Here is a 57,671-nt window from a genome sequence, read left to right as displayed (position 1 = left end):
ATCTCCTCGGGCGGGCGGCGCAGGGCGGCTTCGCCGAGTTCGGGGAGGGTGCCGTGGTCGAAGGAGAAGATGAAGTACGACTTGGGCTTGACCTCGCCGTTCTCGTTGTCGCTGAGCGCGGAGTCGTCGAATGCGACGCCGCCGCGCAGCAGGTCCTCCTTCAGGACGGCCTCGCGGGGCACCCCGGGGAACCGCTCCATCAGGCCCTCGACCAGTGCGGTGCGGCGCTCCGGCTCTGTCGGTGACGTCTGCGGCCCCGTGTCCGTGACACTCATCGCTTCTCCTCGCTGCTGCGGTGTGCGCGGTCCTTGCTCACGCCCGCGCACGCCTCTCACGGTATGCCCCCGCTTCCGGTGCCCCGGGACCCACCACCGGCCGGTGGTCCGGCTGTGACAGAGACAGCCCCCTTCGGGACGGTGACGACCCGCAGGGTCGCGTCGTGGCTGGGCGCGCGGTTCCCCGCGCCCCCGAGGTGGGCCGGGGCTCGGGCGCAGCCCGCGTACCCGTTGGGGGCCCCAGTGGCGGAGAATGGCGCCGAACCACGCGCACCGACGTGCGCACCGTCTCACCGAGGGGCTTCGATGACCGACGGCATACGGGCCGTGACGAACTGGGCGGGCAACATCACGTTCTCCGCACACGAGGTGACCGCACCCGGCTCGTTCGGCGCACTGCGCGAACTGGTGGCGGCGAGCAGACGGGTCCGCGTCCTGGGCAGCGGGCACTCGTTCAACGAGATCGCGGACACGGACGGCGTCCTGCTGTCGCTCGCCGCGCTGCCGCCCGAGATCGACGTGGACACCACGGCGCGCACGGTCCGGGTGTCGGGCGGCGTGCGCTACGCGGAGCTGGCCCGCCGGGTGCACGCGCAGGGCCTCGCCCTGCACAACATGGCCTCGCTGCCGCACATCTCCGTCGCGGGCTCCGTGGCCACCGGCACGCACGGCTCCGGCATCGCCAACGGCTCCCTGGCCTCGGCCGTCCGCGAGGTGGAGATGGTCGCGGCGGACGGCTCGATGCTCACGCTGCGCCGCGGCGAGGACCGCTTCGACGGCGCCGTGGTCTCCCTCGGCGCGCTCGGCGTGGTGACGGCCCTCACGCTCGACCTGGAACCGGCTTACGAGATGCGCCAGCACGTCTTCACCGGGCTGCCGCTGGCGGACCTGGACTTCGAGGCGGTGTCGTCGGCCGCGTACAGCGTGAGCCTGTTCACGGACTGGCGCGCGCCCCGCTTCAACCAGGTGTGGCTGAAGCAGCGCCTTGATGGTGCCGGCGGCGCGGGGGCCGGAGGGACACCGCCGCCCGACTTCCCCTGGGCGCCGCCCGCGACCGAGCCGCAGCACCCGGTGCCGGGCATGCCCGCGGAGAACTGCACCCCGCAGCTCGGCGCCGTCGGCCCCTGGCACGAGCGGCTGCCGCACTTCCGCGCCGAGTTCATGCCGAGCAGCGGCGCCGAGTTGCAGTCCGAGTACCTGCTGCCCCGCCCGCACGCCCTGGCCGCGCTCCACGCCCTGGACGGCATCCGCGAGACGCTGGCACCGGTGCTGCAGATCTGCGAGGTGCGCACCGTCGCCGCCGACCGCCAGTGGCTCAGCCCGGCGTACGGACGCGACACCGTCGCCCTGCACTTCACCTGGGTGAAGGACACCGCCGCCGTGCTGCCCGTCGTCGCGGAGGTGGAGGAGATCCTGGCGCCCTTCGACGCCCGGCCGCACTGGGGCAAGGTCTTCACCCTCGCCCCGGAGGTGCTCGCCGTCCGTTACCAGCGGCTCGGTGACTTCGCCGCGCTCGCCACCGCGCTCGACCCGTCCGGGACGTTCCGGAACCCGTTCGTGGCGGGAATCCTGTCGGCGCCGGGGGCTTGATCCGCCCGTCCCGCTCGGGTGGGGTGGTGGCGTCACTGAGCAGAACGAGGAGACCGATGGCCATCCCGCACGACACCGTCTCTGCCGCCCCCGGGGCCTCTCCCGGCCCCGGGGGCACCCGTTCCGACGACACCCCCCGCACCCCCGCGCTCCCCTACCACGAGGACGTCACGCCCGGCCGCGGCTGTCTGCCGCCGCGCGCCTGGTACACCGGTTCCGACGCCGCCGTCCTCTCCCTCGCCGGCACCTGGCGCTTCCGGCTCGCGGCCGCCGCCGACGCCCACGGCACCGCGTTCGCCGAGCCGGGACACGAGGCCTTTGGCTGGTCCACCGTCACCGTGCCCGGCCACTGGGTGCTCCAGGGCGACGGCGCGTTCGGCGCCCCCGCCTACACCAACACGGACTACCCGTTCCCGGTGGACCCGCCCCGCGTGCCCACCGCCAATCCGACCGGTGACCACCTGCGCACCTTCGACCTGCCCGAGGACTGGCCGGAGGGGCCCGCGGTGCTCAGGTTCGAGGGCGTCGAGTCCTGTGCGCGGGTCTGGCTCAACGGCACGGAGCTGGGTGAGTTCAAGGGCTCCCGGCTGCCGCACGAGTTCGCGGTCGGCGCGCTGCTGAAGCCGGCGGGCAACGTGCTCGCGGTCCGGGTCCACCAGTGGTCGTCCGGGTCGTACCTGGAGGACCAGGACCAGTGGTGGCTGCCCGGCATCTTCCGGGACGTGACACTGCTGCACCGGCCGGACGGCACGGAGGCCGACTTCTTCGCGCACGCCTCCTACGACCACCGCTCGGGCACCGGCACGCTGCGCGTGGACGCCACCGTCCCGGGCCGGGTCACCGTCCCCGAGCTGGGCGTGGACTGCGCGGCCGGGGAGAGCGTGACGGTGCCGGTGCGGCCCTGGACGGCCGAGACGCCGGTGCTGTACGACGGCGAGCTGGCCACCGCGGGCGAGCGGATCCCGCTGCGGCTCGGTTTCCGTACGGTGGCCGTCGAGGACGGCGTGGTCAAGGTCAACGGCCGGCGGATCCTGCTGCGCGGCGTCAACCGCCACGAGTTCCACCCGGACACCGGGCGGGCCGTGGACGCGGACACCATGCGCCGTGACGTGCTGCTGATGAAGCAGCACAACATCAACGCCGTCCGCACCTCGCACTACCCGCCGCACCCGGCGTTCCTGGCGCTCTGCGACGAGCTGGGCCTGTGGGTGATCGACGAGTGCGACCTGGAGACGCACGGCTTCGGCCGGGACGGCTGGCGGCGCAACCCGGTCGACGACGAGCGCTGGACCCCGGCCCTGCTGGACCGCGCGGCACGGATGGTGGAGCGCGACAAGAACCACCCGAGCGTGATCTTCTGGTCGCTCGGCAACGAGTGCGGCAGCGGCGCGGGCCTGACCGCGATGGCCGACTGGATCCGGGGGCGCGACCCGGACCGGCTGCTGCACTACGAGGGCGACCGGTCCAGCAAGGACACCGACGTCTACTCGCGGATGTACGCGGACCACGCCGAGGTCGACGAGATCGGCCGGCGCGCCGACGAGGGGCCCGAGCGGCGCCGCCGCCTGCCGTTCATCCTCTGCGAGTACGCGCACGCCATGGGCAACGGCCCGGGCGGCCTCCTGGAGTACCAGCGGCTCTTCGAGCGGTATCCGCGCTGCCAGGGCGGCTTCGTCTGGGAGTGGATCGACCACGGCCTGACCCATCCGCGGTTCGGGTACGCCTACGGCGGCGACTTCGGCGAGGAGGTGCACGACGGCAACTTCGTCTGCGACGGCCTCCTCTTCCCCGACCGCACCCCGTCCCCCGGCCTCGTCGAGTACAAGAAGGTGATCGAGCCGGTCCGCATCGACGGCGGCGGGGCACCCGGCACCGTCCGGATCGTCAACGGCCACGACTTCGCCGACCTGTCCCACCTCGCGTTCACCTGGTCGTACGAGGTCGACGGGGAGAGCGTGGCGAGCGGCGACCTGAAGGTGCCCCCGCTCCTGCCGGACGAGGGCGCCGAGTGCCCGCTGCCCCCGGTGCCCGCCGCGGCGCCCGCGGACGGCGGCGGCGAACGGCACTGGACGGTGACGGCCCGGCTCGCCCAGGACACCCCCTGGGCCGCCCGGGGCCACACGGTCGCCTGGGGCCAGCTCACCGCGGCCCCGCGGGCGGCCCTGGCCCCGGCGCGCGGCGCCCGCCCCGTCCGGACCACCGCCGCGGACGACGGCCGCGACCTGCTCACCCTCGGCCCCGCCGCCTTCGACGCCCGCACGGGCAGCCTGCTGCGGATCGGTGACACGCCCGTCGACGCCCTGTGCCTGGACGTCTGGCGGGCACCCACCGACAACGACGACGGCTCCCCCGGCGGCCCGCCCGCCACCCGCCTCGGGACGCTCTGGCGCCGCCTCGGCCTGCACCGCGTGCAGCACCGGCTGGACGGCGTGAGCACCGACGAAGGACCGGACGCCGCCCTCGTCGTACGGACCCGGGTGGCACCCGCGGCGACCCAGCTGGGCCTGGCCACCGAGTACCGCTGGACCGCGGACGACGACGCCCTCACCCTCACCGTCTCCGTCACCCCCGAGGGCGACTGGCGGGTGCCGCTGCCGCGGCTGGGGATCCGGTTCGGGATCCCCGCGGCGTACGAACGGGTGAGCTGGTTCGGCGGCGGCCCCGGCGAGGCGTACCCGGACACCCGCACGGCCGCACGGCTCGGCCGCCACACGGCCACCGTCGACGCGCTCCAGACGCCGTACGTGCACCCGCAGGAGAACGGCGCGCGCCTGGACGTCCGCTGGGTGGAGTTCACCGGCGCCCCCGGCACCCTCCGGGTGGCGGCCGAGCCCACCTGCTCCTTCACCGCCCGCCGCTGGACCACCCAGTCCCTGGACGCGGCCCGCCACCGCACGGACCTCACCCCCGGCCCCACTCTCTGGATCAACCTGGACCACGCCCAGCAGGGCATCGGCAGCCAGTCCTGCGGCCCCGGCGTGCTGCCCCCGTACGAACTCAGGGCGGAGCGGAGGGAGTTCTCGTTCACCTGGTCACTGAGGGGCTGACCCGGTCATGAAGCCCTCCCGCGCCTGACGGACGAAGCCGCACCACTCCAAGCCGGTCTCGGGGTGCATCCCAGGTCTTCACGGCACTGGGCGAGTCGAGGACGAGCCGAAGGCGACGCAACAAGCCGGTCCGGCGCTTGAGGACGGGCCCGAAGGGCGACGAACAAGCCCGTCCGGGGGTACCTCCCAGGCCCTCAAGACACTGGGGGAGCTTGAGGACGAGCCCGAAGGGCCATCGAAGGGGGGCCTGGGGGGACACCCCCAGACCTCCCCACCCCCTAGGAGTCGGGCCGCCCCTTGGGCCGACTCCGCCGCGCATGCGTCCGCAACCGCGAGGTGACATCCTCCGGCGGCAGGAACCTGGACCAGCGCTCGGGGAACTCCGAGGGCATCGACACCATCCCCTCGGCCCCGTCCTCCGCGGACTCCCCCTCCTCGGTGGACTCCCCGTCACCGCTCAGCGCCCGGTGCGCGGCCCACCAGGCGCGGTACTCGGCACTGAGCGCCGCCCGCGCCCGGTCCTGCGCGGCGCGGGCCGCCGCCGTGGCGACCGACGGCCAGACCCGGTCGAGCGCGGCGTTCACGGCGGCGCCCACGAGCACGGCGAACGCCGAGACGCCGATCCACAGCAGCACGGCGACGGGCGCGGCGAGCGACCCGTAGATGGTGGGGCCCTCGACCGTGTTGGTGAGGTAGATCCGCAGCAGGAAGCTGCCGAGCACCCACATGGCGAGGGCGACCAGCGCGCCGGGCATGTCCTCCACCCAGGCCGAGCGCACCGGCACGGAGACGTGGTACAGCGTCGTCAGGAAGACGATCGACAGGAGGATCACGACCGGCCAGTACAGGACCCGCACCACCGTGGTGGACCACGGCACCACCTGCACGACCGCGTCGGGGCCCGCCACCATCAGCGGCAGGGCGACCGAGCCGATCAGCAGCGCGACGACGAAGAGGCCGAAGGAGAGCAGCCGGGTCTTCACGATGCCGCGGGTGCCGTCCAGGCCGTACATGACGGTGATGGTGTCGACGAAGACGTTCACCGCGCGGGAGCCCGACCAGAGTGCGAAGACGAAGCCGATGGAGATGATGTCCGGCCTGCCGCCCTTGGTCACGTCGTCCAGCAGGGGCCTGGCGATCTGCCGGACGCCCTGCTCGGTCAGCACGGTCCGGGACGCCTCCAGGATGTTCTTCTCCAGGCCGGCGATGGTGTGGGCGCCGGTCCAGGCGTCCACGTAGCCGAGCAGGCCGATGAGGCTCAGCAGCAGCGGTGGGACCGAAAGCAGCGTGAAGAAGGCGGCCTCCGCGGCGAGGCCGAGGATGCGGTACTCCATACAGGAGTTGACGGTGTCCTTGAGCAGCAGCCAGGCGGTCCTGCGCATCGACATGTTCCGGTACAGCGCGCGAGCGCGGCCAAGTCGGCCGGACGGCTCTGCAGGTGTTTCATTTGCCTGGTGCACCTCCTTACCGTATCGGCATGGCAGCACCTACCCACACAGTGACCAACCAGGCTCCGCCCCTGGTCGGATATGACGTCTTCGCCGCGGACCGGCCCCTCGCCGAGGCCGTGGCCCGGCACCTCGATCCGGAGCTGGCCGAGCAGGCCGCGACGGAACTCTCCGAGCTGGGCCGCGCCGCCGGCTCGGCGCAGGCGCAGGAGTGGGGGGCGCTCGCCAACGAATACCCGCCGAGGCTGCGCACCCACGACCGCTACGGCAACCGGATCGACGAGGTCGAGTTCCACCCGGCCTGGCACCGGCTGCTCGCCAAGGGCACCGCGGCCGGCCTGACCGCGGCCTGGACACGGCCCGGCGGGCATGTGCGGCGGTCGGCCGCCTTCGTGGTGTGGTCGCAGGTCGAGGCGGGACACGGCTGCCCGCTGTCGATGACGCACGCCGCGGTGCCCGCGCTGCGCGCCGAGCCGGAGCTGGCCGCCGAGTGGGAGCCCCGGCTGACCTCGATGATCTACGACGAGGGGCTGCGGCCCGCGGCGGAGAAGGCCGGCGCGCTGTTCGGGATGGGCATGACGGAGAAGCAGGGCGGCAGCGACGTGCGGGCCAACACGACCCGCGCGGAGCCGCTGGCCGCTGCGGGCGAGTACCTGCTGACGGGGCACAAGTGGTTCTGCTCGGCGCCGATGTCGGACGGTTTCCTGGTGCTGGCGCAGGCGGAGCCCGGCGCGGGTCAGGGCGGCCTGACGTGCTTCCTGGTGCCGCGGGTGCTGCCGGACGGCGAGCGGAACGTCTTCCGGATCCAGCGGCTCAAGGACAAGCTGGGCAACCGCTCGAACGCGTCCGCGGAGGTCGAGTTCGACGGCACGTGGGCGCGCCGGGTGGGCGAGGAGGGCCGGGGCGTGCGCACCATCATCGACATGGTCGCGGCCACCCGCCTGGACTGTGTGCTGGGCTCCGCGGCGCTGATGCGGCAGGCGGTCGCGCAGGCCGTGCACCACTGCGCGCACCGCCAGGCGTTCGGCGGCAAGCTGATCGACAAGCCGCTGATGCGGAACGTGCTGGCCGACCTGGCCCTGGAGTCCGAGGCGGCGACGACGCTCGGCATGCGCCTGGCGGCCGCCTACGACAGCTCCGAGCCGCACGACAGGCACCTGCTGCGGATCGCCGTGCCGGCCGCCAAGTACTGGGTGACCAAGCGCTGCACGCCGCTGGTCGCGGAGGCGCTGGAGTGCCTGGGCGGGAACGGCTACGTGGAGGAGTCCGGCATGCCGCGCCTGCTCCGCGAGTCGCCGCTGAACTCGATCTGGGAGGGCTCCGGCAACGTCCAGGCGCTGGATGTGCTGCGGGCCATGCAGCGTGAGCCGGAGGCGCTGAACGCGTTCCTGGAGGAGGTCGGCAGGGCGCGGGGCGCGGACCACCGGCTGGACGGCGCGACCAAGGACCTGCTGACCGAGCTGGGCGACCTGGAGAACGTGGAGGCGCGGGCCCGCCGGCTGGTGGAGCGCATGGCCCTGATCCTCCAGGGCTCCCTGCTGGTCCGCTTCGCGCCCCCGGAGGTCGCCGACGCCTTCTGCGCCTCCCGCCTGGGCCGCGACCACGGCACGGCCTTCGGCACCCTCCCTCCCACCCTCCCCCTCCCGGCGTTGGTGACCCGCGCCGACCCCGCCGCATAGGCCCAACCGACCGGACACGTCCCCCACTGGAAGACCACACGCAGGTCGACTCCGCCCACCGTGCAGGACACGCCGATCAGGCCCGCCCGTCACGTGCAGGCCCACCCGTCACGGGAAGGACAGGCCGCACCGATCGAGCCCGTCCGGCGATCGAGGACGAGCGCGAAGCGCGACGAATCAAGCCCGTCCGGCGCCTGAGGACAGAGACCCGCAGGGGAAACGCACGGGCGCAGGGCGCGCAGGGAACCGCCCACAAGAAGCCACATGGGGTGGTGCCGCATAGGGGTGGTGCCGCGCCGACACGGCACCACCCCCACGCCCCCGCTCCGGCACGGGGCATCCGCACGGAGACCCGAACGGAGACCCGAACGGAGCGAAGCAGAACGGCCGCCCAAGGCGGCATACCGTCAGCTTCATCGACCCCCGCCCCACCCGCCAGGGTTGCAAAAGGTTGCAACTCGTCCATCCCCACTGCCGAAAACCAGCAGATCCCGCCCCCACGAGAGCGGGACGATGGACGCCGGACAGACCGCCGTACACCGGCCGCGCCCCGCACGGGGGCCATGGGCGTCAAGGGGAGGGCCACGTGGCACAGGCACAGCACATCGATCCGACCGGGCTCACCGGCCCGGACGCCGGCCGGGCCGCACGCCTGCTGAAGGAGGCCCGCGCCGCCGCGCTCTCCGGCCGCCGCACCCGGCCGGCGCCCCGCCCGGTGATCGGCGAGTCCTGGGCCCGCACGATCCGCGGCGGGGTGGACCCGGAGCACGGCCCGCACGCGGCGCTGCTGCCCCTGGACGAGCTGGAGCGGCGCCGCAGACGCTCCCCGCTGGGCGAGGTGCTCCCGGTGCTCCGCGAGTGCCTGCTGTCGGTGGCGGACTCGGCGCAGCACATCATGGCCGTCTGCGACACGGAGGGCAGGGTGCTGTGGCGGGAGGGCAGCACCGCGGTGCTGCGGATGGCCGACGGCATCGGCCTCGAGGTCGGCGCCGACTGGCGTGAGACGGTCGTCGGCACCAACGGCATCGGCACCCCACTCGTGGTGCGCCGCCCGGTGCAGGTGTTCTCGGCCGAGCACTTCGTCCGCAGTCTGCACCCGCTGAACTGCGCCGGGGCCCCGATCACCGACCCGCGGGACGGCAGGCTGCTGGGGGTGGTGGACATCAGCGGCCCGGTCGACAGCCCGCACCCGGCGATGCTGGCGCTGGTCGGCGCGGTGGCGAAGCTGGCGGAGGCCCGGCTGCGGGAGCGGCACGCGGTGGCGCTGGACCGGCTGCGGACGGTCGCGGCCCCGCTGCTGGCGCGGCTGCGCGGCCGGGCCCTGGCGGTGGACAGGGACGGCTGGACGGCCGCGGTGACGGGCATGGCCCCGGTGGACCGCGTGACGCTGCCCAGGTCCTTCGGGGCGGGACGCAGCCGGCTGCCGGCACTCGGCACGTGCCTGGTGGAGCCGCTGCCCGGCGGCTGGCTGGTGCGGGTGGAGACCGGGCGGGAGCGGCTGGACGCCGCACGGGTGGTGCTGGACCTGCGCGGCCCGCGGTGCTGGTGGGTGACCGTCTCGGGCAGTGCGGGCGAGTGGACGCACGAGCTGAGCCCGCGCCACGCCGAGCTGCTGTACCTGCTGGCGGCGCACCCCACCGGGCGCACCGCCGCCGAACTGGCCGCGGACCTGTTCGGGGACAGGGCGCGGACGGTCACGGTGCGGGCGGAGCTGTCCCGGATCCGGCGCTACCTGACCTGCCTGCTGGAGCACCGCCCGTACCGGTTCCGCGAGGACAGCGAGGTGGGGCTGCTGCTGCCGGACCGCCCGGCGGACCTGCTGCCGCACTCGACGGCGCTCACGGTGCGCAGGGCCCGGGCGGCCGGCCCTCCGGGCGGACGACGGGAGTGTGCCGACAGGACCTAGGCTCCCACCGGCCCCATGAGCCCCCGGCCCCCTGTGGCGCACACCACACCGGCGCCGTCACGCCCCCGCCGATGCCGCCCGATTGTCCGCGATCCGAGACAAGGTCGTCCGGATCGCGGACAAAGGTGGACTGTCCCGAGATCTCCATGCCAACCTTCCCTCATGTCTGGAGCTGGAATTGTCTTGGTGTGCCGGCGGCACGTCGACCTCGGCCGCACGTCCAGCGCCATCTGTCCGGCGGGCTGACAGTCGCAGCACCGCCGATTTCCCCGTGTCCGTGTGACACCCCGCTTTCCCAGACCACTGCGCAGCGCCGCGCCCGTATGCCCGCACTGAGGGCACCACCCCCGCCCCTCAGGCGGCGGGGCGCCGCAGTGCCCGTATGCGCAGGTCAGAGCCGCCTGCCTGTCCCAAAGGACGTACCACCATGGCTGCCACCCCACGCAAGCCCGCCGCTGCCACGCCGCGCCGCAAGGCGACCCGCCACCGTGGTGAGGGCCAGTGGGCCAAGGGCCACTTCACGCCGCTCAACGCCAACGAGCAGTCGAAGAAGGACGACGACGGTCTCAATGTGCGGACACGCATTGAGACGATCTACTCCAAGACGGGCTTCGACTCCATCGACGGCGCGGACCTGCGCGGCCGGATGCGCTGGTGGGGCCTCTACACCCAGCGCAAGCCCGGGATCGAGGGCGGCAAGACGGCGATCCTGGAGCCGGAGGAGCTGGACGACCGGTACTTCATGATGCGGGTCCGCATCGACGGCGGGCGGCTGACCACCGAGCAGCTGAGGGTCGTCGGCGAGATCTCCGCGGAGTTCGCCCGCGGCACCGCCGACATCACCGACCGGCAGAACATCCAGTTGCACTGGATCCGCATCGAGGACGTGCCGGAGATCTGGCGGCGCCTGGAGGACGTGGGCCTGTCCACCACCGAGGCCTGCGGTGACGTGCCGCGGGTGATCCTCGGCTCCCCGGTCGCGGGCATCGCCGAGGACGAGATCGTCGACGGCACCCCGGCGATCGAGGAGATCCACCGCCGCGTCATCGGCAACCCCGCGTACTCGAACCTCCCCCGCAAGTTCAAGACCGCGGTCTCCGGCTCCCCGCTGCTGGACGTGGCCCACGAGATCAACGACGTGGCGTTCGTCGGCGTCGACCACCCCGAGCACGGGCCCGGCTTCGACGTCTGGGTCGGCGGCGGCCTGTCCACCAACCCCCGGCTGGGGCAGCGGCTCGGCGCCTGGGTGCCGCTGGAGGAGGTCGCCGACGTCCACGAGGCGGTCGTCTCCGTCTTCCGTGACTACGGCTACCGCCGCCTGCGTACCCGCGCCCGCCTGAAGTTCCTGGTCGCCGACTGGGGCGTGGCGGAGTTCCGGCGGGTGCTGGAGGAGGAGTACCTGAAGCGGCCGCTGCTCGACGGCCCGGCGCCCGAGCAGCCGGTGGCGCGCTGGCGGGACCACGTGGGCGTGCACCGCCAGAAGGACGGCCGCTACTACGTCGGCTTCGCGCCGCGCGTCGGCCGCGTCGACGGCACCATGCTGACCAAGATCGCCGAGCTGGCCGAGGCGCACGGCTCGGGCCGGGTGCGCACCACCGCCGAGCAGAAGATGCTGGTGCTCGACGTCGCCGAGGAGCGCGTGGAGTCGCTGGTGGAGGGCCTTCAGGCGCTGGACCTGACCGTCCACCCCTCGCCGTTCAGGCGCGGCACCATGGCCTGCACCGGCATCGAGTTCTGCAAGCTGGCGATCGTCGAGACCAAGGCGCGCGGCGCCCAGCTCATCGACGAGCTGGAGCGGCGGCTGCCCGACTTCGACGAGCCCATCACCATCAACCTCAACGGCTGCCCGAACGCCTGCGCCCGTATCCAGGTCGCCGACATCGGCCTCAAGGGCCAGCTCGTGCTCGACGAGAGCGGCGAGCAGGTGGAGGGCTTCCAGGTGCACCTGGGCGGCGCCCTCGGCCTGGAGCCCGGCTTCGGCCGCAAGGTGCGGGGCCTGAAGGTCACCGCGAAGGAGCTGCCCGACTACGTCGAGCGCGTCCTGCGCCGGTACCAGGCGGAGCGCGCGGCCGGTGAGCGGTTCGCCACCTGGGCCGCACGCGCCGACGAGGAGGCCCTGTCATGAGCGAGCGAGCCGCGCCCTTCTACTGCCCGTACTGCGGTGACGAGGACCTGCGGCCCAGTGAGCAGGGCCACGGCGGCGCCTGGGAATGCGCGGCCTGCAATCGAGCCTTCCAACTGACGTTCCTCGGCCTGCTGGCCCGGGGACTTCAGCGCGACACGAGTGGAAGGAACGGATCATGACCACGGTCTCCGCTCAGGGGCGGGCCACCGAGGAGCTGAGGGAACTCGCCGAGCAGGCCGGACGCGACCTGGAGGAGGCGTCCGCCGCCGAGATCCTGGCCTGGGCCGCCGGCACGTTCGGCAGGCGCCTGTGCGTGACGTCCTCGATGGAGGACGCGGTGGTCTCCCACCTCGCCTCCCGTGCGCTGCCCGGCGTCGACGTCATCTTCCTGGACACCGGCTACCACTTCCCCGAGACCATCGGAACCCGCGACGCCGTCGCGACCGTCCTCGACGTCAACGTCATCACGCTCACGCCCCGCCAGACGGTGGCCGAGCAGGACGCCGAGTACGGTCCGCGGCTGCACGACCGCGACCCGGACCTGTGCTGCCGGCTGCGGAAGATCCAGCCGCTGGAGGAGGGCCTGAAGGGGTACGACGCGTGGGTCACCGGACTGCGCAGGGACGAGGCCCCCACCAGGGCGGGCACCCCCGTCGTGGGCTGGGACGAGAAGCGGCAGAAGGTGAAGGTCTCCCCCATCGCCCGCTGGACGCAGGAGGACGTCGATGCCTACATCGAGGAGCACGGTATGCTCACCAACCCGCTGCTGATGGACGGGTACGGTTCCATCGGCTGCGCGCCCTGCACCCGGCGGCTGCTCGCGGGTGAGGACGCCAGGGCCGGCCGCTGGGGAGGGCGCGCCAAGACCGAGTGCGGGTTGCACGGATGAGCCGGGACTCTCACGAACTCAGGGGGAAGCACGTGACCGGAGCCACCATTTGGCTCACGGGTCTGCCCAGTGCGGGCAAGACCACCATCGCCCGGGAACTCGCCGGGCGGCTGACGGACGAGGGGCACCGCGTGGAGGTGCTGGACGGCGACGAGATCCGCGAGTTCCTCTCCGCCGGCCTCGGCTTCAGCAGGGAGGACCGGCACACCAACGTGCAGCGCATCGGCTTCGTCGCCGAGCTGCTCGCCCGCCACGGGGTGAAGGTGCTGGTGCCGGTGATCGCGCCGTACGCGGACAGCCGCGAGGCGGTGCGCAAGCGCCACCAGAGCGAGGGCACGCCCTATGTGGAGGTGCACGTGGCCACCCCGGTGGAGGTGTGCTCGGCACGCGATGTGAAGGGGCTCTACGCCAAGCAGGCCGCGGGCGAGATCGCCGGCCTGACCGGCGTCGACGACCCCTACGAGGAACCCGAGTCGCCCGACCTGCGCATCGAGTCGCAGCACCAGACGGTGCGGGAGTCGGCGGCCGCGGTGCACGGGCTGCTCATGGAGAGGGGCCTGCTGTGAGGGTGCGCGCAGAGACGAGCGAGAGGGGTACGTCATGACCGCGGTCGCTCAGGAGACCGACAGCCCGTACGCGCTCAGCCACCTGGACGCGCTGGAGTCCGAGGCCGTGCACATCTTCCGGGAGGTGGCCGGCGAGTTCGAGCGCCCGGTGCTGCTGTTCTCGGGCGGCAAGGACTCCATCCTGATGCTGCACCTCGCGCTGAAGGCGTTCGCCCCGGCAGCCGTGCCGTTCGGGCTGCTGCACGTCGACACCGGCCACAACTTCCCGGAGGTGCTCGACTTCCGGGACCGCACCGTCGAACGGTACGGGCTCAGGCTGCACGTCGCCTCGGTGCAGGAGTACATCGACGCCGGCAAGCTGCGCGAGCGCCCGGACGGCACCCGCAACCCGCTGCAGACGCTGCCGCTGACCGAGGCCATCCGGCAGCACCGCTTCGACGCGGTGTTCGGCGGCGGGCGGCGCGACGAGGAGAAGGCCCGCGCCAAGGAGCGGGTGTTCTCGCTGCGGGACGAGTTCTCCCAGTGGGACCCGCGGCGTCAGCGCCCCGAGCTGTGGCAGCTCTACAACGGCCGGCACGCCCCCGGCGAGCACGTCCGCGTCTTCCCGCTCTCCAACTGGACCGAGCTGGACGTCTGGCAGTACATCGCCCGTGAGCAGGTGGAGCTGCCGTCCATCTACTTCGCCCACGAGCGCGAGGTCTTCAAGCGCGACGGCATGTGGCTGACCGCCGGCGAGTGGGGCGGCCCCAGGGACGGCGAGCCGGTGGAGAAGCGCAAGGTCCGCTACCGCACGGTCGGCGACATGTCCTGCACCGGCGCGGTGGACTCCGACGCCGACACGCTGGAGGCCGTCATCACGGAGATCGCCGCGTCCCGGCTCACCGAGCGCGGTGCGACCCGCGCGGACGACAAGCTCTCCGAGGCCGCCATGGAGGACCGCAAGCGCGAGGGGTACTTCTAGCCATGACCACCACGGACCACCTCGCCGACGTCTCGGCCACCACGCTGCTGCGGTTCGCCACCGCGGGCTCCGTCGACGACGGCAAGTCGACGCTGGTCGGGCGGCTGCTGCACGACAGCAAGTCCGTCCTCAGCGACCAGTTGGAGGCCGTCACACGCGTCTCGCAGGGCCGCGGTCAGGACGCCCCCGACCTGGCGCTGCTGACGGACGGGCTGCGGGCGGAGCGCGAGCAGGGCATCACCATCGATGTCGCCTACCGCTACTTCGCCACCCCGCGGCGCCGCTTCATCCTCGCCGACACGCCCGGCCATGTGCAGTACACCCGCAACATGGTCACCGGTGCCTCCACCGCGGAGCTGACCGTGATCCTCGTCGACGCCCGCAACGGCGTCGTCGAGCAGACCCGCCGGCATGCCGCCATCGCGGCGCTGCTGCGCGTCCCGCACGTGGTGCTCGCCGTCAACAAGATGGACCTGGTCGGCCACGAGGAGCGGGTCTTCGCGAGGATCGCCGAGGAGTTCACGGCCTACGCGCTCCAGCTGGGCGTGCCGGAGGTCACCGCGATCCCGATTTCGGCGCTGGCCGGCGACAACGTCGTGGAGCCGTCCGCGACGATGGACTGGTACGGCGGCCCGACGGTGCTGGAGCACCTGGAGACCGTGCCGGTCAGCCACGACCTGGCGCACTGCCACGCCCGCCTGCCGGTGCAGTACGTGATACGCCCGGGCACCGCAGAGCACCCCGACTACCGCGGCTACGCCGGCCAGATCGCCGCCGGCACGTTCCGCGTCGGCGAGCGGGTGACGGTGCTGCCGTCCGGGCGCACCTCCACCATCTCCGGCATCGACCTGCTCGGCACCCCGGTCGAGATCGCCTGGACGCCGCAGTCGGTGACGCTGCTCCTCGCGGACGACATCGACATCTCGCGCGGCGACCTCATCGTGCCCAGCGAGGACGCGCCGGCCACCACGCAGGACGTCGAGGCCACCGTCTGCCATGTCGCCGACCAGCCGCTGACCGAGGGCCAGCGGGTGCTGCTGAAGCACACCACCCGGACCGTCAAGGCGATCGTCAAGGAGATACCGTCCCGGCTGACGCTCGACGACCTCTCCCAGCACCCGCGGCCGGGCCGGCTGGTGGCCAACGACATCGGCCGGGTGAAGGTCCGCACCGCCGAGCCGCTGGCGCTCGACACGTACGAGGAGTCCCGCCGCACCGGTTCCTTCCTGCTGATCGACCCGGCCGACGGCACCACGCTCGCGGCCGGCATGGCGGGAGGCGCCTTCGCGGCGGAGCACACGGTCCCGGCCGAGGCCGACGACGGGTGGGACTTCTAGCCATGACGGCGATCGACGTCTTCTCGACGTTCGCGAAGGAGGGCGGACGCATCGGCAGCGGCGCCCTCGGCAGCGGACAGGGCGGAGTGGCGCGATGTGCGGGCTGACCGCCGCGCCCCTCTCCCACCGTCCCGGTGGTACGAGGGGCGCACCCAGCGTCCGCACCACCCCCCACCAGCTGCCGCCGCGTCGCCTGCGACGAAGACCTGACGATCACCCGGTCGCGTCCCGCCACCATCCCGTGCCACGAGGGACGTGAGCTCCGGGCCAACGAGAGGACACCCTCCCGTGCCTGCTTCCCTGCTCCGCGCGCGAACCCGCATCACCGGGGGATCGCCGCTCACCGCCCGCCGGGGCCGTGCCGCCACCGCGCTCGCCCTGCTGGCCCTCACGGCCACCGCCTGCGGCTACGGCTCCAAGGCCGACGAGGTCCCGCACGAGGCTCAGGCGCACGGCAAGAAGCTCTCCGCCGACACCGTCCGGATCGGCTACTTCCCCAATCTCACCCACGCCACGGCACTGGTGGGCGACGAGAAGGGCATCTTCCAGAAGGAACTGGGCGGCACCAAGGCCTCCTACGCGCAGTTCAACGCCGGCCCCTCGGAGATCGAGGCGCTGAACTCCGGCTCCATCGACATCGGATGGATCGGCCCCTCCCCCGCCATCAACGGCTACACCGCCTCACACGGCAAGAGCCTGAAGATCATCGCCGGGTCCGCGTCCGGCGGCGTGGAGCTGGTGGTCAACCCGAAGAAGATCAAGTCCCTGAAGGACGTCAAGGGCAAGAAGATCGCGACGCCGCAGCTCGGCAACACCCAGGACGTGGCGTTCCTCAACTGGATCGCGGAGCAGGGCTGGAAGGTCGACCCGGAGAGCGGCAAGGGCGATGTGTCCGTGGTGCGCACGGACAACAAGATCACGCCGGATGCCTACCGGTCCGGCTCGATCGACGGCGCCTGGGTGCCCGAGCCCACCGCGTCCAAGCTGGTCTCTCAGGGCGCGAAGGTACTGCTCGACGAGTCGACGCTGTGGCCGGACAAGAAGTTCGTGATCACGAACGTGGTCGTGTCGCAGAAGTTCCTGAAGGCCCACCCCGACGTCGTGGAGGCGGTGCTGCGCGGCTCTGTGCAGAGCAACGCGTACATATCCGCCCATCCCGAGGAGGCCAAGAAGGCCGCCAACGCCAAGTTGAAGCAGCTGTCCGGCAAGGCGCTCGAACCGAGCGTGCTGGACCCGGCATGGCGGTCCATCCGCTTCACCGACGACCCGCTGGCCTCGACGCTGAACGCCGAGGCGCAGCACGCGGTCAAGGCGGGACTGCTGCAGAAGCCCGACCTCAAGGGCATCTACGACCTCGCCCCGCTGAACAAGGTCCTGAAGGCCGAGGGCAGGTCGCCGGTCGGCGACGCGGGCCTCGGCGCCCGGTAAGTGAACCATCGCGCCTCCGTCGGCCGTCCCGGCCGGGGAGGACCCCGTCGTTTCCGAGGAGGTGCCCGACCGTGGCAACCGTGATCGCCAAGGCCGCCGATGGAGTCGACGCGATGGACCCCGCGGCGCGAATATCGCACGTCTCGAAGTCCTTCGAAGCGCCGGGCAGGCAGCACCTCGTCCTGGACGACATCACGCTCGACGTCGCGCCCGGCGAGTTCGTGACCCTGCTGGGCGCTTCGGGGTGCGGCAAGTCGACGCTGCTCAACCTGGTCGCAGGCCTGGACCGCCCGACGGCCGGCACGATCAGCACCCAGGGCCGGCCGGCGCTGATGTTCCAGGAGCACGCCCTCTTCCCGTGGCTGACCGCGGGAAAGAACATCGAGCTGGCGCTGAAGCTGCGCGGGGTGCCCAAGGCCCAGCGCCGGGCGAAGGCCGAGGAGCTTCTCGAACTGGTGCGGCTGACCGGCGCGCACCGCAAGCGGGTGCACGAGCTGTCCGGCGGGATGCGCCAGCGGGTGGCGCTGGCCCGGGCACTGGCCCAGGACAGCAGGCTGCTGCTGATGGACGAGCCGTTCGCGGCGCTGGACGCCATCACCCGGGACGTGCTGCACGACGAGCTGACCCGGATCTGGCGCGAGACCCGGCTCTCGGTGCTGTTCGTGACGCACAACGTCCGCGAGGCGGTCCGGCTCGCCCAGCGCGTGGTGCTGCTGTCGTCGCGGCCCGGCCGGGTGGCCCGGGAGTGGACCGTGGACATCGAGCAGCCGCGCCGTATCGAGGACGCCGCCGTGGCGGAGCTCTCCGTCGAGATCACCGAACAACTGCGTGGGGAGATCCGCCGCCATGGTCAGCACTGAGACGCACAAGGACCCCCAGGCCGCGCCGGAGCGGACCGCCACCACCGCGCGGGACGCGGGCGACCTCGCCGGCCTGGAGGCCGGCCTCGACGCGCTGGAGACCCGGCACACCGGGCGCGCCCCGCTGCGGCAGACCCTGGTGCGGAAGGTGCTGCCGCCGCTCACCGCGGTCGTGCTGGTGCTGGTGGTCTGGCAGATCCTGGTGTGGGCCAAGGTCACCGACAGCTACAAGCTGCCAGCGCCCTCCGCGGTGTGGGGCGAGGTGTCCGACGCCTGGCTCCAGGGGACGCTGCTCGGCTACATCTGGACCAGCGTCTCGCGCGGCCTGCTGGGCTTCCTGCTTGCGCTGGTGATCGGCACGCCGCTGGGGCTGCTGGTGGCCCGGGTGAGGTTCGTCCGGGCCGGCATCGGGCCGATCCTCTCCGGACTCCAGTCGCTACCGTCGGTGGCGTGGGTGCCGCCCGCGGTGATCTGGCTGGGTCTGGACGACTCGATGATGTACGCGGTGATCCTGCTGGGCGCGGTGCCGTCGATCGCGAACGGTCTCGTGTCCGGCGTCGACCAGGTGCCTCCGCTGTTCCTGCGGGCCGGCCGTACGCTGGGGGCGACGGGACTGCGCGGCACCCGGCACATCGTGATGCCCGCGGCGCTGCCCGGCTACCTGGCCGGCCTGAAGCAGGGCTGGGCGTTCTCGTGGCGCTCGCTGATGGCCGCCGAGATCATCGCCCAGTCGCCCGACCTGGGCATGGGCCTCGGCCAGCTCCTGGAGGCCGGCCGCACCAACAGCAGCATGCCGCAGGTGTTCCTCGCGATCCTGCTCATCCTGATCGTCGGTATCGCCATCGACCTGCTGATCTTCAGCCCGCTGGAGCGGTGGGTGCTGCGGAGCCGGGGGCTGCTGGTGAAGAACTGAGCGGGTTCCGGTCACGCGGCGCTCCGGCGCCCACAGAAACAGCGCCAGACCCAGCCCCAGCCCCAGCCCCAGCCCCAGACACCGATACCGATACCGACACCAACACCGACCGCACTCGACCACCCGACCGCATCCCACCGTCCGACCGTGAGGGAACGTTCCGCTTCCATGCCCGCCCCCGCCCTGCTCGTCATCGCCCACGGCAGCCGTGATCCGCGGCACGCCGCCACCGTGCACGCCCTGGTGGCACGGGTACGTCAGGCGCGGCCGGAGGTCAGGGTCGGCACTGCGTTCCTGGACTTCAACCTGCCGTCGGTGCCGACGGCTCTGGAGTCGCTGGCGGCCGAGGGGGTGCGCGAGGTCGTGGCGCAGCCGCTGCTGCTGAACCGCGCCTTCCATGCCAAGGCGGACATCCCGGCCGTGCTGCGCCGGGCCCCGGCCCGGCTGCGCATCCGGCAGGCCGAGGTGCTCGGACCCTCACCGCTGCTGACCGCGGCCCTGGAGCGGCGGCTGTACGAGGCGGGGGTCCGGGACCGCGACCGGGCGTCGACCGGGGTGGTGCTGGCGTCCGCCGGGTCCACCGACCCGGAGGCGGTCGCGGCGGCGCGGGCGATGGCGCGGCAGTGGCGGCGGGCCGGCTGGGGCGGCGCCCTGCCCGCGTTCGCCTCGGCGGCGGCACCCCGCACGGCCGTGCCCGACACGCGGGAGGCGGTGCGCCTGCTGCGTGCCTCGGGCGTCGGGCAGGTCGTGGTCGCCCCCTATGTACTGGCCCCCGGCTTCCTGCCGGACCGCATCGCCCGGGGCGCGGTGGACGCGGATGTCCTCGCGGACGTACTGGGCGCGGCACCGGAGGTGGCGGCCGCGCTTCTGCGGCGCTACGACGCCGCGTCCGCCCCGGCCCTAGGCGCCCTCGGCGCCTGAGCGTCACCGGCCCCCTCACAGGCTCACCGCCGCGCCCGGCGGGACGCCGGTGGTCCGCGGGGACGGCCCGGGCACGACACTGCTGCGCGGCATCACGCCGAAGGGCGAGATCCACCCGATCGCGAACGCGGTCGATGGGAAGAACGACGGGAGCGGCCCGACGTTCAGCCCGGACGGCACCGTCCCGTTCCTGAACATCATGGGCGAGGACCCGCCCAACCAGCCGGCGATGTCGTTCGCGGTCCGGGGACCGTGGCACAGGTACGCCTGAGCCGTTCCCGGCGGGCGGCCGGCGAGGCAGCGCCCCTGCCGGGGCGCCCTCAGCCGCCGGTCATCTCGACGAGTTTGGTGACCGTGTTCCAGTTGCGGCTGGTCGCGGCCAGCCGGCCCAGGACGGCGGGCTTGTTCAGGGCCTCGGCGAGTGGGGAGCGGCCGACGCCGTTCGGCGCGTAGAGGTAGAGGACGCGGTCGCCGAGGCGGAACTCCTCGGGGAGGTACGCCTGCTGGTCGAGCGCCGCGAAGCGGGACGCGTCGACGGGCTCCGGGAAGAAGGTGGCGTGCAGTTGCCTGCCCTCCAGGGCGGCCGCGGGGAAGGGGCAGGCGGACGACACCGCACGCAGGTACTCGCCGTCGCGCACGAGGCAGGCGACCCGGAACCCGAAGCGCTTCTCCAGGGCCCGCTCCAGGTCCGCGGCCAGCTTCTCCTGGTCGGTCTCGTCGCTGGTGAAGACGGCGTTCCCGCTCTGCAGGTAGGTGCGGACGGCGCCGTGGCCCAGGCCCTCCATCAGGGTGCACAGCTCGGTCATGGGCACCCGCTTGCCGCCCACGTTGATACCGCGCAGCAGCGCCGCGTACGTCGTCGTCATGCCGACACCCTATGGCGGCGCCCCCGCGGTGCAACCGGAATCCCCCGGGGGCGCAGGCGGGCGCGGCTCACTCCGGCCGCAGCTGGGCCTCGATCAGGTCGGCCGCGCGGGCGGTGCCGCCCTCGTCCGCCATTCCCGCCCGGATCTCCGCCAGCCGCAGGGCCACCTGGGGGTCGTCGACCAGTTCCAGGACGGCGGTGCGCAGCCGCTCGGCGGTGGCCTCCTCCTTCGGCACATGGCGGGCGACACCGAGGCCCTGGAGGATGTCGGCGTTGCCGAACTGGTCGACGGCCTGCGGCACGGCGACCATCGGGGTGCCGGCGGCCAGGCCCTCCTGGCAGCCGCCCGCGCCCGCGTGGGTGATGAAGGCGTCGGCCTGCCGCAGCACCGCCCGCTGCGGCACCCACGGGTGCACCTCCACCTGGGGCGGGATCTCGCCGAGCTCGGCGAGATCCACGTGCCGGCCGATCGACATCACGGTGTGCCAGCCGGGCAGGGTCCCGAAGGCCCTGATGCACTCGCGGTAGAGGCCGGGCTGCTTGGTGAAGGTGGAGCCGAGCGAGACCAGGAGCACCTTCTCGGCGCCGGGCGGCCGCCGCCACTCCTCCTGGCGGGCGCGCCGGTCCTCACATCTGCCGACGAAGGTGTAGACGGAGCGGTCGACGCGGTCGGCGTGCGGCTGGAGGACCTTCGGGATGAGCACCAGGCAGCGGTCCGGGCGGCCCATGAAGCGCTCGACCTCGATGTCCATGCCGTTCTCCGCGAGCCAGCGGGCGAACGTGTCGTAGAAGGCCCTGCCGCGCGGGGTCCGTTTGAGCGGCTCGAACAGCGGCTTGCCGACCTCCTCCTCGTATCCCTCCCAGGCCACCATGTTCGGCGAGAGCTGGATGATCGGGACGCCCCAGCGGTGCGCGAGGACGCGGGCCGGGTAGGCGGTGATGTCGTAGAGCACCAGGTCCGGGCGGTCGTCCTGGTAGGCCTCGGCGAGCTGCGGGAGCGCCTGCACGGCATCGGTGAGAAACGGCTCCATGTGGTCGATCGGCTCGGTGCCCCAGGCGTCGGGGTCGTCGTCGGTGGGCAGCACCGAGTGCCAGACGCGGGGCTGGGCGCCCGCCTCGGCGACCTTGTGCGCGAAGGCCGGGGGGATCGCGTACGACACGCGGTTGCCCCGCGCGACCAGTTCCCTGATGACGGGGAGGCTGGGGTTCACGTGCCCATGCGCCGCGATGGAGAACATGGCGATATGGGGGCGTTGGGAACCATTCCTGGGGATCATGCGACCAGCGTAACGAGACGTTGCGTCTCGCGCAAAGGAATTGCCAAACGGGGTACGGGCGCCTGAGGTGCCGCCGGCTCTCCCGCCCCGTCGGAGTCCCTTCAGGGACACGGGGGCGCGGGCGCCGTTCGCGACGGGGGCGCCGCGTGGCGTCAGCGCTGGTAGCGGGCGAGCACCAGGTTCCCGTCACGTTCCAGGCGGCGGCGCAGCTCGGCGAGGCCGATGGCGCCGCTGTAGTACTCCTGGAGGGCGGGGGTGGCGACCTTGTCCTTCCATTCCGCGTAGCCCCGTACGGACTGTGCGGGCGCGGGGCGCAGGTGGGCGGCGAGCGCGGTGCCGGTGGCCCAGCCGTGCCCGGCGGCGTGCAGGGCGGGGTCGGCGAGGGCCCGGGTGCCGGTGGGCAGCATCCAGTCCCCGCGGGCGAGCCGCACCATGTTCGCGGGCCGCAGCAGGAACGCGACGAACGCCGCGGCGGCCTTCTTGTGCGGGCAGTCCGCCGAGATCGACAGGGTCTGCGGGCTGACTCCCTGCGCGAGCCCGTCCGCGCCGGCCGGGGCGGGCAGCACCTGCCAGTGGAAGCCCTCGGGCGCCTGCTGGGCGACCTGTTGCCGGTAGGAGAAGCCGAGCGGGACCATCGCGTACTTGCCGGCGAAGAACCCGGGCAGGGTGTCGGAGCCGCCCATGCCGAGCGTGGCGGCCGAGGCGCTGCCGTCCTCGGCGACCTGGTCGTGGACGGTGCGCGGCACGACCGCGTCGGCCGCTCCGAAGCGGATGGCCACCTTGCCGTCCCGCGCGCGGTGGAAGAGCCGGCCGCCGGTGGACAGGGCGAGGTTGAGGGTCGCCGAGACGGGCTCCTTCAACGGCCACGCGACGCCGTACCTGCCGGGCCCGGTGAGCCGCTTCGCGGCGGCGCGGAACTCCCGCCAGCTCCACGGGTGCCGCGGCGTCGGGATCCGCACGCCGGAGGCGCGCAGCAGGTCGGAGTTGGCGATCAGCACCCGCGGCTCCTGGAGGAACGGCACGCCGTACACGCCGTCGCCGAAGGTGGCCATGGACCAGCTCCGGGCCGGGATGTCGTCCTTGAGGGCGGTGGGCAGCAGCGGGCGCAGGTCCGCGAGGTAGCCGCCGTAGGCGAAGTCCGCGAGGTCGTCGGAGGCGTCGTGGACGACGTCCGGGGCCTCGCCGCCCTCGAACGACGTGAGGAGCTGGTCGTGGACGCCGTCCCAGCTGCCCTGGACGTAACGCACCTGGATGTCGGGGTGCGCGGCGTTCCACTCCCCGACGAGTTCCTTGTTGGCCGCGACGGACTCCCGCTGCCAGGCCAACGACTGGAACTCCAACGTGATCCGGCCGCCGTCCGGCGCTGAGGAGGAGGAACACCCGGCGGCCAGCAGGACAAGAACGAGACCCCCGGCACCCAGACGTCCCCCCGCCCTCCGAAGGGGCGCGAGGAACTGCGCGAGCCCACGCCGGGGCACGTGCCCCACGGGAGCCGCCTCCCCGTCCCGCAAGGCACGGGGAGAGGCTCCGCGCCTGCGAGCCCTCACCGCTTCACCGCCCCGGCGAGCACGCCCCCCGTGACGCGCCGCTGGACGACCGCGAAGACGATCAGCGAGGGCAGCGTCGCCAGGAGGGACGCGGCGGCGAGCGGGCCCAGGTCGGCGACGCCCTCGGCACCCAGGAAGTGGGTGAGGACGACGGGCAGCGTCTGCTTGCCGGGGGATTTCAGCAGGACGAGCGCGAAGAAGAACTCGTTCCATGCGCTGACGAAGGCGAACAGCCCCGTCGCGACCATGCCCGGTCCGAGCAGCGGCGCGATGACCGAGAACAGGATCCGGCCCCGCCCGGCGCCGTCCACCGCGGCGGCCTCCTCCAGCTCCGCCGGCACCGCGCGGACGTACCCCATCAGCATCCACAGGGCGAACGGCAGCGCCCACACCACGTACACCAGGACCAGACCCGGCAGTGAGTCGATCTGGCGGAGCTCCTTCAGGACGAGGAACAGCGGGATGATGACGAGCACGAACGGGAAGGCCTGGCCGACCACCACCCAGGCGCCGGCGGCCCGGGTCAGCCAGGTGCGGCGGCGGGCCAGCGCATAGGCCATCGGGGTGCCCAGGGCGACCGCGAGCAGCGCGGCGCAGGCCGCCACGAGCAGGGAGTTCAGGCCGGCCCGGAGCAGGGGCTGCTCGGTGAACGCCTGCCGGAAGTTGGCCGGCGTCGGGTCCCGTGGGATCCAGTCGGGGTGCAGACCGCCCAGCTCGCGCGGCGACTTGAAGGCCGTCGAGACCATCCACAGGAACGGGAAGGCGAGGAAGGCCAGATAGCCGAGGAGAGCGAAGTACTGGCCGGCGCGCGCCGGCCGGGCGGGGGCGAACACCCCGCGCGCCGGGCGGGCGGGGGTGCGGACCCCGCGCGCCGCGTGGTCCTGGGCGCGGGCCCCGCGTGCCGGGCGGGCCGGGGCAGGAGGCCTGCGTGCCGGGCGCCTCACCGCTCGTCCCCGCCCTTCAGCCGTCCCGCCAGGTAGCAGGCGAGGATCACCGAGACCACCGCGACCATCACACAGCCCATGGCGGCGGCGTACCCGAACTGCCCGTACCGGAAGGCCTCCTCGTAGGCGAAGAGCGTCGGCAGCCGGGTGCGGCCGCCGGGGCCGCCGCTGGTGAGCACGTACACCAGGGCGAAGGCGTTGACGTTCCAGATGAAGGTGAGCGAGCTGATGGCGAGGGCGACGGGGCGCAGCGCGGGCCAGGTGACGGTGGCGAACCTGCGCCAGGCGCCGGCTCCGTCCACCGCCGCGGCCTCGTGCAGTTCGCGCGGGGTGTTCTGCAGGCCGGCGAGGAGGGCGACGGTGGTCTGCGGCAGGCCCGCCCAGATGCCGACCAGGATCACGGCGGGCAGGGCGGTGCCCAGGCCGGCCAGCCAGTCGTGGCCGTCGCCGAGGCCGAGGCGGCGCAGGGTCTCGTTGAGGACGCCCGCGTCGGGGTTGTAGACGAGGCGCCACATGATGCCGACGACGACCTCCGGCATCGCCCAGGGGATGAGGGCGAGCGCGCGGGCCAGCCAGCGCAGCCGGAGGTCCGCGTCGAGCAGCAGTGCGAGGCCGAGGGCGAGCAGGAACTGCGGCACGGTGACCCCGGCGGCCCAGGCGAGGCCGATCCGGAACGACTCCCAGAACAGGGTGTCGTGCAGCAGGTCCCGGAAGTTGAGCAGCCCCGTCCACGCGGTCGCCGTGGTCCGGCCGGACTGTGCGTCGGTGAAGGCGAGGCCGATGCCGTAGAGCAGCGGGCCCACGCTCAGCGCCAGGATGGGCAGGAGCGCGGGCAGCACCAGGAACCAGCTGCCGTGGTCGGCGGCGCGCCGCGCGTCCTGCCGCTGCGGTGCGCCCTGCGCCGACCGCGCCGTCGCGGTCGCCAAGGTCACGGGATCGGCTCCTTCGGGCCTGGCCGTGGGCGCGTCCGGCTCGCCGGTCGAGCGCCGGGCGGCCGCCCCGGTGGACTCCGACATGGTGCTGACAGAGGAGTGCGGCGTCAAGGCGTCCCGCCCGTGGACGGCGACCGGTCGGCCCCCTCCGGCCGGCCACCGCCGCTCCCCCTCCCCCGGTTCGGCCGCTTCGACCCCGGTGGTGTCCGGCGCGTCCTCCCCCGAGCGACACGCCGCACACAGGGGCTTCCCCTCCCGCACGGCCCGCGCACAAGCCGCGTCCCGCGGCTCGTGCCGTGTATCCATCCTGTGGGGAGCCACGGAGCCCCGCCACTCCTTTTGACGGTGTGGGCCCTTTTCCGGACACCGTTGGTACCGGGCTCCGCCCCCGGTTTCCCAAGGGTGTGGGCAGCCGCGCGGCCGTCGGGTCAGAGTTCCACCAGTACTTTCCCGCGGTTGGCCCCGTCCTCGGTGAACAGGCTCTGGTAGGCCGCAGGGATGGCGTCGAAGCCGTGGTACACGGTCTGGTGGTGGACGATCTCACCGCGGCGGACCATCCCGCCGAGTTCGGCGTGCAGGGCGGTCCAGTTCGGCTCGGTGAACCACTCCAGGGAGAAGATGCCGCGGATGGTGGTGCGGGGGAACATGATGTACGGCAGGAGGCGGGGTCCTGTGTGGTCGCCCGCGACCTGGCTCGCCCACTGCCAGCAGACCGCGACTCGGCTGTCGACGTTGAGCCGGGTGAACACGGCGTCGGTGATGGCGCCGCCGAGACTGTCGAAGTAGCGGTCGACGCCGTCCGGCACGGCCTTGCCGAGGGCCTCCTCCAACTGCTCCGCGTCATCGCCGTGCCGGTAGGTGATGACCGTGTCGAAGCCGAGCTCCTCAAGGTGGCGGACCTTCCGCGGTGAGCTGGTGGTGCCGACCAGGTGGGCGCCGGCCCGCTTGGCCAGCTGTCCGACCAGGGAGCCGACCGAGCCCGACGCGCCGCTGACGACGACCGTGTGGCCGGGCCCGACCGCCAGGAACTTCGTCATCGCGCCCCAGGCCGTCATGCCGGGTCCGCCCATGATCCCCAGGGCGGTGGAGAGCGGCAGCGCCTCGTCGTACCGGCGCGGGTCGAGCCTGCGGTAGGCCGGGAAGACCATCGGGAACGTCCCCGTCTGCCAGAGCTTCGGGCTGCCGTCGGCGATGACGTGGCTGCGCCAGCCGCCGAAGCCCTGGACCAGGTCGCCCACGGCGAAGGCGGCGCGCGGCCCAACCCGCGTCACCTCCATGATCGAGTCGGCCCCCATGTGGTCGCCGAGCGGGGTGTCCAGGGCGATGCCCTGCAGATACGGGTCCACGGAGACGTACAGCGTCCTGAGCAGCATCTCGCCGTCCCCGAGGCGGACATCGACGTCCTCCACCACCTTCCGGTAGATCCGGCCGGCGTCGGGCACGCCCTCGACGTGCTCGCCCACCACCCATTTCGCGATCTCCACAGGCCGCTCCCTGTCGCGTCGGCTTCCTCACCGGGGGATCGTCGGCGTCCTGACCCGGCAGTCGGTCTCCTGCCACCTGCCCCCGGCCGCACCCCCGCTCCGATGATGCCCAACCCGGGCCTGCCGCCGGGAGCGTGGCCATCGGCGCCCCGGTTCATCCGGTGGCGCACGGTGACGGCACGGCGCACTCCGCTGATGCGCCGTGCGCCGGATCGCGGCCGCGTCGGGAGGCCCGATGTCACGGCAGCAGCACATGCCGGCAGCAGCACCTGGAACGGAGCCTGTGACGATTTGTCGTATGTATACCTGAGAACAGGCCTGTAAAGAGATCCTGTTGGGGCCCGACCGAGTACCTCTGAACCGGGCATGTGTGACCGAGTACGGACCACGGCCGGCCACTCCCGGTCAGCGGCGGATCGCTCGCACCGCCGCGGCCGCCATTGCGAGCGGAACTGTCCATGCGCCGTGATGGCGCGCCAGGAGGTGCCATGTCCCCCGCCAGCGATTCCGAGGACGTCCGCGACGATCCCCTGCCCCCCTTGCACCGTGTGACGTTCTCGGCGGCCGGCGCGCCCCGCCCCGTCACGCTGCCGGACGGCGCGCCGGCGTGGCTGGTGACGCGGTACCGGGACGTCCGGAAGGTGCTGACGGACCCCCGGTTCGGCCGCGCTCAGCTGTACGCCGAGGACGCCCCGCGGGTGGGCGGCACCCCGAACGTGGCCGACACCCCGGCGTCCATGTTCAACCAGGACGGCCCCGACCACCACCGGCTGCGCAGGACCGTGCAGCACGCGTTCACGCCGCAGGCCGTCGAGCTCTGGCGGCCCTGGGTGGCGTCGGCCGTCGAGCGGTTGCTGGACGACCTCGTGGACGCGGGGCCGCCGGTCGACGTGATGGCCGCGTTCGCCCGTCCGCTCCCGTTCCGCGTGATGGGCCGTCTGATGGGCCTGGGGGGACTGCGGCCGGGGCAGCTGCGCCACTGGGCCGCGTACGCGTTCGCGAACGGCGGCCCGGACGTCGGCGAGGCGGCCGAGGCGCAGGCCGAGTTCCGGGAGTTCGCGGCCGGGCTCCTGGCCGACCGGCGGCGCGCGCCCGGTGACGACGTGGTGAGCGGCCTGGTGCGGGCCGCCGCCGACGACGACGGCGTCACCGAGGAGCACCTGGTGCACCTGGTGTGCGGTCTGATCGCGGGCGGCAACGACAGCGCGACGGCCGCGCTCGGCAACGCCCTGGTGTACCTGCTGGACGAGCGGCGGGAGAGCTGGCCCCTCCTGGCCCGGGCCGAGCTGGCCGAGGCGGCGGCCGAGCGGCTGCTGCACCGCATTCCGCTGGGCGACGAGGAGAGCGGCACGCGCCGTGCCGCGGAGGACGTGGAGGTCGGGGGCGTGATGATCCCGGCGGGTTCGGTGATCGCGGTGAGCTTCGGCAGCGCCAACCGCGACCTCGCCGTCTTCCCGCGCGAGCACCCCGGTGACCTGTTCGCCCCGCTGGAGGCGCCCACGATGGCCTTCGGAGCGGGGCAGCACTACTGCCTGGGTGCCTGGCTGATGCGCGTCCAGATGCACCTGTCCCTGCAGGGGCTCGCCGCCCGCCTGCCCGGCCTGCGGCTCACCGAGCCGGTCGAGTCCATCGAGTGGCACCGGAGCACCACCCGAAGCCCGGCCCGCCTGCGGGTCGCCTGGTGACCGGGGCCGCCGGCACTCCTAGTAACCGCCCCCCGAGTAGCCGCTGCCACCGGAGCCGCTGCCGGCTGAGCCGCCGCCAGAGCTGCCGGCCGGTTGCTTGGTGATCTGGCTGCCGCTCGGGGACAGCACGTACCACTTGGCACCGAACCCGTCGATGCCCTGCCCGTTGGTGTCGCCGGCCTTGCTGTCGCCTGCGAAGTAGTACAGCGGGTGCCCGTGGTAGGTGACCTGGGAGGTTCCGTCGCTGCGCTTGACCGTGGACAGGTCCGAGGCCGTCACTCCCGTGTCGGCCTTGGGCTTGCCCTTGGTCGTCAGCGGCGGCCATTGCGCGGCGCACGAGCCGTCGCAGGTGGACTTGCCGGGCGAGTCGGCCGCGAAGAGGTACAGGGTCCTGCCGGAGCCGTCGCTGAGGAACGTGCCCAGGGCGCCGCTCGTCGCCTTGATGTCGGCTGCCGACGTGGCTGCCACGGAACCGCTCGACGAGGCGCTCGAACCGGCCGGTGTCCTGGCGCTGGATCCAGCCGACGCGTTGTCGCCCGAACCACCGGAACTGCTGCCACACGCAGTGGCCAGTGCGGCCACGGCCACGCCTGCTATGCCGAGCCCTGCCTTGGTGGCGAACCTTCGCCTGCCTCGGATGATCATGCCTGCCTCCGATTCGTAGCATCTTGCCGCTTTTGCCGGTGTACGCACGTTTGCCGGTGTACGCACGTTTGCCGGTGTGCACACTTTTGCCGGTATGCACGCGCTTTGACCGTACGTACGGCGTGGAACCGGGACGTGCTCAGCCACTGGCTATGAGAGACGTCACACGACGGACAGAAAGGACAGAGCCGACTTTGCGCAGCGAACGGCTTGAGGGCGCGCGGCGGTACCGGAGCGTCGGACGGTCGCCCCGCCGGGATGCGAGACTGGCCGGCGCGGGCGCATGTTCCGCGGTGGTTCCGCCGGGGCGTGCGGCCATGCAGTTCGCAGGACCGGGCCGGGTGGGTCCGGTCCCGGAGCACATCGGGAGGCGGCAAGTGGACGAGGCGCGGGCGCGCGAGGTGCTGGCGGGGGCCGGGATGCTGCCGGCCGGGGCGGCGGCCGGGGCCCGGCTGCTGGCGCTGGGCGAGAACGCGGTGTTCGTGGCCGGGGACGTGGTGGTCAAGGTCGGCCGGAGCGCCGAGCTCCTTCAGCGGGCGCGGCAGGAGCTGCGGGTGGCCGGCTGGCTCGCCGCGGCCGAGGTGCCGGCGGTGCGCGCCGCGGAGCCCGAGCCGCTGCTGGTCGACGGGCACCCCGTCACCGTCTGGCACCGGCTGCCCGAATCGGTGCGCCCCGCGGGGCCCGCCGACCTGGCGGTGCTGCTGCGCCGGGTGCACACCCTGCCGGCGCCCCCGTTCGCGCTGCCCCGGCGTGAACTCCTCAGCGGGGTGGAGCGCTGGCTCCGGCTCGCGGGCCCGGCGATCGACCCGGCCGACGCCGCGTACCTGCGCGAGCGCCGGGACGGCTTCGCCGCGGCCGCCGCCGCGCTCACCCCGCACCTGCCGCCCGGCCCCGTCCACGGCGACGCCCTGCCCCGCAACGTCCATGTCGGCCCCGAGGGACCGGTGCTGGTCGACCTGGAGACGTTCTCCTCGGACCTGCGGGAGCACGACCTCGTGGTGATGGCCCTCTCCTGCGACCGCTACGGGCTCGGGACCACCGCCTACAAGGAGTTCACGGCGACCTACGGGTGGGATGTTCGCGAGTGGGAGGGGTGCGGGGTGCTGCGCGGCGCCCGGGAGACGGCGAGCTGCGCATGGGTCGCCCAGCACGCCCCCGCCGATCCCGGGGCGCTCGCCGAGTTCCGCCGTCGCGTGGCGTCGCTGCGGGAGGGGGACGAGACGGTGCGGTGGTACCCGTTCTGAGCGGGGCTGCGGTGGCTCGGCCGTGGCGGGGCGCCCGCCACGGCCGCCGGGCGACACCAGCCCGTGCCGGCAGTCGCCGGAGCACCGACCGGTGGCGGCCGGGCGCGTCCGAGCGCCGGAGCCCTTCCCCGCGCCGCCCGGTGCGGTGGCCACGAATGTTCGCCGGGTTCGATCGTCAGGCCGCTTCGGGGCGGGGGCCGCTGCCGATCCGGCCACGGCACGGTACCGGCGGGGCGCCAGCCGACGCCGTGATCATCATCGCCCGGCGGATCCCGGGGGCACGTGCCTGTGCACGGTCGATCACGGTCTGACCTGCGCTAATGACGGAACTCGACAGAAGGCCCTGTTCCCTGACGAGCCGCCAGCGAACAGGGGTTCCCGATTCGCGCCCTGACCTGTGCGGACGTTTCCCACCCGACCGGCGCTCCACCCGACCGGCGCTCCACCCGACCAGCGCTCCGCCCGGGCACGTTCTCCCAGCGCACACGCGGCAAGCACGGCATGCACACGCGGGGCGCCGGGGGGCGCCGGGGGGCGCCGCGGGAGCAGGCGCGCACCGCTTGGATCCGCCGGTCGGACGAGGCCGGTTCGCCGTCAGTCCAGCTGTATCACGCCGGCCTGGATCGGAGCCTGTTCGCCGTAGGGGGCGCCGGTCACGACGAAGACGAGGCCTGGTCGGCGCCATGATCCCGGGCCGGCCAGCGGGATGGTGAATCGGCTGTAGCCCGCCGGCATCGCCGAGGACACCCGCGTCCACCGGTCGGGATCACCGAGGGCCCGGTTGACGAAGAAGTCCTGGTCGCTGTTGGCGCTGACGACGATGGTGCCCAGGGGGCCACCGGAATCCGACCACGCCACGGTCGGGGCGGCCGACGGGGCGTACCCGTCCTGGTCGAGGAGCTCCTGCGCCGGGGCCGAGCCGAACGACTCCGGATCCCGAGCGAGCTTGTAGCGCAAGGGGTAGTAGGTGTCCGAGACACCGAACTCGTAGGTCATGATCCACAGACTGCTGTGCACTTGCGCGACCGTGGTCATGCCCGGTCGCTGGCTGTAGTCCGTGCCCACGGCGTCGTTCACCACCGCGCCCCAGTGCCGCAGGTCCCTGCTGGTCTGGTGCGCCAGCTTCTGCCCGTAGTTCGGGTCTCGCTGGTCGGAGTAGTAGCAGACGAGCCGGTCACGGTGCAGCAGCAGGAACGGCTCCCACACGGGTGTGTAGCCGTTTTGCGCTACGGGTGCGCCGCCCTCCGCTACCGTGCTCAGGAACTGCCAGGTCAGGCCCTGGTCGACGCTCGCGTACAGCACGATCCGGGTGCTCGAGGAGTCCAGTGAGTTGGCGGCGCACAACACCGCGCCCTTCGGGAGGCCGGCGAAGGCGCGCGGCAACTCGTACAGGAACGGCTGCGACCATCTCCTTCCGGACTCGCCGTTGTTGGGCACATTGCTCTGCTGACGCCAGGTACGGCCGCCGTCTTCGCTACGGAAGATCGGGAACCCGCCCGGCTGCCCGGAGTTGCGCTGCTGGAATGTCGCCAGCAAAGTCCGCGATCCGCCCGGTCGCTGCTCACTGAGCCGCACGGCTCGCGCGTACGACGCGCCTGATTCCGGGTCGGCCACCGTGACCGGACCGAACGGAGCCTCGCCCCGCGACGTGCCGGAACCCATCGGCGCCGCAGCCGCCGTTCCCGCCCTGCCCAGGGACAGCGCCACGACCGCGGCTCCCCCTGTCCCGAGCAACGCCCGGCGTCTCAGGCGTCCAGCCCGGTCAGCCGCACCATCCGCTTGCCGTCCATCGGTGGATGCGATCCACCGCGAGTCACGACCACTTCTCATGGTTCTCCTTCGCTCTCCTGATCGGCGGCTGGGAAAGTTACGCACAACGTTTTTGCCGAGTCAACGGTAACTGCGCCCAGATAGTGGGTTCTTTAGGCAAAAGTTGAAGCAAGGTCGCACACGGGGCCACGTCAAGTTGCATGGTTGTGCGGGTCTTTGCCGTAAGGGGCGGATAGCGGACGGGCACGGTCTCGTGATCATTCCGATGTCTGCGCCGTCAGACCACGAGAAGGTCCCGTGCCAGCTGCCGCGCCCTCCCCGATCCCTGCCGTGCTGTGAAGCCGGGTCCGCTGGAACGCGGGACTCGCGCCGGCCGTGCCCGACCTCGGGGTCAGCGATCAGAGGCGCAGGTCAGCATCAAGCCCTGCCGCCGGGGCTTCAAACATCCTCGGGCCGTGGCGATCTCAATGGCATCGGCGTTGAACTAACCTTCTTCCCGTGAACCAGCCAGTAGGAGTGCCGCCTCCACCGTCGTCGCTCGGCGTGCGCGACCTCAACCGGCTGCGAGTGATCGAGTCGATCTACCTCCATCCAGGCTGCAGCCGGACCGACATCGCCAGACGCACCGGACTGTCGCGCGGCACCGTGTCGAGCGTGGCCGAGGAACTCGATCGCGCCGAGCTGATCCGCGAACTCGAGGCTCCCGACGAGGAGCAACGCCGCCGCGGCACCGGACGACGGCCCACGCTGCTCTCACTCGTGCCGAGCGCGGCATTCGCGATCGGCATCGATATCGGCCACCAACACGTCCGCGTGATCATCTGCGATCTCGCCGGCGAACCGGTTGCCGAGCGGTGGTCTCAGGCGCAGGTCGACGAGGCGCCGTCGGCAACGCTGGACCTCGCACACGACCTGGTCCGGCGGGCGTTGCGGGACGCGGCCGTCGCCCCGCAGCGGGTGCTCGGCGCCGGCGTCGGGCTGGCCGCGCCGATCGATCCGGGTACCGGGGAGATCAGGGCGGACGGCGTTCTCCCGGGTTGGCAGGGCATCGTCCCGGCGACCGAGATGCGCAAGCGGCTCGGCGTGTCCATACAACTGGCCAACGATGCCGACGTCGGCGCCCTCGGCGAGAACGTCTTCGGCGCTGGTCAGGGCGTCAACGACATGATCTACGTCCGGCTCTCGGCCGGTGTGGGCGCGGGGCTCATCCTCGCCGGTCAGCCCTACCGCGGCGCCCGCGGCATTGCCGGTGAGATCGGCCACGTCTGCGTCAAGCCCGACGGCATGATCTGCCGGTGCGGCAACCGAGGGTGTCTGGAGACGGTTGCGAGCCCCGTCGCGGTGGCGCGGCAGCTCGAGCATGTCATCGATCGGCCGGCCGGCGACCAGTTGCTCAGCCTGATCGCGGCCGGCGACCGGCGGGCGCTTCGGGCCGTGGCCGACGCCGGTGAGGCTGTCGGGTTGGCCCTGTCAGCGGTCGTGAACGTCCTCAACCCCGAACTGGTCGTCGTCGGCGGTGAGCTGGCCGCGGCGGGCGAGGTGTTGCTGGACCCGATCCGCGCCACCATCCACCGGCACAGTCTGGTCGGCGCGGCCACCACGGCAGAGGTCATCACCGGAGTACTCGGCGATCGCGCCGAGGTCCTCGGCGCCGCGGCGCTGATCCTGGCCCGGTCGCCCGCCGCACTCGCCGAACGCATGCGCGTGCCCTCCTAGGGCTCCCTGGGTCCTGTCGTCGAACTCGTTCGGACACCTAGCGACGACGGGGTTCCGGGAGGCATAGGCGATTCAGCCGATCACTGGCGCGACACGACCCCCGCCCGCCTGTTGTGCGGCGCGGGCCCGCCAGGCCACCACCCCGCGCCCCTACGGGGCGTGCGGGGTCCCGTTCAGCACCGCGTCCCGCAACGGACGCGGGGAACGGCGCGGCCGACCACGACCCGCCCGCGGCGAGCCTCCGTGGCGCGAGTCCCCCGGCGCGGCGTCGAGTTCCCCGGCGCGGCGTCGAGTCCCGTCGCACCATCCGGGGCCCCGGCGTGCACCGGTCCCGGCGTGTCGCACGGCCGGCCGGGCGCAGGCCACGGCGCAGGGGCGGGCGGGCTGGGGCAGGCCGTGCCCCCGGGCTGGGCTTCGGGCGATCCGGCGGGGCGTCAGTCCGCGGCCTGCGCCGAGGTGTCCGGACGGGACCGTTCGTCCGGGGCGGGCCGGGAGGCCGGGGCGGGATCGGAGTGCGGGGCGGGACCCGGGTGTGAGGCGGGGTGCGGGGTCCGCAGGGGCGCCGTGCTGGCGCGCGGGATGAGGCGGGTGGGCAGGACGCAGTGCCGGACCGGGTCCGCAGCGGGGTCGTCGATGAGTGAGCGGGCCAACTCCCCGGCGGTGCGGCCGATGTCCTCCGCGGGCTGGGCGATGGTGGAGAGCTGCATCCACTCGGCCATCTCGTGGTCGTCGAAGCCGAGCACCGAGATCCGCCCCGGCACGTCGAGGCCCGCGCTGCGCAGCACCCCCATCACCTCGATGGCGACCTGGTCTATCTCCGCGAAGATCGCGGTGGGCGGCTCGCGCAGGCCGAGCAGCCCGCCCACCGCCTCCTCGGCACCGCGCCTGCCGCTCGCGAGAACGTCCACCACCAGGTGCCCGTCCACCTCGACGCCCGCCTCGGCGAGCGCCTCCCGGTAGCCGAGGAACCGCCGCTCGGAGCTGAACGAGAACCCGGACGGGCCGCGCGCGGCGTGCACGTACGCGATCCGCCGGTGGCCCAGGTTGACCAGGTGCCGTACGCCGGCCCGGGCGCCCGCGACATCGTCGACGTAGACGCTGGCGCGGCCCGGCGCCTGCTGGCTGACGTACACGATGGGCATGCCGAGGTCGTCGAGCCGGGCGCTCTCCTGCGCGGTGAGGTCGAAGGAGACCACGAGGAGCGCGTCGGCGTTGCGCCGGGCCGGGAGTCGGTCGAAGAACGCGGCACGGTCCGCCATGTCGGAGACGCTGTACACCAGCAGGTCGAGACCGGTGCCGCGGAGCGCGGCGCCGAGGCCGGAGAGCGCCGCGCCGACGAACCAGGACTTCAGCGTGGGCACCAGCACCGCCACCGCGCCGGTCTTCCCGGTGACCAGGCCGGAGGCCTGACGGGAGATCACGAACGACAGCTCCCGGGCCGCCTCCTCCACCCGGCGCCGGGCGTCCGGCGAGACGGTGGGCAGGCCGCGCAGGGTGCGCGAGACGGTGGAGACGGAGACTCCGGCGCGCTGGGCCACATCGGCCATGGTCGGATGGCGCTGAGCGGGCGGCATGGCGGGAAAGTAACACACCGTGGCGCTCTGCGGGGCGCCGTCGTGACAGCGCTGTCTCAGGAGTACCGGTGCCCCCGCCCGTGCCGTGCCCGCCCTCGCCCGCGCCCCCCTCCCGGCGCGTTGACCGGGGCACGGCAGGTGGCGGCATACGCGGTTGTCGTATACCAGCTCTCCCCCCGGCCGCCTCATGGGCGTGGGAGATGTCTCCGGACGCCTTCTTGGTCCGACTCATCCATTGACACCCCGCTTGGCACGTCCTTAGCGTGCAAGCGTTGTCATATCGCGAGCCGTCATCTTCTGCCCTGGAGCGCCCTGCCATGCCGCCATGCCGCAGATCCCGGACGGCCGCCGGCCCCGGTGCGACCGCGGTCGCCACCGGGCTCACCGCGAAGGAGTCCCTGTGACCGAGCACGCCTCGCCGGACATGTCCTCCCAGGATCCCGACTGGTGGCGGCAGGCCGTCGTCTACCAGGTGTACCCGCGCAGCTTCGCCGACTCCGACGGGGACGGGCTCGGCGACCTCCCCGGCATCACCGCGCGCCTCGGTCACCTGGCGACGCTCGGCGTGGACGCGCTGTGGCTGAGCCCGTTCTACCCGTCCGAGCTGAAGGACGGCGGGTATGACGTCGCGGACTACCGGAACGTCGATCCCCGGCTCGGCTCGCTGGACGACTTCGACACGATGGTCGCCGAGGCGCACCGGCTGGGCGTCAAGGTCGTCATCGACATCGTGCCCAACCACTCCTCGGACCGGCACGTCTGGTTCCAGGAGGCGCTGGCCGCGGGGCCGGGCTCGCCGGCCAGGGACCGGTATGTCTTCCGGGACGGGCGCGGCAGCCGGGGGGAGCTGCCGCCGACCGACTGGCAGGCCAACTTCGGCGGCAGCGCCTGGCAGCGGGTGCCGGACGGGCAGTGGTACCTCCATCTCTTCGCGCCCGAACAGCCCGACTTCAACTGGGGCAACGAGGAGGTGCGGGCCGACTTCCGCACCACCCTGCGCTTCTGGTCCGACCGCGGGGTCGACGGCTTCCGCATCGACGTCGCCCACGGGCTGGCGAAGGACCTGTCCGAGCCGCTCCGCGACCTCGGCCCCGACCAGCACCGGGGGCAGCAGAACGAGGTGCCGGACGGCACGCACCCGTTCTACGACCGGGACGAGGTGCACGACATCTACCGGGACTGGCGGAAGGTCTTCGACTCCTACACGCCGCCGCGGATGGCGGTCGCCGAGGCCTGGGTGAAGAACGCCCGCCGGGTGCTGTACACCCGGGCCGACGAGCTGGGGCAGGCCTTCAACTTCGAGTACCTGGAGACGGACTGGTCGACGGAGAGGCTGCGGGAGGTGATCACCACCTCGCTTGCGACCGCGCAGGCGGCGGGCGCCTCCGCGACCTGGGTGCTCTCCAACCACGACGTGGTGCGGCACGCCTCCCGCCTCGCGCTGCCGCCCGGCACGGACCTGGGGGCGTGGCTGCTGTCGGACGGCACCGAGCCGATGCCGGACCCCGCGCTGGGGCGGCGCCGGGCGCGGGCGGCGACCCTGCTGATGCTGGCGCTGCCCGGCTCCTCGTACCTCTACCAGGGGGAGGAGCTGGGGCTGCCCGAGGTCGCGGACCTGCCCGCTGACGTGCTGCAGGACCCGGTGTGGGAACAGTCCGGACGCACCCGCAAGGGCCGCGACGGCTGCCGGGTGCCGCTGCCGTGGACCCGCTCGGGGGCGTCCTACGGCTTCGGGCCCGGGGGTGCGTGGCTGCCGCAGCCGGCGGTCTTCGGGCCGCTGTCGGTCGAGGCGCAGGACGGCGTCGAGGGCTCGACGCTGGAGCTGTACCGCGCGGCGCTGCGGCTGCGCCGCAAGCTGCTGGGCGACGAGAGCCTGACGTGGCTTCCGGCGCCGGACGACGTCCTGCACTTCGCTCGCTCCTCCGGTTGGCGGTGTCTGACGAATCTCTCGGCACGGTCCGTGCCGCTGCCGGCGGGGGATGTGGTGCTGGCCAGCAGCGACATGGTGGGCAGCAAGCTGCCGCCCGACACGACGGTGTGGCTCCGGTCGGCGGGCGACTGAGCCGGTGCGGGGGCGCGCCTGTGTGCGGGGCGCCCGTGCGTGGGGCCCCTCCCGTGTGCGGGGCCCCCTCCCGTGCGCGGACCCCTTCCCCGGTGCATGAGCCCCTCCCATGCACCGGCCCCCTCCCGTGTGCGGGGCGCCCGGCACCCATCCGAGGGCCGCGGGGCGCTGCCCGGCCTGCACGGTCGGCACTCCTGTCGGCGCGTTCGGTGCCCCGGCCAGGGCCGGTTCGGCACCGCCGAGCAGCGCCGTCGGGCTTCTCGCCGTCGCGGCGGATACGGATGGACCCCGACCGTCACAAGCCGCACACCTCACTCACCCCCCGGCCAGGGCCGGTTCGGCACCGCCGAGCAGCGCCGTCCGGCTTCTCGCCGCCGCGGCGGACAAAGGTGGGCGCGGGAAGCCGTGGACCCGCCGGCATCAGGGACCCGCCGACATCGGTGGGCCGTGGGGGTCGGCGGGCCCGCGGACACGGGCACGCGCACATGGGTGGGCCCCAGGTCTGGTTCCCCCATTCCGCCGCAGCGGCGAGCAACCGCGTACTGCCTGACCGGCGGTCCGCGACCCGGCTCAGCCCTGCTGCCCCCGGAGGGCCGGGCCACGGCGTGCCGCCCGCCGATGCCCGGCTGAGTGCCGGAGGGCCGGCGGGGCGGGTCAGGCCACCGGGTCCGGGAGTTCCCGGAGCGGCCACCGGCCGTCTATCACCGCCGAGGCGTCACCCTGACGCCGCAGGTACGCCTGGAAGTCCGCGGCCCGGTGCGCCGACCACCGGATCTGCCGCCGGTGCAGCTCCGCCGCGGACAGCCCGGCGACCTTGGCGTGCCGGACGGCTATCGCGCAGGCGAGGCGCGCCGCGGCCAGCGCGTCGGCCGCCGCGTCATGCGCGCCCTCCAGCACCACGCCGTACTCCGCGCAGACCGCTTCGAGGGTGCGCTTGCCCGGACGGTAGCGGTCCACGGTGCGGTCGATGGTGTACGGGTCGATGACCGGGGCCGGGTCGGCGCCGCCGAGCCGGTCCCGCAGCGACGGCAGGCCGTACCGGCGCAGCTCCGCGGCGAGCAGTGTCAGGTCGAACGAGGCGTTGTACGCGACGACCGGAACGCCGGTCCGCCAGGCGTCGGCGAGCGCTCCCGCCATCGCGTCGGCGACCTGGGCGGCGGGGCGGCCGGTGGCCGCACGCGCATCGCTGATGCCGTGCACGGCCGTGGCGTCCGGCGGGATGGGGACGCCCGGGTCGGCCAGCCACTCCCTGCGGCCCAGCGGCCGGCCGCCGCGCATCTCGATCACCGCGCCCGTGACGATCCGGGCCTCAGCCGGGTCCGTCCCCGTCGTCTCCAGGTCGAAGCCGATCAGCAGCTCCGTGTGCCAGGCCATGCGTCCCCCTCCGTGTCCCCGACAGTGCCCCTCACCCGCGGGGCGGCCATCCGCCCCGGCCCGGCGGCCGCCCACGGCGACGGGCGTGCTGCCGCGGGCGGCGCACCGGCACGGCACGCACGGACCCCCGGCACGCCCCGATGCGGTGCGTCCCCGAGTGATCTCACCCTCGCACGACCCACTGACAATCGGAGGACGACCTTCCGCTTGCACCCGGTGACCCGCGCCCGGTGACCGGCCCGGGGGCTCGGCGCCCGTCATATGTCACCGTCGTCGCCACCACACCCGGCCCCAGCGGCCGGTCAGGACACCGGCCGGGAGTCGGACCAGGCCTGCTCGAACTCCTCGCGGTAGGTCGCGAACAGGCTGCCCTCCGGCACATCCCCGCTCTCCCCGGGCTTCACCAGCCGCCCGCCGCCGCGCAGCACGAAGACGGGGGTCTCCATGCCGCGGCTGCCGCGCAGGTACGACTGGACCACGGCCACGCCGTCCGCGCCGTCGCCGTCGACCAGGTAGGCCGTGAAGCGGGGCGTCTCGTCGAAGACGTGGATCTCGAAGGCGCCCGGGTCGCGCAGCCGGGCCCGCACCCGCCGGGTGTGCAGGATGTTCATCTCCACGGACCGGCTCAGCTCGCCCCGCTTGAGGGAGAGTTCGCGCTCCCGGCGCTTGATGGCGCTGCTCGCGGGGTTGAGGAAGAGCAGCCGCACCCGGCAGCCTGACTCCGCGAGGCGCATCATCCGGCGCCCGGAGAAGTTCTGGACCAGGAGGTTCAGGCCTATGCCGATGGCGTCGACACGGCGCGCCCCGCCGAAGATGTCCTCCGCGGGGAACTGCCGCAGCAGCCGCACCCGGTCCGGGTGCACCCCGACGACGTCCGCGTACCGGTCGCCCACCAGGTCCTCGACGGCGTCGACCGGCAGCCGGCGCGCCGAGGGCAGGTCGGAGCCGGCGCCCAGGATCTCCAGCAGCCGGGCGGAGGCGCGCTCGGCCTGGGCGAGGACCGTCTCGGACAGGGCGCGGTTGCGAGAGACGACGTTCCGGGCGACCTCCAGCTCGTCGAGCGCGAGCTCCACGTCGCGGCGGTCGTCCACGTACGGCTCGAAGCAGGGCCAGTGCTGGACCATCAGCTCGCGGAGCTGCGGCAGCGTCAGGAAGCTGACGACATTGTCGTCGGCGGGGTCCAGCAGGTACCCCTTGCGGCGGCTGACCTCGCGCACCGCGACGGCCCGCTGCACCCACTCCTGTCCGGCGGGCCCGGCGGCCGCGACGACCCAGTCCTCCTCGCCGTGCACGGGTTCGTAGATGGGGCGCAGCACGGCGGCGACGACGGCGCGCAGCCGCTGCTCGACCAGGTTCAGCCAGATGTACGCGCGGCCGGCGCGCTGGGCGCGGGTGCGGACCTCGCTCCAGGCGTCGGCCCCCCAGTCCAGCTCGGGCCCGATCTGGGCGCCCATCTCGACCGGCCGGGCGAGGGACACACCGGCGGGGGGGACGTCCGTGGAGCTCCCCTCGTGACCGTCCTCACCAGGGGGCAGCTCCAGCCCTCCCGAGCTCACCCGTGCACCGCCTTCCGCTCCCCCGAGCCCCGCCCCGTTCAACGATCAAGGAAGGGTACTCCGCGAGCGGCGGGCGGTGCAGCCGGAAGTGCACCCTGTTTTCTCAACTCCCGCCCTCGGCGTGGCCGTTCCCATGGAGGGCCCGGGACCGAGTGAGCGGTCCTCACTGTAGTCCCCCCGTGGGGCGGGTGAGACGCCCCGGGGGGCCGTGGCGGGGCGGGGTGCGCGGCGACGATCCGGGGGTGCCGACGGAGTGATCGTCTTGTTGTCTTTCTGGTCGTTTTCCTTCACGTTCCGAGCTCACTTCGCACTCGCGTCGAGCCCGCACCAGACCCGGGCCGAGCCCGCACCAGACCCGGGCCAGACCCGGGCCGGACCCGGGCCGGACCCGCCCCAAGCCCGGCCCGGACGGCTCCCCCGCCGTGAACGGATCGTCGCCCGCCGGCAGAGGCCCCCGAGACCGGTTTCGGCGCTCGCCGATCATGGTGCCCGGAGGTCCGGTCCGCGCCCCCGGGCCGGCGCCCGCGCCGTCCCGTGCGGTCGCGAGGGCCCCGCGCCGTCGCCGAAACGTATGATTCCGCGCCCTCTGCCGTGTGCGGATGGGTGGTCGTGCCGCCTGAGCGGCGGAATTCCTGGACGTTTGACCACTTTCAGGGAGACTCTGGGCGCAATGGTCCCCAGCGGGCCTAGAGCGGAGGGCTCGTATCCATGCAGGTGTGGCCTGGACAGGCATACCCCCTCGGTGCCACGTACGACGGCGCCGGGACCAATTTCGCGGTCTTCTCCGAGGCCGCCCAGCGTGTCGAGCTGTGTCTGCTGGCCGACGACGGCACGGAGACGGCGGTGGAGCTGCGCGAGACGGACGCCTTCGTGCGGCACGCGTACCTGCCCGGGATCATGCCGGGGCAGCGGTACGGCTTCCGGGTGCACGGGCCGTTCGCACCGGAGCGCGGCCTCAGGTGCAACCCGGCGAAGCTGCTGCTCGACCCGTACGCGCGTGCGATCAGCGGGCAGATCTCCTGGGGCGAGGAGGTGTACGACTATCCGTTCGGCGCGCCGGAGCAGCGCAACGACCTGGACTCCGCACCGCACACCATGACGTCGGTGGTCGTCAATCCCTACTTCGACTGGGGCGACGACCGCCCGCCGCGCACCGCGTACCACCGCACGGTGATCTACGAGGCCCATGTGAAGGGCCTGACGATGCTGCACCCCGCGCTGCCGGAGGAGCTGCGCGGCACCTACGCCGCCCTGACGCACCCCGCGATCCTGGAGCACCTCACGGAGCTGGGCGTGACGGCACTGGAGCTGATGCCCGTACACCAGTTCGTCAACGACCACCGGCTGGTGGAGATGGGCCTCAACAACTACTGGGGCTACAACACGATCGGCTTCTTCGCCCCGCACAACGCCTACGCCTCCTGGGGCGACCGCGGCCAGCAGGTGCTGGAGTTCAAGTCGGCGGTCCGCTCGCTGCACCAGGCCGGCATCGAGGTCATCCTGGACGTGGTCTACAACCACACGGCCGAGGGCAACCACCTGGGGCCGACCCTCTCGTTCCGGGGCCTGGACAACCCCTCGTACTACCGGCTCACTGAGGACCCGCGGTACTACATGGACACCACGGGCACCGGGAACTCCCTGCTGATGCGCTCGCCGCACGTGCTCCAGCTGATCATGGACTCGCTGCGCTACTGGGTCACCGAGATGCATGTGGACGGCTTCCGGTTCGACCTGGCGGCGACCCTGGCGCGGCAGTTCCACGAGGTGGACCGGCTGTCGTCGTTCTTCGACCTGGTCCAGCAGGATCCGGTGGTCTCGCAGGTCAAGCTGATCGCGGAGCCCTGGGACGTCGGCGAGGGCGGCTACCAGGTGGGCAATTTCCCGCCGCTGTGGACCGAGTGGAACGGCAAGTACCGCGACACGGTGCGCGACCTGTGGCGGGGCGAGCCGCGCACCCTCGCGGAGTTCGCCTCCCGGCTGACCGGCTCCTCCGACCTCTACCAGGACGACGGCCGGCGCCCGCTGGCCTCCATCAACTTCGTCACCTGCCACGACGGCTTCACCCTGCACGACCTGGTGGCGTACGACCAGAAGCACAACGAGGCGAACGGCGAGGACAACCGGGACGGCGAGAGCCACAACCGGTCCTGGAACTGCGGGATGGAGGGCGAGACCGACGATCCCGCCGTGCGGGAGCTGCGGGAGCGCCAGATGCGGAACTTCGTCGCGACGCTGATGCTCTCGCAGGGCGTGCCGATGCTCAGCCACGGTGACGAGTTCGCCCGGACGCAGCGTGGCAACAACAACGCCTACTGCCAGGACAGCGAGCTGACCTGGGTGCCCTGGGAGGACGGCGACCCGGAGACCCGGGAGCGGCGGCTGGCGTTCACCCGGGCGATGGTCTGGCTCCGCCGCGACCACCCGGTCTTCCGCAGGCGCAGGTTCTTCCACGGCCGGCCCGTCCAGGGCACCCATGACGAGCTCTCGGACATCGCCTGGTTCACCCCGGAGGGCGAGGAGATGAAACGGCGGGACTGGAGCGCGGCGCAGGCCAGCGCCCTGACCGTGTTCCTCAACGGGAACGCCATCTCCGAGCCGGGGCCGCGCGGGGAGCGGATCCGGGACGACTCCTTCCTGCTGATGTTCAACGCCTCACCGGGCCCCCTCGAGTTCGTCGTGCCGGTCAACCACGGACACCAGTGGGAGGTGGTCGTCGACACGGCACGCTCGGACGGCGTCCCGCCCGGCACCGGGCCCAAGGTGAAGGCCGGCGACCGCCTGGCCCTGGTCGACCGCAGCCTGACGGTGCTCCAGCGGCCCGCCTGAGGGGGCGGGCCGCTTCGGGGGCTGTCCCGGCGGACCGAGCGGTGCACCCGGGCCGGGTGCACCGGGGGCCGGCTGCGCCGGGCCTGCCGCGGGGGCCGCAGGGGCCTGCGAGGGCCGCGGAGTGCGGTGCGGGGGTTGTGCGGGTGGTTGTGCGGGAGGCGGAGGGGCGGTCCTCACCGTCCCCGGCCGCCGGCCGGTGGTGGGCTGCTCGCGCAGTTCCCCGCGCCCCTTCAGGCGCGGCTCCGCCGCGATCAGCGCGGCCACGGCCATCCCCGGGCACCGGCCCGGTAGCGGACTACTCCCGCCGTCCCCGCACCCCTTCAGACGCCGCCCCGCCGCGATCAGAGCAGCCACCACCAACCCCAGCCACCCGCCCGTAGCGGGACTACCCCCGCAGCCCCCCACACCCCTTCAGACGCCGCCCCGCCGCGATCAGCGCGGCCACGGCCATCCCCGGGCACCAGCCCGTAGTGGACTACTCCCGCCGTCCCCGCGTCCCTCCCGGGCACGGCTCCGGCGCGAGCAGCGCCACCCGCGCGGCTCACCCGACGGGCGCGCGGTCCCGGGGTGGGGTAGCTACGTGCGCATGACCCCTGTGTCCGCCGGGCCCCCGGGGCGGGTGCCCACCGCCACGTACCGTCTCCAGATCCAGCCCTCGTTTCCGTTCCGGGCCGCCGCGGCCGCCGTGCCGTACCTGGCCGGCCTGGGCGTCTCCCACCTGCACCTGTCGCCGGTGCTCGAGGCCGTGCCCGGGTCGGCGCACGGCTACGACGTCGTCGACCACGCGCGCGTGCGGGGCGAACTCGGCGGCGAGGAAGGCCTGCGGGCGTTGGCGCGCACGGCGCGTGAGCACGGCCTCGGGCTGGTCGTGGACATCGTGCCGAACCACATGGCGGCCGTGCCGCGGTACAACCGCGCGCTCTGGGAGGTGCTCAGGGACGGCCCCGGCTCACCGTACGGGCGCTGGTTCGACATCGACTGGCAGGCCGGGGACGGGCAGGTGCTGCTTCCGCTGCTGGCCGGGCCGCTCGGGCAGGAGCTGGACCGGCTGCGGGTGGTGGGCCCCGCGCCCGCCGGGCCGCGCGGTGCCGCGGGGAGCGGCTCCGGAGCCGGCTCCCCGGGGCCGGGCCCGGCCTGGGACGGCGCCGCGGACGGCGGTCCCACGCTCCGCTACGGCGACCACGTCCTCCCGCTCCGCGAGGGCACCGAGCACCTGCCGCTGCCTCGGCTGCTGGACGCCCAGTGGTACCGGCCGTGCTGGTGGCGGCTGGCCAGGACCGAGCTGAACTACCGGCGCTTCTTCACCGTCTCCGAGCTGATCGGGCTGCGTGTGGAGGATCCGGAGGTGTTCCGGCTGACGCACGCCACGGTGCTCGGCCTGCTCGCGGACGGCGTGGTGGACGGCCTGCGCGTCGACCACCCGGACGGGCTCGCCGACCCCGGGGGCTACCTGCGGCGGCTGCACAAGGCGACCGGGGGGCGCTGGACGGTCGTGGAGAAGATCCTCGCGGACGGGGAGCGGCTGCCCGCCGCCTGGCCGGTCGCGGGCACCACCGGCTACGACGCCCTGCGGCAGGTGGACGGCGTCCTCACGGACCCGGCGGGCACCGCGGAGCTGCTCGGCCTGTACCGGGGGTTCGCGGCGCAGCCCGCGGAGCTGGGCGGCGACTGGGCCGCCACGGTGCGGCGCGCCGCGTACCGGGTCGTCGACGAGGAGCTGGTGTCCGAGGTGGACCGCCTCACGCGCGCGTGCGCCCGCGTCTGCGCCGCGGACCCCACGTTGCGCGACCACGCTCCCTGGGCACTGCGCACCGCCGTCCGCGAGCTGCTGGTCCGGCTGCCCGTGTACCGCCCCTACGCCGACACGGACGCCGGGCGTGTGCTGTCGCTGGAGGCCGCCGAGGACGCCAAGCGCGCCTTCGCGGTGCCTCAGGAGGCGGCGGCCGTGGACGTGGTGCGGGACCTGGCGCTGGGCCGGCTCGGAGAGGGACCTGACCGTGCGGAGGTCCGGGCGCGGTTCGCGCAGACCGCGTCCGCGCTGCGCGCCAAGGCCGTGGAGGACACGGCGTTCTACCGGTACGTACCGCTGCTGTCGGCGGCCGAGGTGGGCGGCGACCCGGGCCTGCCCGCGGTGCCGCCGGCGGCCTTCCACGCGCACTGCGCGCGCGTGCAGCGCGACTGGCCGCTGACCGGCACCGTGCTGTCCACGCACGACACCAAGCGCAGCGCGGACGCACGCGCGAGGATCGCGGTGCTCACAGAGTGCCCGGAGCGGTTCGCGGCACTGCTGGCCGAGGCGGCGGCGCTCACGTCCGCCGCGCACGGCACGGCCGCCCCGGACGCGGGCCCGGCGTGGGCGGCCTGGCAGACCGCCGTGGCACTGACGGGCCCCGGCGCCCCGGAGACCGGCCGCATACAGGACGCGCTGCTCAAGCACGTGCGCGAGGCGGGCCTGCGCACCGGCTGGACCGCGCCCGACGAGGCGTACGAGAAGGCGGTGGCCGACTTCGCCGCGACCGGCCCCTGCGGCGCCGGGCACGGTCTGGTGGCCCGCTTCGCCGCCGCCCTGCGGCCCCACGTCCGGGCCCGCGTCCTGGCCGCCGCCCTGCTGCACCTGACGATGCCGGGCGTGCCGGACCTCTACCAGGGCACGGAACACGACTACCGGGCCCTGGTCGACCCCGACAACCGCGGCCCGGCCCGCTTCCCCACGGCCCCCGGCCCCGGCCCCGGCCCCGGCCCCGGCCCCGGCCCCGGCCCCGGCGGACAACGCGGCCAGGACGCCGCCGGTTCCCAGGCCGCACACGTCCCGGAGACCGCGCACATCCCTGCGACCGCCCAGGCCTCTGATACCCCGCAGGTCCCGGAGACCGCCCATGCCCCGGAGACCGCGCAGGTCCCGGAGACCGCCCATGCCCCGGAGACCGCGCAGGTCCCGGAGACCGCGCGCATCCAAGAAGCCGCAAGCCTCCCGGCAACCGTCCCCGCCCTCCCCACGCTCGATGCCCTCTCCGCCGAGAAGGCCGCGCTGACGGCGACCGCCCTGCGGCTGCGCGCCCGCCGCCCGGCCCTGTTCGGCGCCACGGGGTCCTACCGCCCGCTGGAGGCGACCGGCCCGGCCGCCGCCCACTGCCTGGCCTTCCTGCGCTCCGGCACGGTCCTGACGGCCGTGACCCGGCTCTCCCTGCGCCTCGCGGAGGCCGGCGGCTGGCGCGACACCCGCCTCGCCCTGCCCGACGGCCGCTGGCGCGACCTGCTCACCCCCGGCCGGGAGTTCACCGGGCCCACCCTTTTGGCGGATCTGTTCGGCACGGCTCCGGTGGCCCTGCTGGAACGGGCGGGGGAGGCGTGAGTCCGGTTGCCGAGAAGGCACGAGCGCCTGCTTCCGGACCAGTGCGGTCATCTTGCGCGACGGACCACTGACGGGCGCGGGCCGGCGGGCGGTCCGCGGGCCCAGGTCCGGTCCACTCGGGCCCAGGTCCGGTCCGCGAGCTCGTCGAGGCATTTCCGAGGCGGTATCAGATGCCCCAGAAGAAACGTTTCCAGCTCTGGCGAGGCAAGGACTCCGGCAACACTGGGCCATGCCTTCCCACGCCTTGACACGCCGCAGCGCGGCATGAAGTACTGCGGGTGCGCACCTTCAGGATGGCCTGTGGGGGTGAGTCGCCTGATGGAGCAGCGCTATCCCACCGTGCCCGAACTGATCTCGTCCGCACGGACGCTGGTGGCCCGCCGCCCGGATCTCGTCCGGCTGCGGCAGGTCGGTGCCTCACGGGCCGGGCGGCCCCTGCATCTGCTGTCCATAGGCCATGCGCCGCGCGCGGTGCTGGTGGTCGCGGGGGCGCACGCCAACGAGCCCGCCGGCGGTTCCACCCTGCTCCACCTCGCCGAGCGGGCCCTGGAGGACGACGAGTTGCGCGCGGGCACCGCCTGGCACTTCCTGCTCTGCGCGGACCCGGACGGCGCCGCGCTGCACCGCACGCCCGCGCCCCGCACGCTGCTCGACTACCACCGGCGGTTCTTCCGCCCGGCGGGCCCCGAGCAGCCGGAGTGGTCCCCGTCGGTGCTGCCGCCGGACCGGCTGCCGCCCGAGACCAGGGCGCTCACCGGTGTCATCGACGAGTTGCGGCCGTACCTCCAGGTGTCCCTGCACGGCACCGATCTGGGCGGCAGCTGGGTGCAGCTCACCAGGGACATCCCCGGACTCGCCGAGCCCTTCGCGAAGTCGGCGGCGGAACTGCACATCCCGGTGGAGACGGGCGCCTCGGACGCCGCCGGGTGGCCGTCCTCGGGACCGGGGGTGCACGTGATGCCGGAGCCCGGCGTGGACGCCGTCTTCCCCAGCCTGCCCGACGACGCCCGGATGAGCACGTGGCACCATGCGCACCGGTACGGGGGCCTGACGGCGATCGTGGAGGTCCCGATGTGGGCGAGCGACCTCGTCGACGACGAGGCGCCGCACCCGGCACCTGCCAGGGAACTGCGCCGCATCGCGGTGCGGCTGCGTCAGGACACGCTGCGGGTGGAGGAGATCCTCGCCGAGGCCCGGCCCAGGCTGCCGGAGGCCGAGGGGCCGCTGTTGCGTGCGGCGCGCTGGGCGCTGGGGCTGGTGCCCGGCCTGGCCGAGGACTGGGAGCGGCCGCCGCCCCCGGGGGCCACGATGGCGTCGGTCGGCAGCATCGACGCCTTCGGACGGCGGCTGCCGCTGCGGGCGGCGGCCATGCTGCTGAGGGTGCTGGAGGAGTCGGGAGACAGGGCGGCACCCCGGTTGGAAAGACTCGTCACGTCCTGGTGCGCTTCCTTCGCGGAGCGGTTCCGGGCTCGCTGGGTGCCGCTGGACGACCAGGTCGCGCACCAGGCCCGTACGGTCGTCGAGGCGGCGCGGCACGCGCGGGTCACCGTGTGAGGCGGGGTGTGCGCCGTTTCCGGGCGGTGCCCCGGAGTCGCGCGATCCGCCCCCACCGGCCGGCGGCCCCGGCGCGGCAGAGGCTGCCCCGTCAAGCGCGGCAGTGGCTGCCCCGTCAAGCGCGGCTGTGGCTGCCCCGTCAGCACGGTGACGGCCCGCGCGCATCGTCGTGGTGGTGCGCGCAGTTCCCCGCGCCCCTCGCCGGGACGCCCCCGCGCCGGGAAGGTGCCGGCGAGCAGCGGGGCTCAGTGTGATGACAGGCGGAAGGCCATCTGGCCGAAGCTCACCTGGTCGCCGTCGCGGACGACGACCGCGCCGACCACCCGTCGGCCGTTGACGACGGTGCCGTTGGTGGAGCCCAGGTCGCGCAGGACCCAGACGTCGCCCTGCCGGCTCAGCTCGGCGTGTGACAGGGAGACCGTCTCATGGCTGAGCCGCAGGCCGTTCCTGGGATCGCGGCCTATGCGCAGCGGCCGGGAATCGGTCGGCACCGGAAGCAGCAGCTTCGGCAGCCGCTCGGCCCGCCAGGCGGTGCGCAGCCGCCCGGTGAAGCCGGACAGGGCGCTCACGGAGCCGAAGACCATACGCGACCAGCGGCCCTCGGTGCGCAGGTCGGCGGTGAGCGCGGCGAGCTCCGGGGCGTGGCGTGCGGCCAGGGCACGCTCCATGCGCTGCAGGAACGTGTCGTAGGAGAGCTTTCCCTCGGCGGCGGCCTCCCGGAGGACGAGCAGCGTCCTCTCCCGCTCGGCGTCGGACAGCCGCACAGGATTCAGCTCGGGCTCGGGAGGCGACGGCACAGAGCTGATTGTCGGTCACCCCAACCGGCCTGTCCAGCCGGTCCGCGCCCCGCGCACCGGACCTCCGGTACCGCACTGACCTGGGCATACGGAAGGAGAGCCGCGCCCTCGGCAGCCGGCTGGTGCGAAGCTGCGACGGCCCCGTCACCGTCCGCCGACACACGGCGCACCCCGGTTGTCCACCCGTAGAGGGACATCTCATGAATCGACGGCGGCGGGCGGCGGTGTGCCGCACCATGGACGCGGGGCGGTCCGGCGCCGTCCCGAGCCGCGCCGCCGCGTCCCCGTGGTCACCGCGGCACCGGCCGCGGCAGGCCGTCACCCGCCGGGCACCGGCCGCGCCGCGGCGGCCGGGCCCGCCGACGAGGGGAGCCGTCCGTGCAGTTCGAGGTCTGGGCGCCCGCGGCCGAACGGGTCGCCCTCCAGCTTGCGGAAGGCACGCGCGCGATGGAGCGCGATCCAGACCGCCCGGGGTGGTGGACGACCGAGGCCGGCGCGGCGGACGGCACACGCTACGGCTTCCGCCTGGACGACGGCCCGGTGCGGCCCGATCCGCGCTCGCGCCGTCAGCCCGACGGGCCCGATGGGCTGAGCGCCGTCGTCGACCACACGCGGTACGCCTGGCGCACGCCGTGGGCGGGCCGGGGCCTTTCGGGGGCGGTGCTGTACGAGCTGCACGTGGGCACGTTCACGCCCGAGGGCACCCTGGACGCGGCCGCCGCCCGCCTCGGGCACCTCGCCGACCTCGGGGTCACGCATGCCGAGCTGATGCCCCTGTGCCCGTTCCCGGGGCGGCACGGCTGGGGCTACGACGGCATCGCACCGTGGGCCGTGCACGAGCCCTACGGCGGCCCCGCGGCGCTGAAGCGCTTCGTCGACGCGGCGCACGGCCACGGGCTGGGCGTGGTGCTCGACGTCGTGCACAACCACCTCGGCCCGTCAGGGAACCATCTGCCCGCGTTCGGCCCCTACTTCACTCAGGCCCACCGCACGCCCTGGGGCGCGGCCGTCAATCTGGACGCGCCCGGGTCCGACGAGGTCCGCGCGTACCTCGTCGGCAGCGCCCTCGCCTGGCTGCGCGACTACCGTCTTGACGGGCTGCGGCTGGACGCGGTGCACACGCTGTGCGACACGCGCGCGTACCCGTTCCTGGAGGAGCTGACCGAGGCGGTGGACGGGCTGGCCGCGGCGACCGGCAGGCCCCTGTTCCTGATCGCCGAGTCGGACGCGAACGACCCCCGGGTCATCACCCCGCGCGCGGAGGGCGGCCTCGGCGTGCACGCGCAGTGGAACGACGACTTCCACCACGCGCTGCACAGCGCGCTGACGGGCGAGTCCCAGGGCTACTACGCGGACTTCGCCCCGGCGCCCCTCGCCGCGCTCGCGAAGACCCTGACGCACGGCTTCTTCCACGACGGCACGTACGCGGACTTCCGCGGGCGCCGGCACGGCAGGCCGCTGGACCGCACCCGGCTGGCCGGGCACCGGCTGCTCGGCTATGCGCAGAACCACGACCAGATCGGCAACCGCGCCCGCGGCGACCGGCTCGCGGCGTCCCTCTCCCCCGGCCTGCTGGCCTGCGCCGCCGCGCTCACGCTGACCGCGCCGTTCACGCCGATGCTGTTCATGGGCGAGGAGTGGGGCGCCACCACCCCCTGGCAGTACTTCACGGACCACACGGACCCGCTGATCGCCGAGGCGGTGCGCAAGGGCAGGCGACGCGAGTTCGGCGCGCACGGCTGGGGGGACGACGAGGGCTCCGGCGCCGTCCCCGATCCGCAGGACCCGGCCACCCGGGGCCGTTCCTGCCTGGACTGGTCGCAGCCGGGCGGCGAGCCGCACGCGCGCGTGCTCGCCTGGTACCGACGGCTCATCGCCCTGCGGTCCGCCGGCACGGACCTCCGGAACCCGGACCTGACGGCCGTCCAGGTCGCCCACGACGAGACGGCACGGTGGTGCGCCGTCCGGCGCGGCGACATCACCACCGCCGTGAACCTGGGCCCCGGCCCGGTGGACGTGCCGGTGGGCCGCGGGGCCGGGACCGTCCTCGCGGCCTGGCGGCCCGCGGACACCCGGCCACCCGGCCCCGACGGGCTGCTGCGCCTGCCGGGCGAGTCGGCCGCGGTGCTGGGGCCGGCCGGGACGTGAGGGCGCAGGACGCCCTCCGGGCGGCGTCCGGACCGCGCGATCCGCGCCGTGCACACCCCCGGTCCACGCCGCCCCCCGGTCCACGCCCCCCCGGTCCACGCCGTGCACCCCCCGCGGTCCACGCCGCACACCGGCGACACAGGCAGGGCCCCCGCGGCGGTTGCCGCGCTCCTGCGCGTGTCAGCTCCTGTTGCCGCGCTCCTGCGCGTGTCAGCTCCTAACGTGTCCGAGGTCGGCGCAGAACCGGGACCAGCGGACGGAAGGACACCACACCGGCATGGAGCAGCGATATCTCGGGAGCACCGGGCTGCGGGTCAGCGAGCTGTGCATGGGGGCGATGACGTTCGGCAGCGCCGCAGACGAGGCGACGTCCCACCGGATGCTGGACGCCTTCGTGGCGGCGGGCGGCACCTTCGTCGACACGGCCGACGTCTACGGGCAGGGCGTCTCGGAGGAGGTCCTGGGCCGCTGGCTGAAGGACCGCAGGCGGGACGACCTGGTGATCGCGACCAAGGTGTTCGGCACCATGGGCGAGGGCCCGAACGCCGGGGGCCTGACGCGGCGGCACATCCTGTCCGCGGTGGAGGCGAGCCTGCGGCGGCTCGGCACGGACTACATCGACCTGTACCAGACCCACGTCTGGGACGCGACCACGCCGATCGAGGAGACGCTGTCCACGCTGGACACCCTGGTCAAGGCGGGCAAAGTCCGCTACATCGGGGCGAGCAACGTCTCCCCCACGCAGTTGCAGAAGGCCCTCTGCACGGCCCGGCAGCACTCCTGGGAGCCGTACGTCTGCCTGCAACCCCTGTACAACCTCCTGGCGCGCTCCGTCGAGTGGGAGCTGCTGCCGCTGTGCGTCGCCGAGGGCGTGGGGGTGATCCCGTGGAGCCCGCTGCAGGGCGGCTGGCTGAGCGGCAAGTACCGGCGCGGCATGTCCTCGGCGCCGGCCGGGTCACGTGAGGCCGACCACCAGCGCGTCCAGGGCCGCGAGACCTGGCGGGACCGGGACGACGAGGAGACGTGGCGGGCGGTCGACGCGGTCCTCGCGGTCGCCGAGGAGTCCGGCCGCAGCCCGGCCCAGGTCGCCCTGCGGTGGCTGCTGGGGCGGTCCGGGGTGACCGCTCCGATCATCGGCGCCCGCTCCATGGAGCAGCTCACGGACAACCTCGGCGCGGTCGGCTGGGAGCTGACGGACGCGCAGGAGCGGCGGCTCACGGAGGCGAGCGAGCGGCCACTGCCGTACCCGTACAACGTCCTGCACCGCCACCGCGACCGGGAGCCCCGCGATGACTGAGGCTCACGGCGCCCCCGACGCTGGTCGCCACCGCCGGGAGCCACCGCTGGGGGGCACCGCTGGAGGACGCGCCCCGAAGGGGCGCGGGGCTGTGACGTTGTGCGGCTCCGCCGCGTGGGCGCGACCGGCGACGACGGCCCCGCACACCGCCACTGCCACAGAGGGACGGCCCCTATCGCTCAAGGCCCGTCGCGGCACAACCCGACCCCCGGCAGGCAGCCCCCGCCGATCCCCGGCAGCCCCCCGGCGGGGCACGCCGCCCCCGGGGGCACGCCGACCGGGGGGCACGCCGACCGGGGGGCCGCAGGCCCCAGGTCACCCCACGATCGCCAGCTCTCGCGACGTCGTGTTGAGGCGGCGCACGCCGTCCTCCGTGACGGTCACGATGTCCTCGATGCGCACACCGAAGCGGCCAGGCAGGTAGATGCCCGGCTCCACCGAGAAGCACATGCCCGGGACGAGGGGCTGCCGCTCGCCCTCGATCACGTACGGCGGCTCGTGCGTGGTGACGCCGATGCCGTGGCCGGTGCGGTGGATGAAGCGGGGCCCGTAACCGGCCTCGGTGATCGTCTCCCGGGCCACCCGGTCGATGTCCTGGCAGGCCGCGCCGGGCCGCACGGCACGCACCGCACGCTCCTGAGCCTCGCGCACCACCTCGTGCACCCGCCGCTCCTCCTCGGTCGGCTCGCCCACGTGCACGGTGCGGGTGGTGTCGGATCCGTAGCCGTGCATCAGGCCGCCGAAGTCCAGGACGACCGTGTCGCCGTCCGCGATCACCCGGTCGTCCGCCTCGTGGTGCGGATCGGCGCCGTTGGGACCCGAGCCGACCACGGTGAAGTCGACCTGCGCATGCCCGAACTCACGCAGCAGCGCCGCCAGGTCGGCGGCGATGTCGGTCTCCCTGCGGCCCGCGAAGCGGACCTCCTTGATCCGCTCGTAGGCGGCGTCGGCGGCGGCGCCCGCGGCGGCGAGGCGGTCCAGTTCGGCGGCGTCCTTGACCGCGCGCAGCATCGGCAGCGCCTCGCCGAGCGCGGTGAACCCGGTGCCGGAGGGCACCCGGCGCTCCAGGCCCAGCAGGTGGACGGCCCACGTGTCGTCGCTGACGGCATAGCGGCCGCCGGCGGCCAGCAGGGGCACGGTGGCGGCGTAGGGGTCCTGGCCGTCGGTCCAGTCCCGCAGGGTGAGCGCGGGAGCGCCGGGGGCCCGCTCGGCGTCGCCGGCCTCCAGCGTCGGCACGACCAGTACGGGATCCTGGCCGGGGGCGAGCACCAGCAGGGTGAGCCGTTCGGTCGCGGCGGTGGGCCGGTAGCCGGTCAGCCAGGTGAGGTCGGGGCCCGGCGCGACCAGGAGCCCGGCCAGGCCCGCGTCGGCGGCGGCCCGGACGGCGCGCGCCATCCGGGCGCGGTAGTCGTCGGTGGTGAACGGTGCGGGGGCGGCGGAGCGCCCGGGTCCGGTCATCGGTCCTCCAGGGTGAGGCGTCGTCAGCTGCTGCGGGCGCCCCGGGTGCGCTGCGCCCCGGGAGCCACGCTGCGGTCGCCGTCCGCCGGCCGTGCGCACCGCCGCCGTCGGGGCCTCTGGGGCATCCTGCCGTGCGGCGGCCCGCACCGCCCACCGTTTTGCGTGCGGCGACGCACCCGGCCCTGCGTTCCGGCCGGGCGCACACGGGCCTCCGGTGGCGCGGCGCAGCGGCCCATGCACGGGCGCTCCTCGCAGCGGCTCCGGCGCGCCTGCCCGCTCCTCATCCGGCGCGCCTGCACGCCCCCTACCTGCGGACGGCCGGACCGCCGCGGCACACGGCCTCCGCGTGAAACGACACACTCGCCGTGATCGAGTTTCGCGGGCCCCGGACGTCGCCCACCATGGCGGTGGGGAGCCCGGTACGCCGGCGTGCCGTCCGGCGTGGGGCCCTCGGTCATCCGCCCGGCACGCGCCCGGCACGCGCCCGGCACGCGCCCGGCGCCGCCGTCGCCACCCGGGCCGAGCGCGGAGGGAGTCCGTCATGCGTCGCGAGGATCTGCCGGCCCCGGAGGCCGGGATACTGCTCACCCACTTCCTGACGGTGTCCGACGTGGCCCGCTCGCGGGCGTTCTACGCGGACGTGCTCGGCGGCGAGGTGGTGCTCGAGGAGAACCCCTGCATCGTGAAGCTGGCCAACGGCTGGATCCTCATGAACCCGGGCGGCGGCCCCACCCCGGACAAGCCGGACGTCACCCTGCACCCGCCCGCCGATCCCAGGACCGCGACGAGTTTCCTGAACCTCCGGGTGGCCGACATCGAGGCCTGCTACCAGGACTGGAGCGCCAAGGGCGCCGAGTTCCTCACCGCGCCGATCGACCGCAGGGCCGAACTCCGCTGCTACATGCGCGACCCCGACGGCTACCTGATCGAGGTGGGCCAGGCCACGGGCATCCTGAAGGGCGTCTACGCCGGCCCCCCGGCAGCCACGCCCGGCTGACCCCCACCTTGAAGGGGCGCGGGGAACTACGCGACCAGCCCGCACGGGCGACCAGCCGGCCACGAACCACACGCGGCTCGCCCCACCCCGGAGGGGCGCGGGGAACCGCGCAACCACCCCACCGACCGACAGCCGGACACGAAACACACGGGGCTCGCCCCCAAGGGCCGCGGGGAACCGCGCAAACACCTCCACCGGCCGGCGTCCGCCGACGAGACCACAGCAGGCAGGTGCCCCGAAAGACCGCACCGTCCGGTCCCCGGACTCACCCCTCCAGGGCGAGCCGCGCCCCCAACAGCAGCAGAATCCCCCCGGATATCTGTTCGAGCCGCCGGCGCACGCCGGTGCGCGACAGCACCGTCCTCATCAGGCCCACGAACCACACGTACATGCCGTAGTAGCCGACCTCGAAGACCGCCCACAGCGCGGCGAGGCCGACCATCGTGGGCAGCTGCGGGGCGCCGGACGGCACGAACTGCGGCAGGAACGACATGGCGAAGACGGCGACCTTGGGATTGGCCAGGTTCAGCAGCAGACCGTGCCGGTACGAGGCCGGGCCGGACTTGACCCGTTCGGCCCCGGACCCGTCGACGCCCAGGGACCCCGGACGCCGGGCCTGCCGCAGGGCCTGTATGCCGAAGACGATGAGGACCACGGCGCCGACGACGCGCATGATGTCGTACGCGAGCTCGGAGGCGGCGAGCAGCGCGGTCAGCCCCAAGGCGGCGACCACGCCCCAGATGAACACCCCCGTCTCGTTGCCCAGCACCGTCATGAATCCGGAGCGCCTGCTCTGCAGCGAGTGCTTGATGATCAGCACGGTGCTCGGGCCCGGCGAGGCGGCGATCAGAAGACAGGCTCCGAGGAAGGCGGCAAGGGTACGCAGCATGCGGTTCATCGTGTGCCCGGGGGCGGTGCGGCCGCCACTCGTTTTCCGGGTGCGGGCATCCGCGGTACCGGGAGCCGAGGGTGCTTGGCCGCCGGGCGCCTAGCGCCCGGCTGTGTGTACCGATGCACGGCGGTGCGGTACGGGGCTGCGCCCGTGCCCTGCCGCGCACCCGGATGCCCCGCCGCTAACCCTCCGCCCCCCGCACGATGCGCTCGGCCAGCGCACGGGCGGGCCCCTGGGGCACGGCGCCGTGCAGCAGTTCCGTGCGGTGCACGACCGGCGGGTCCGTCAGGGGGACGGCGACCGTGCCGGGGGCGTCCAGCGCGGCCGAGCGGGGCAGCACGGCCAGGCCGTGACCGGCGGCGGCGAGGTCGGTGAGGGTGCGCAGGTCGCCGCCCTCGTACCGCAGGGCGGGGCGGAAGCCGGCGGTGCCGTGCGCGGCCCGCAGCTGGGCGAGCGGCAGGGCGGTGCCGGGCGCGTCCAGCCAGCGGGCGTCGACGAGGTCGCCGAGCCGCAGGCCGGCGCGCCCGGCCAGCGGATGGCCGGCGGGCAGCAGGACGCAGACCGGCTCCTCGCCCGCGCCGCGCGCGGTGAGCGGGGCGACGTCGGGCAGCCGCAGCGGGTCGCTCGGCGCGACGAGGCCGTCCACCAGGCCGAGGTCGGCGGCGCCGGTGGCGACCACGGCGGGGATCTCCTCCCGGGGCAGCACCAGCAGCGTCACACCGGTGGGGGGCAGCAGTCGGAGCGTGCCGCCGCGCAGGGCGGTGGGCGTGGCGGCGAGGGTGAGCTCCTGCTGCGGGGCGCCGGCCATCCGGAGCACGTCGGCGCGGGCCGCGTCCAGCCGCAGCAGCAGCCCGCCGGCGTGCTCGAGCAGCCGCTCGCCCGCCGGGGTGGGGGCCACCGGGCGGCGGCCGAGCAGGGGCACCCCGAGGTCCTGCTCCAGCGCGGCGATGTGCTGGGACACCGCGGACTGGGTGTAGCCGAGTTCACGGGCCGCCGCCGAGAAGGACGCGAGCCGGGCCACGGTGACGTAGGTGCGCAGCAGATGCGGGTCCATGGCCCCAGCATCCCCGAGCCCGCCCCCTCATGCCATCAGGGACGCTTATGGACCGTGCAGATTTCATCGTTGGACGTGAACTGTCCGGGCGGCCGACGATGGCGGCCATGAGCGATGCGACGAAGAACCCGGGCCCGGGCCCGTCCGCCCCGGCCCTCACGACCGGCGCCCTGGCCACCGCCCGCGCCACGGCGCCCGCCGCCGCCCCGGAGGCACCCCGCAGGCCCGCCCGGCTGGCCCTGGTGGGCGACCGCTCACCGAACGTCCGCTCCCACACCCGGATCCCGCTGCTGCTGGACGCGCTCGCCGTCCGCGACCGGATCGTGCTCGACGCCTACTGGGTGCCCACCGAGGACGCCGAGGCGGAGGGCGCGGTGGCCGGCTTCGACGCGGTGTGGGTGCTGCCGGGCAGCCCGTACCGCAGTGAGGCGGGGGCGCTCACCGCGATCCGCACGGCGCGCACGGAGGGCATCCCCCTGCTCGGCACCTGCGCGGGCTTCCAGCACGTCCTCCTGGAGTACGCCCGTGCGGTGTGCGGGCTGACGGGCGCGGCGAACGGCGAGTACGAGCCCGACGCCGAGGACCTGCTGATCGCCCCGCTGGCCTGCTCGCTGGTCGGCCACGAGGGCAGCGTCACCATCCGGTCCGGCACGCTGGCGGAGTCCGTGCTGGG

43 protein-coding genes (2 of these 43 only partly in view) are annotated in these 57,671 nt (G+C 73.8%); 26 read left to right on the top strand and 17 right to left on the bottom strand.

Annotated features, from left to right (window positions below; translation table 11 throughout):
• Positions 1-275 carry the start of a radical SAM protein gene (locus tag ACSMXW_RS29800; protein ID WP_485800895.1) on the bottom strand. 1,090 nt of this gene lie to the left of the window's left edge, so 275 of the gene's 1,365 nt are visible here — the first part of the coding sequence; the start codon lies at positions 273-275; the stop codon falls past the left edge of the window.
• Positions 276-581: 306 nt separating this feature from the next.
• Between ACSMXW_RS29800 and ACSMXW_RS29795 the strand changes: the two genes are divergently transcribed.
• Together ACSMXW_RS29795 and ACSMXW_RS29790 are read left to right on the top strand one after the other, a co-directional pair.
• The gene (locus tag ACSMXW_RS29795) at positions 582-1,865 is read left to right on the top strand and encodes an FAD-binding protein (RefSeq protein WP_485800893.1); all 1,284 of its coding nucleotides are present in this window, start codon (positions 582-584) and stop codon (positions 1,863-1,865) included.
• Positions 1,866-1,921: 56 nt separating this feature from the next.
• Positions 1,922-4,912: a glycoside hydrolase family 2 TIM barrel-domain containing protein gene (locus tag ACSMXW_RS29790; protein WP_485800892.1), complete on the top strand. Its 2,991-nt coding sequence runs from the start codon at positions 1,922-1,924 to the stop codon at positions 4,910-4,912.
• A 278-nt stretch (positions 4,913-5,190) separates the two neighbouring features.
• On the opposite strand, the gene ACSMXW_RS29785 is transcribed toward ACSMXW_RS29790, so the two are convergent.
• Positions 5,191-6,372 (bottom strand): YihY/virulence factor BrkB family protein, encoded by a 1,182-nt coding sequence (locus ACSMXW_RS29785; RefSeq protein WP_485800890.1) that lies wholly within the window; start codon positions 6,370-6,372, stop codon positions 5,191-5,193.
• Between the two features lie 17 nt (positions 6,373-6,389).
• On the opposite strand from ACSMXW_RS29785, the gene ACSMXW_RS29780 reads away from it, so the two are divergent.
• The 13 genes from ACSMXW_RS29780 (at position 6,390) to ACSMXW_RS29720 (ending at position 20,216) form a co-directional block, all read left to right on the top strand.
• Positions 6,390-8,039 carry an acyl-CoA dehydrogenase family protein gene (locus ACSMXW_RS29780; protein ID WP_485800889.1) on the top strand — a complete coding sequence of 550 codons (1,650 nt, stop codon included), beginning with the start codon at positions 6,390-6,392 and terminating at the stop codon, positions 8,037-8,039.
• 586 nt (positions 8,040-8,625) lie between these two features.
• Positions 8,626-9,945, top strand: a complete 1,320-nt coding sequence (locus ACSMXW_RS29775) for a GAF domain-containing protein (protein WP_485800888.1) — start codon at positions 8,626-8,628, stop codon at positions 9,943-9,945.
• 427 nt (positions 9,946-10,372) lie between these two features.
• Complete coding sequence (locus tag ACSMXW_RS29770; RefSeq protein ID WP_485800886.1) at positions 10,373-12,070, top strand: nitrite/sulfite reductase; 1,698 nt, start codon at positions 10,373-10,375, stop codon at positions 12,068-12,070.
• Entirely contained in the window at positions 12,067-12,249 is a 183-nt protein-coding gene (locus ACSMXW_RS29765) for a hypothetical protein (protein ID WP_485800884.1), read from the top strand. Before ACSMXW_RS29770 ends, ACSMXW_RS29765 begins: the two co-directional genes overlap by 4 nt.
• Positions 12,246-12,959: a phosphoadenylyl-sulfate reductase gene (locus ACSMXW_RS29760; RefSeq protein WP_485800882.1), complete on the top strand. Its 714-nt coding sequence runs from the start codon at positions 12,246-12,248 to the stop codon at positions 12,957-12,959. Before ACSMXW_RS29765 ends, ACSMXW_RS29760 begins: the two co-directional genes overlap by 4 nt.
• A complete protein-coding gene (gene cysC, locus ACSMXW_RS29755) occupies positions 12,956-13,525 on the top strand; it encodes an adenylyl-sulfate kinase (RefSeq protein WP_485800880.1) in 570 nt (189 codons plus the stop codon). The genes ACSMXW_RS29760 and cysC overlap by 4 nt, the downstream gene beginning before the upstream one ends.
• Positions 13,526-13,559: 34 nt before the next feature.
• A complete protein-coding gene (gene cysD / locus ACSMXW_RS29750; protein WP_485800879.1) occupies positions 13,560-14,486 on the top strand; it encodes a sulfate adenylyltransferase subunit CysD in 927 nt (308 codons plus the stop codon).
• 2 nt (positions 14,487-14,488) lie between these two features.
• Complete coding sequence (locus ACSMXW_RS29745) at positions 14,489-15,823, top strand: sulfate adenylyltransferase subunit 1 (protein ID WP_485800878.1); 1,335 nt, start codon at positions 14,489-14,491, stop codon at positions 15,821-15,823.
• A 288-nt stretch (positions 15,824-16,111) separates the two neighbouring features.
• A complete protein-coding gene (locus ACSMXW_RS29740) occupies positions 16,112-17,251 on the top strand; it encodes an ABC transporter substrate-binding protein (protein WP_485800876.1) in 1,140 nt (379 codons plus the stop codon).
• A gap of 113 nt (positions 17,252-17,364) precedes the next feature.
• Positions 17,365-18,111: an ABC transporter ATP-binding protein gene (locus tag ACSMXW_RS29735; RefSeq protein ID WP_485808400.1), complete on the top strand. Its 747-nt coding sequence runs from the start codon at positions 17,365-17,367 to the stop codon at positions 18,109-18,111.
• The gene (locus ACSMXW_RS29730) at positions 18,098-19,024 is read left to right on the top strand and encodes an ABC transporter permease (RefSeq protein WP_485800874.1); all 927 of its coding nucleotides are present in this window, start codon (positions 18,098-18,100) and stop codon (positions 19,022-19,024) included. The genes ACSMXW_RS29735 and ACSMXW_RS29730 overlap by 14 nt, the downstream gene beginning before the upstream one ends.
• A gap of 168 nt (positions 19,025-19,192) precedes the next feature.
• Positions 19,193-19,945, top strand: a complete 753-nt coding sequence (locus ACSMXW_RS29725) for a sirohydrochlorin chelatase (RefSeq protein ID WP_485808398.1) — start codon at positions 19,193-19,195, stop codon at positions 19,943-19,945.
• 49 nt (positions 19,946-19,994) lie between these two features.
• Positions 19,995-20,216 (top strand): hypothetical protein, encoded by a 222-nt coding sequence (locus ACSMXW_RS29720; RefSeq protein ID WP_485800873.1) that lies wholly within the window; start codon positions 19,995-19,997, stop codon positions 20,214-20,216.
• A 49-nt stretch (positions 20,217-20,265) separates the two neighbouring features.
• On the opposite strand, the gene ACSMXW_RS29715 is transcribed toward ACSMXW_RS29720, so the two are convergent.
• The 6 genes from ACSMXW_RS29715 to ACSMXW_RS29690 form a co-directional block, all read right to left on the bottom strand.
• The gene (locus ACSMXW_RS29715) at positions 20,266-20,811 is read right to left on the bottom strand and encodes a DUF1697 domain-containing protein (protein ID WP_485800871.1); all 546 of its coding nucleotides are present in this window, start codon (positions 20,809-20,811) and stop codon (positions 20,266-20,268) included.
• A gap of 67 nt (positions 20,812-20,878) precedes the next feature.
• Positions 20,879-22,087 (bottom strand): macrolide-inactivating glycosyltransferase, encoded by a 1,209-nt coding sequence (mgt, locus tag ACSMXW_RS29710; RefSeq protein WP_485800870.1) that lies wholly within the window; start codon positions 22,085-22,087, stop codon positions 20,879-20,881.
• A 152-nt stretch (positions 22,088-22,239) separates the two neighbouring features.
• On the bottom strand, positions 22,240-23,508 hold the full coding sequence (locus tag ACSMXW_RS29705) for an ABC transporter substrate-binding protein (protein ID WP_485808396.1): 1,269 nt from the start codon (positions 23,506-23,508) through the stop codon (positions 22,240-22,242).
• Between the two features lie 122 nt (positions 23,509-23,630).
• A complete protein-coding gene (locus ACSMXW_RS29700; protein ID WP_485808394.1) occupies positions 23,631-24,467 on the bottom strand; it encodes a carbohydrate ABC transporter permease in 837 nt (278 codons plus the stop codon).
• Between the two features lie 107 nt (positions 24,468-24,574).
• Complete coding sequence (locus ACSMXW_RS29695; RefSeq protein WP_485800868.1) at positions 24,575-25,510, bottom strand: carbohydrate ABC transporter permease; 936 nt, start codon at positions 25,508-25,510, stop codon at positions 24,575-24,577.
• Between the two features lie 428 nt (positions 25,511-25,938).
• On the bottom strand, positions 25,939-26,994 hold the full coding sequence (locus ACSMXW_RS29690) for an MDR family NADP-dependent oxidoreductase (protein ID WP_485800866.1): 1,056 nt from the start codon (positions 26,992-26,994) through the stop codon (positions 25,939-25,941).
• Positions 26,995-27,482: 488 nt separating this feature from the next.
• Between ACSMXW_RS29690 and ACSMXW_RS29685 the strand changes: the two genes are divergently transcribed.
• Positions 27,483-28,679, top strand: coding sequence for a cytochrome P450 (locus ACSMXW_RS29685; protein WP_485800864.1), 1,197 nt, complete (start codon positions 27,483-27,485; stop codon positions 28,677-28,679).
• 18 nt (positions 28,680-28,697) lie between these two features.
• Here ACSMXW_RS29685 and ACSMXW_RS29680 read toward each other — a convergent pair whose 3' ends face one another.
• Positions 28,698-29,324 carry a COG4315 family predicted lipoprotein gene (locus ACSMXW_RS29680; RefSeq protein ID WP_485800863.1) on the bottom strand — a complete coding sequence of 209 codons (627 nt, stop codon included), beginning with the start codon at positions 29,322-29,324 and terminating at the stop codon, positions 28,698-28,700.
• A 377-nt stretch (positions 29,325-29,701) separates the two neighbouring features.
• On the opposite strand from ACSMXW_RS29680, the gene ACSMXW_RS29675 reads away from it, so the two are divergent.
• Positions 29,702-30,568 carry a phosphotransferase enzyme family protein gene (locus tag ACSMXW_RS29675; protein WP_485800861.1) on the top strand — a complete coding sequence of 289 codons (867 nt, stop codon included), beginning with the start codon at positions 29,702-29,704 and terminating at the stop codon, positions 30,566-30,568.
• A 594-nt stretch (positions 30,569-31,162) separates the two neighbouring features.
• Here the strand turns inward: ACSMXW_RS29675 and ACSMXW_RS29670 are convergent.
• Positions 31,163-32,104 (bottom strand): sialidase family protein, encoded by a 942-nt coding sequence (locus tag ACSMXW_RS29670; protein WP_485800859.1) that lies wholly within the window; start codon positions 32,102-32,104, stop codon positions 31,163-31,165.
• Between the two features lie 732 nt (positions 32,105-32,836).
• Here ACSMXW_RS29670 and ACSMXW_RS29665 point away from each other — a divergent pair.
• Positions 32,837-34,054: an ROK family protein gene (locus ACSMXW_RS29665; RefSeq protein WP_485800858.1), complete on the top strand. Its 1,218-nt coding sequence runs from the start codon at positions 32,837-32,839 to the stop codon at positions 34,052-34,054.
• Between the two features lie 434 nt (positions 34,055-34,488).
• Here ACSMXW_RS29665 and ACSMXW_RS29660 read toward each other — a convergent pair whose 3' ends face one another.
• Positions 34,489-35,628: a LacI family DNA-binding transcriptional regulator gene (locus ACSMXW_RS29660; RefSeq protein ID WP_485800856.1), complete on the bottom strand. Its 1,140-nt coding sequence runs from the start codon at positions 35,626-35,628 to the stop codon at positions 34,489-34,491.
• A gap of 424 nt (positions 35,629-36,052) precedes the next feature.
• Here ACSMXW_RS29660 and ACSMXW_RS29655 point away from each other — a divergent pair, with 424 nt between their 5' ends.
• Entirely contained in the window at positions 36,053-37,690 is a 1,638-nt protein-coding gene (locus ACSMXW_RS29655) for a glycoside hydrolase family 13 protein (RefSeq protein ID WP_485808392.1), read from the top strand.
• A 654-nt stretch (positions 37,691-38,344) separates the two neighbouring features.
• On the opposite strand, the gene ACSMXW_RS29650 is transcribed toward ACSMXW_RS29655, so the two are convergent.
• On the bottom strand, positions 38,345-39,064 hold the full coding sequence (locus ACSMXW_RS29650) for an exonuclease domain-containing protein (protein ID WP_485800854.1): 720 nt from the start codon (positions 39,062-39,064) through the stop codon (positions 38,345-38,347).
• Between the two features lie 302 nt (positions 39,065-39,366).
• Positions 39,367-40,620, bottom strand: coding sequence for an SAV2148 family HEPN domain-containing protein (locus tag ACSMXW_RS29645; protein ID WP_485800852.1), 1,254 nt, complete (start codon positions 40,618-40,620; stop codon positions 39,367-39,369).
• Positions 40,621-41,328: 708 nt separating this feature from the next.
• Here ACSMXW_RS29645 and glgX point away from each other — a divergent pair.
• From glgX to ACSMXW_RS29630, 3 genes are all read left to right on the top strand, one after another.
• Positions 41,329-43,449 (top strand): glycogen debranching protein GlgX, encoded by a 2,121-nt coding sequence (glgX, locus tag ACSMXW_RS29640; protein ID WP_485800850.1) that lies wholly within the window; start codon positions 41,329-41,331, stop codon positions 43,447-43,449.
• Between the two features lie 586 nt (positions 43,450-44,035).
• Positions 44,036-46,801 carry a malto-oligosyltrehalose synthase gene (gene treY / locus ACSMXW_RS29635; protein WP_485800849.1) on the top strand — a complete coding sequence of 922 codons (2,766 nt, stop codon included), beginning with the start codon at positions 44,036-44,038 and terminating at the stop codon, positions 46,799-46,801.
• A gap of 306 nt (positions 46,802-47,107) precedes the next feature.
• Positions 47,108-48,355: a M14 family zinc carboxypeptidase gene (locus ACSMXW_RS29630; protein ID WP_485800847.1), complete on the top strand. Its 1,248-nt coding sequence runs from the start codon at positions 47,108-47,110 to the stop codon at positions 48,353-48,355.
• Positions 48,356-48,600: 245 nt separating this feature from the next.
• Here the strand turns inward: ACSMXW_RS29630 and ACSMXW_RS29625 are convergent, their stop codons facing one another.
• Positions 48,601-49,152: an FHA domain-containing protein gene (locus ACSMXW_RS29625; RefSeq protein WP_485800845.1), complete on the bottom strand. Its 552-nt coding sequence runs from the start codon at positions 49,150-49,152 to the stop codon at positions 48,601-48,603.
• 378 nt (positions 49,153-49,530) lie between these two features.
• Between ACSMXW_RS29625 and treZ the strand changes: the two genes are divergently transcribed.
• Together treZ and ACSMXW_RS29615 are read left to right on the top strand one after the other, a co-directional pair.
• On the top strand, positions 49,531-51,300 hold the full coding sequence (gene treZ, locus ACSMXW_RS29620) for a malto-oligosyltrehalose trehalohydrolase (RefSeq protein ID WP_485800843.1): 1,770 nt from the start codon (positions 49,531-49,533) through the stop codon (positions 51,298-51,300).
• Positions 51,301-51,577: 277 nt separating this feature from the next.
• Positions 51,578-52,597, top strand: a complete 1,020-nt coding sequence (locus ACSMXW_RS29615; protein WP_485800841.1) for an aldo/keto reductase — start codon at positions 51,578-51,580, stop codon at positions 52,595-52,597.
• Between the two features lie 315 nt (positions 52,598-52,912).
• Here the strand turns inward: ACSMXW_RS29615 and ACSMXW_RS29610 are convergent, their stop codons facing one another.
• Positions 52,913-54,055 carry a M24 family metallopeptidase gene (locus ACSMXW_RS29610; protein WP_485800839.1) on the bottom strand — a complete coding sequence of 381 codons (1,143 nt, stop codon included), beginning with the start codon at positions 54,053-54,055 and terminating at the stop codon, positions 52,913-52,915.
• 541 nt (positions 54,056-54,596) lie between these two features.
• Here ACSMXW_RS29610 and ACSMXW_RS29605 point away from each other — a divergent pair.
• The gene (locus ACSMXW_RS29605; RefSeq protein WP_485800837.1) at positions 54,597-55,052 is read left to right on the top strand and encodes a VOC family protein; all 456 of its coding nucleotides are present in this window, start codon (positions 54,597-54,599) and stop codon (positions 55,050-55,052) included.
• A 265-nt stretch (positions 55,053-55,317) separates the two neighbouring features.
• On the opposite strand, the gene ACSMXW_RS29600 is transcribed toward ACSMXW_RS29605, so the two are convergent.
• Complete coding sequence (locus tag ACSMXW_RS29600; protein ID WP_485800835.1) at positions 55,318-55,941, bottom strand: LysE family translocator; 624 nt, start codon at positions 55,939-55,941, stop codon at positions 55,318-55,320.
• Between the two features lie 184 nt (positions 55,942-56,125).
• Positions 56,126-56,998 carry a LysR family transcriptional regulator gene (locus ACSMXW_RS29595; protein WP_485800834.1) on the bottom strand — a complete coding sequence of 291 codons (873 nt, stop codon included), beginning with the start codon at positions 56,996-56,998 and terminating at the stop codon, positions 56,126-56,128.
• Between the two features lie 107 nt (positions 56,999-57,105).
• On the opposite strand from ACSMXW_RS29595, the gene ACSMXW_RS29590 reads away from it, so the two are divergent.
• Positions 57,106-57,671: the 5' portion of a CTP synthase C-terminal region-related (seleno)protein gene (locus ACSMXW_RS29590; protein ID WP_485800832.1), read on the top strand. Its footprint extends 295 nt past the window's final position; the window shows 566 of its 861 coding nt (coding positions 1-566); the start codon lies at positions 57,106-57,108; its stop codon lies off the right edge, out of view.

This window comes from Streptomyces sp. DSM 116793 (assembly GCF_057320905.1).
Note: the sequence above shows the minus strand (reverse complement) of the source record. Positions and strands in the feature narration are given on the sequence as shown.

Bases quoted from the DNA above. Each gene is read 5' to 3' on its own strand.
- ACSMXW_RS29795 (WP_485800893.1), top strand. From the start codon at position 582: ATGACCGACGGCATACGGGCCGTGACGAACTGGGCGGGCAACATCACG.
- ACSMXW_RS29790 (WP_485800892.1), top strand. From the start codon at position 1,922: ATGGCCATCCCGCACGACACCGTCTCTGCCGCCCCCGGGGCCTCTCCC.
- ACSMXW_RS29780 (WP_485800889.1), top strand. From the start codon at position 6,390: ATGGCAGCACCTACCCACACAGTGACCAACCAGGCTCCGCCCCTGGTC.
- ACSMXW_RS29770 (WP_485800886.1), top strand. From the start codon at position 10,373: ATGGCTGCCACCCCACGCAAGCCCGCCGCTGCCACGCCGCGCCGCAAG.
- ACSMXW_RS29765 (WP_485800884.1), top strand. From the start codon at position 12,067: ATGAGCGAGCGAGCCGCGCCCTTCTACTGCCCGTACTGCGGTGACGAG.
- ACSMXW_RS29760 (WP_485800882.1), top strand. From the start codon at position 12,246: ATGACCACGGTCTCCGCTCAGGGGCGGGCCACCGAGGAGCTGAGGGAA.
- cysC (WP_485800880.1), top strand. From the start codon at position 12,956: ATGAGCCGGGACTCTCACGAACTCAGGGGGAAGCACGTGACCGGAGCC.
- cysD (WP_485800879.1), top strand. From the start codon at position 13,560: ATGACCGCGGTCGCTCAGGAGACCGACAGCCCGTACGCGCTCAGCCAC.
- ACSMXW_RS29745 (WP_485800878.1), top strand. From the start codon at position 14,489: ATGACCACCACGGACCACCTCGCCGACGTCTCGGCCACCACGCTGCTG.
- ACSMXW_RS29735 (WP_485808400.1), top strand. From the start codon at position 17,365: ATGGACCCCGCGGCGCGAATATCGCACGTCTCGAAGTCCTTCGAAGCG.
- ACSMXW_RS29730 (WP_485800874.1), top strand. From the start codon at position 18,098: ATGGTCAGCACTGAGACGCACAAGGACCCCCAGGCCGCGCCGGAGCGG.
- ACSMXW_RS29725 (WP_485808398.1), top strand. From the start codon at position 19,193: ATGCCCGCCCCCGCCCTGCTCGTCATCGCCCACGGCAGCCGTGATCCG.
- ACSMXW_RS29715 (WP_485800871.1), bottom strand. From the start codon at position 20,811: ATGACGACGACGTACGCGGCGCTGCTGCGCGGTATCAACGTGGGCGGC.
- mgt (WP_485800870.1), bottom strand. From the start codon at position 22,087: ATGATCCCCAGGAATGGTTCCCAACGCCCCCATATCGCCATGTTCTCC.
- ACSMXW_RS29685 (WP_485800864.1), top strand. From the start codon at position 27,483: ATGTCCCCCGCCAGCGATTCCGAGGACGTCCGCGACGATCCCCTGCCC.
- ACSMXW_RS29680 (WP_485800863.1), bottom strand. From the start codon at position 29,324: ATGATCATCCGAGGCAGGCGAAGGTTCGCCACCAAGGCAGGGCTCGGC.
- ACSMXW_RS29660 (WP_485800856.1), bottom strand. From the start codon at position 35,628: ATGCCGCCCGCTCAGCGCCATCCGACCATGGCCGATGTGGCCCAGCGC.
- ACSMXW_RS29655 (WP_485808392.1), top strand. From the start codon at position 36,053: ATGTCCTCCCAGGATCCCGACTGGTGGCGGCAGGCCGTCGTCTACCAG.
- ACSMXW_RS29650 (WP_485800854.1), bottom strand. From the start codon at position 39,064: ATGGCCTGGCACACGGAGCTGCTGATCGGCTTCGACCTGGAGACGACG.
- glgX (WP_485800850.1), top strand. From the start codon at position 41,329: ATGCAGGTGTGGCCTGGACAGGCATACCCCCTCGGTGCCACGTACGAC.
- treY (WP_485800849.1), top strand. From the start codon at position 44,036: ATGACCCCTGTGTCCGCCGGGCCCCCGGGGCGGGTGCCCACCGCCACG.
- ACSMXW_RS29615 (WP_485800841.1), top strand. From the start codon at position 51,578: ATGGAGCAGCGATATCTCGGGAGCACCGGGCTGCGGGTCAGCGAGCTG.
- ACSMXW_RS29610 (WP_485800839.1), bottom strand. From the start codon at position 54,055: ATGACCGGACCCGGGCGCTCCGCCGCCCCCGCACCGTTCACCACCGAC.
- ACSMXW_RS29605 (WP_485800837.1), top strand. From the start codon at position 54,597: ATGCGTCGCGAGGATCTGCCGGCCCCGGAGGCCGGGATACTGCTCACC.
- ACSMXW_RS29600 (WP_485800835.1), bottom strand. From the start codon at position 55,941: ATGCTGCGTACCCTTGCCGCCTTCCTCGGAGCCTGTCTTCTGATCGCC.
- ACSMXW_RS29595 (WP_485800834.1), bottom strand. From the start codon at position 56,998: ATGGACCCGCATCTGCTGCGCACCTACGTCACCGTGGCCCGGCTCGCG.